Below are 55,925 nucleotides of genomic sequence, written 5' to 3'. Positions count from 1 at the left end.
TGGAACGCCCCGCCCGCGAAGATCTTCATGGGCGACACCGGCTCGCTGGCCCTCGGCGGCGTGCTGGTCGGTCTCGCGATCCTCACCCGTACCCAGTTCCTGCTCGCGATCCTGTGCGGGCTGATCGTGATGATCACCCTGTCGGTGATCATCCAGGTGGGCGGGTTCAAGATGACCAAGAAGCGGGTGTTCAAGATGGCCCCGCTCCAGCACCACTTCGAGCTGTCCGGCTGGGCCGAGACCACGATCGTCGTGCGGTTCTGGCTGATGTCCGCGCTGTTCGTCGCGATCGGCATCGGGCTGTTCTATCTGGAATGGATGCCGAAGAAATGAGCGAACGCCGCTGGGACGGCCGGTCGGTGTGCGTCGCCGGGCTGGGCGTGTCCGGTCGCGCCGCCGCCCGTGTGCTCGCCGGACGCGGCGCCCGCGTCACCGCCGTGGACGCCCGCGACGGCGCGGACCAGCGGGCGCTCGCCGCCGAGCTGGAGGCCCTCGGGGTCACGGTCCGGCTCGGCGACGGCGAGACCCTGCCGGACGGCACCGACCTGGTGGTGACCTCGCCGGGCTGGCGGCCGGACGTGCCGCTGCTCGCCGCGGCCGCCGCCAAGGGCATCGAGATCATCGGCGAGGTGGAGCTGGCCTGGCGGCTGCGTCCCGCCGACGGCGCCGCGCCGTGGCTGGCGATCACCGGGACGGACGGCAAGACCACCGTCGTCCGGATGCTGGCGTGCATGCTCACCGCCGCCGGGCACAAGGCCCTCGCCGTCGGGAACGTGGGCACGCCCATCGTGGAGGCGGTGACCGGCCCCTACGACGTGCTGGCGGTCGAGCTGTCGAGCTACCAGCTGCACTGGTCCGGCTCGCTGCGGCCGTTCGCGTCCACGGTGCTGAACGTCGCGCCCGACCACCTCGACTGGCACGGCTCCATGGACGCCTACGTCGCCGCCAAGTCCGGGATCTTCGCACCGGGTTGCGTCGCCGTGTACAACGCCGACGACGCGACGTCCACGGCCCTCGCCGAACGCGCCGAGGGCGTCGACCGGCGCGCCGGGTTCACGCTCTCGGTGCCGCGTCCCGGTGAACTCGGCGTCGTCGAGGACCTGCTCGTCGACCGGGCGTTCACGGCCTCGGCGAACGAGGCCGCCGAACTCGCGGCGCTCGACGACGTCCACCCGTTCGCGCCGCACAACGTCGCCAACGCGCTCGCCGCCGCGGGCCTCGCCCGCGCGTACGGGGTGCCGCCGGAGGCGGTCCGCGAGGGGCTGCGCGCGTTCGTGCCCGAACCGCACCGCATCCAGCACGTCGCGGACGTCGACGGCGTCACCTACGTCAACGACTCCAAGGCCACCCAGCCGCACGCCGCCGCCGCGTCCCTGGCCGCCTACGAACCCGTCGTGTGGATCGCGGGCGGCCTCCTCAAGGGCCTGGACGTCGACGACCTCGTCCGCTCGTGCGCGCCGCGGCTGCGCGGCGTCGTGCTGATGGGACGCGACCGGCACCGGCTCGCCGAGGCACTCGGGCGACACGCGCCGGATGTCCCCGTCGTCGACGTCCCCGACACCGACACTGGGGCCATGGACCGCGTCGTCAACGAAGCCTCCGCCCTCGCCCGCCCCGGCGACACCGTGCTGCTCGCGCCCGTCGGGGCCTCCTTCGACATGTTCACCGACTATCCGGCGCGCGGCAACGCCTTCATCGCCGCCGTCGGGCGCCTCGCCGCCGGAAACGCCGGCTAGCCGTGACCGCCGCGGCCGAGGAAGGGGGCGGCCGGCGTTCGGGACCGCGGGAGCAGGTGGTCGCCGCCGTCGGGCTGCTCGATCGTCCCCTCACCTCCTACTACCTGGTGCTGGGCTGCTCGGTGATGCTGCTCGCGCTGGGCCTGACCATGGTGCTGTCGGCGTCCAGCGTCAAGCAGCTCCAGGCGACCGGGTCGGCCTACACCCTGTTCCAGAAACAGGCGATGTGGATGGCGATCGGGCTGCCCGGCATGTGGCTGGCGTCCCGGCTGCCGGTGCGGACGTTCCGCGCGCTGGCCTACCCGCTGCTGCTGCTGTCGGTGCTCGCGCTGGCCCTGGTGCTGGTCCCCGGGCTCGGCCGCAGCGCGGGCGGCGCCACCCGCTGGGTCGATCTCGGGCCGGTGCAGATCCAGCCGTCCGAACTCGCCAAGCTCGCGCTGGTGCTGTGGGGCGCCGACCTGCTGGCCCGCAAGGACCGCCTCGGGCAGCTCACCGAGTGGCGGCCGCTGCTCGTCCCGCTGATGCCCGGCGCGGGCGTGCTGGTCCTGCTGGTGATGCTGGGCAGCGACCTCGGCACCACGCTGGTGCTGCTCACCATCTTCCTGGCGCTGCTGTGGGTCGTCGGTGCGCCCGGACGGCTGTTCGTCGGCATCGCCGGGCTGGTGTGCCTGCTGGTGTCGATCCTCATCGTCGTGGAGCCGTACCGGATGCAGCGGCTCACCGGGTTCCTCGACCCGTCCGGCAACCAGCTCACCACCAACTACCAGGGCACGCAGGGGCTGTTCGCGGTCGCGTCCGGCGGCTTGTTCGGCACGGGGCTCGGCGAGGGACGCGCCAAGTGGGACTACCTGCCGCACGCCGAGACCGACTTCATCTTCGCGATCGTGGGGGAGGAGTTCGGGCTGGTCGGCACCCTCGTCGTCCTCGGCATGTTCGGGCTCCTCGCCTACGCGGGCCTGCGCATCGCCCGCCGGGTGAAGGACCCCTTCACCCGGCTGGCCGCCGCCGGGGCCACGGCATGGCTGGTCGTGCAGGCCATCGTGAACATGGGCGCCGTCATCGGCGTCCTACCGATCACCGGGATCCCGCTGCCCCTGGTGTCCTACGGCGGTTCGGCGCTCATTCCGAGCCTGTTCGCCCTCGGGATGCTGCTCGCGTTCGCCAAACGCGAGCCCGGCGCGCGGCAGGCACTCTCCGCGCGGGGCCCCGGACCGGTCGTGAGGGCTCTAAGCTGGCTTGGTCTGGCACGGCGTTGAAAATCCTTCCCCCCTTCGAACAGCTGAGGAGTTGTCAACGAGCATGAGGGTTGTCCTGGCCGGCGGCGGCACCGCCGGACACATCGAGCCCGCCCTGGCTCTCGCGGACGCGCTGCGCCGGGGCGATCCCGACGTCGGGATCGTCTGCCTCGGCACGGAGCGGGGACTGGAGACCCGCCTCGTCCCGCAGCGCGGCTACGAGCTCGCCCTGATCCCGCCGGTGCCGCTGCCGCGCACGCTGACCCCGCAGCTGCTGTCGGTCCCCGGTCGGCTGCGCGGCGCGATCAACGCGGCGGCGGCGGTGCTCGACCAGGCCCGGGCCGACATCCTGGTCGGGTTCGGCGGCTATGTCGCGACCCCCGGCTACCTGGCCGCGCGCAAGCGGAAGGTGCCGATCATCGTCCACGAGGCCAACCCCAAGCCGGGCCTGGCCAACAAGCTCGGCGCCCGCTTCACCGAGCACGTCGCGGTGTCGCACGCCGACTCGCCGCTGCCGAACGCCACGTTCGTCGGCATCCCGCTGCGCCGGGAGATCGCCGCGCTCGACCGGCTCGCGATGGGCGACAAGGCCCGCTCGTACTTCGGGCTGCTGCCCGACCTGCCCACCCTGCTGATCTTCGGCGGCTCGCAGGGCGCGCGCTCGCTCAACCAGGCCGCCGTGGCGGCCGCGCCGTACTTCCGGCAGGCGGGCATCCAGGTGCTGCACATCGTCGGGCCGAAGAACACCGAGGAGCCCGAGCCGGCGACCGGCGGCCCGCAGTACGTCACGATCCCGTACTGCGACCGGATGGACCTCGCCTACGCCGCCGCCGACATGGCGATGTGCCGGGCGGGCGCGATGACCTGCGCGGAACTGGCGGCCGTGGGGCTGCCCGCGGTGTACGTGCCGCTGCCGATCGGCAACGGCGAGCAGCGCCTGAACGCCCAGCCGATCGTGGCGGGCGGCGGCGGCCTGCTCGTCGACAACGCCGAGCTGTCCGCCGACTGGATCGCGCGGAACCTGCTGCCGGTGCTGGCCGACCCGGCGCGCGTCGCGCACATGTCGGAGGCCGCCGGGAAGATGGGGCGGCGGGACGCCGACGTCGCGCTCGCGCGGATGGTGCACGACGTGGTCCGCTCCGCGGGCGCCGGCCGATGAGCCTGATCGATCCACGCGAGGTCGTGCCCGCCGGAGATCTCGGCCGGGTCCACTTCATCGCGATCGGGGGGGCGGGGATGTCCGGCATCGCCCGCATCATGCTGCGCCGCGGCCTCACCGTGTCCGGTAGCGACGCGCGCGACTCAGAGCTGCTCGCCCAGCTCGGCGACCTCGGCGCCAAGGTCTTCGTCGGGCACGACGCCGCGCACGTCGGCGACGCCGACACGGTGGTGGTGTCCACCGCGATCCGCGACACCAACCCCGAACTGGTCGCCGCCCGGGAACGCGGCCTGCGCGTCCTGCACCGCTCCGCCGCGCTCGCGTCGCTGATGGCGGGGCGCCGCGCGGTCGCGGTCGCCGGAACCCACGGCAAGACCACCACGACGTCGATGCTCACGGTCGCGCTCCAGCACGCGGACGCCGACCCGTCCTACTGCATCGGCGGGCAGCTCGTCACCACCGGCCTCGGCGCCGACGAGGGCACCGGCGACGTGTTCGTCGCGGAGGCCGACGAGAGCGACGGCTCGTTCCTGATGTACACGCCGCACGTCGCCGTCGTCACCAACGTCGAGGCCGACCATCTCGACAACTACGGCGGCTTCGACCGGGTGAAGGAGAACTTCGCCAAGTTCGTCGACCGCGTCGAACCCGGCGGGACGCTCGTGGCGTGCGCCGACGACCCGGTCGCGATGGAACTGGCCGGACGGGCGCGGGCCCGGGGCCTCACCGTCCGGACGTACGGGGAGGGCGAGGGCGCCGACCTGCGCGTCACCGGATTCACCCCGCGCGGTCTCGGTTCCCGGTTCGAGATCGAGGGGAGCGGCGAGATCACGCTCGGCGTCCCCGGACGGCACAACGCGATCAACGCCGCCGCCGTCGTCGCGGTCACGCGCGCGCTCGGCGTGGACGACGCGCCCGTCCGCGCGGGCCTGGCCGCCTTCGGCGGCGCGATGCGGCGGCTGGAGCGCAAGGGCGAGGCGGGCGGCGTCGAGGTGTTCGACAGCTACGCCCACCATCCGACGGAGTTGACCGCCGACCTGGAGGCCACCCGCGACTACCTCGGCGAGAAGGGCGGGGACGGGCGGATCGTCGCGGTGTTCCAGCCGCACCTGTACAGCCGCACCCGGTTCTTCGCCGCCGAGTTCGGCGCGGCGCTCGGCCTCGCCGACACCGCCGTCGTCCTCGACGTCTACGGCGCGCGGGAGGACCCGGAGCCCGGTGTGACGGGCGCGCTGGTCGCCGACGCCGTCCCCACCGGCACCCGGTCGGTGTACGTGCCCGTCCGGGACGAGGCGCCCGGTGTCGCCGCGTCGCACGCCCGGCCGGGCGACGTCGTCATCACACTCGGCGCCGGGGACGTGACGGAACTCGGCCCCCTCGTCCTGGAGCGACTCGCCGGATCGTGAACGGGCCGGGGTGACACGCCGCCGGCCGGACGGTCGGCGGCGCGCGGGCGGATCGCTGCCAAGCTGAGGTCATGACCGAGACGGGGACGAGCCTGCCCGCGGCGGACGCGGACCCGGCGGACGAGCCGCGCCGCCGTCCGAACCGGTGGAAGGCGGTCCTGGTCACCCTGCTCATCCTGGGTGCGCTCGGCGCCGTGACGTGGGTGCTGCTCGGCTCCCGCCTGCTGGTCGTCCGGCATGTCGAGGTGACGGGCTCCGCGCTGGCGCCCCGCGACCGGATCGTCGCCGCCGCCGGGGTCGACCTCGGCACGCCGATGGCGCGGCTCGGGACCGGAGCGGTCCGGGAACGGGTCGAGCGGCTCAGGGAGGTCGAGTCCGCCGAGGTCGAACGGGACTGGCCGGGCACGGTGCGCATCGTCGTCCGGGAACGGGTGCCCGTGGCCGTGGTGGAACGGGGCGGCCGGTACCACCAGGTCGACCGGCACGGCGTCGTCGTCGCCGACGGCGAGTCGCGCCCGGCGGGACTTCCGACGCTGACGGTCGCCTCGCCCGGACCGTCCGACCGGACGTCCCTCGCGGCGCTCGCCGTCCTGTCCGGCCTGCCGGAACAGATGCGCGGGAAGCTGAGCGAGGTCGCGGCGACCGAACCCGACACCGTCACCCTTCACCTGAGAGGCGGCCAGACGGTGGTGTGGGGCGCAGACGAACGGGCATACGAGAAGATCCGGCTCCTGGAGGCTCTGTGGCGGACCGCGGAAGGACGTGCCGTCCGTACCGTGGACGTCAGTTCACCCGACGTCCTCAAGACGAAGTGAGCGATCGTTCGGGTCCGGTGCGTGTGTCGCGGCGAATCCGGCCGTGTGATGGGGCACGCTTGAACGGTCGGCCCGGACGGACGGGTCGGCGGGCGTTCCGGCGGAACGACCGTTGGACGAACCGGTGGGAGGGCGGATGGCGACGGACGCCGTGACGGACGCCGTGACGGACGCTGCGCCGAGCGGAGTCAGAGGCCCTTCGCCAACCTGGGCAAATCCGTGCCCAGTGCGACACGCCGGGAGGTTAGTTGACCCTGGCCGTAAGGCCGCCCTACTGTCCGTATCAGTCCTCAGGTTGACATAACTGTAAGCCTCAAGTTGAGGGTGAGGGTTCGGGAAACCGGTCTTCCCGGCCGGTCCGGCTCGGGCTCGGCCCAGAAGTGCACACAGGTCAGGAAATACCGCGGCGGCGGGTCGGCAGACCCGGCAGGGCGGTCGGAGAGAGCGGAAAGGCCCCTCGTCGTGGCAGCACCGCAGAACTACCTCGCGGTCATCAAGGTCGTCGGCATCGGCGGCGGCGGCGTCAACGCCGTCAACCGGATGATCGAAGAGGGACTCAAGGGCGTCGAGTTCATCGCGATCAACACGGACGCCCAGGCGCTGCTGATGAGTGACGCCGACGTGAAACTGGACGTGGGCCGCGAGCTCACCCGGGGACTCGGCGCCGGCGCCAACCCCGATGTCGGCCGTAAGGCCGCCGAGGACCACCGAGAGGAGATCGAGGAGGTCCTCAAGGGCGCCGACATGGTGTTCGTCACCGCCGGAGAGGGCGGCGGCACCGGCACCGGCGGCGCGCCCGTGGTCGCCAACATCGCCCGCTCGCTCGGCGCCCTGACGATCGGCGTGGTCACCCGCCCGTTCAGCTTCGAGGGCAAGCGCCGCGCCATGCAGGCCGAGGCGGGCATCGAGACGCTGCGCGACGAGGTCGACACCCTCATCGTCATCCCCAACGACCGGCTGCTGTCCATCTCCGACCGCCAGGTCAGCGTGCTGGACGCGTTCAAGGCCGCCGACCAGGTGCTGCTGTCCGGTGTCCAGGGCATCACCGACCTGATCACCACGCCCGGCCTGATCAACCTGGACTTCGCCGACGTCAAGTCCGTCATGTCGGGCGCCGGGTCGGCGCTGATGGGCATCGGCTCCGCCCGCGGCGACGACCGCTCGGTCGCCGCCGCCGAGATGGCGATCTCCAGCCCGCTGCTGGAGGCCAGCATCGACGGCGCCCACGGCGTGCTGCTGTCCATCTCCGGCGGCTCCGACCTCGGCCTGTTCGAGATCAACGAGGCGGCGCAGCTGGTGTCCAACGCCGCCGCGCCCGACGCCAACATCATCTTCGGCGCGGTCATCGACGACGCGCTCGGCGACGAGGTCCGGGTCACGGTGATCGCGGCCGGGTTCGACGAGGGCCGGCCCGCCCGGTCGGGCCCCGAGCCGGAGAGCAGGCGACTGCCCCCGCCGCCGCGTCCCGGGCCGCCGCCGGTGTCCACGCCGTCCACGCCCACCTCCCCGCAGGCCAACCCGATCCCCAGCCGTGTCGGCCGGTCGGACGCCGCGCACCAGTCCGCGCACCAGTCCGGGCACCAGTCGTCCCAGCGGCCGGGCGCCCAGCAGTCGGTGGCGCAGGCCGCCGCGGCTCCCGCCGCCACCGCCCCGGCGTCCGCCGCGCCGGCCCCGCCGCAGCGGCACGACGGCGACCGGGCGCAGTCGCCCCCGCCGGCCCGGCCGCAGGGGCAGGACGACCGGTCCGTCGCCGGACGCGACGAGCCCGCGCGGCCGGAGGGCCCGCCGCCCCCGGCACCGCAGCCGGGTCCGCCGCCCGCCGACCGCGATCCCACCGGATCGGGCGCCGACACCGGCGGTTCGCGCGCGCCCGCGCCGCGCCCGCCGTCCGACCAGACCCCCTCCCGCGTGCACGCGGGGGAGAACGACGGCGGCCCCGCCTCGTCCGGGCAGCGCCGCCGTCCCGTCGTGTTCGACGAGGACGACGACCTCGACGTCCCCGACTTCCTGAAGTGATCACCGCCGTCGCCCTGGGCGACGGCGTCGGCGCCGCCTTCACCGGCCGCGCCGGTGGCGTGAGCACCGCCCCCTACGACTCCCTCAACCTCGGCGGCGCGGTCGGCGACGACCCCGCCGCCGTCCACGACAACCGGCGCCGCGCCGCCGCCGCGCTCGGCCTCGACCCCGCCCGCACCGTCTGGATGCGGCAGGTGCACGGCGCCGACGTCGCGTACGTCACCTCCCCCGAGTCCCCCGGCGCGGTCGACGCGACCGTCACGACCGTTCCCGGCATCGCCCTCGGCGTCCTCGTCGCCGACTGCGCGCCCGTCCTGCTCGCCGACCCCGTCGCCGGGATCGTCGGCGCCGCCCACTCCGGCCGTCCCGGCACCGCCGCGGGAGTCGTCCCGGCCCTGCTGAAGGCGATGTGCGAACGCGGCGCCGACCCCGCGCGGATGACCGCCGCGATCGGCCCCGCCGCGTGCGGCCGCTGCTACGAGGTCCCGGCCGGCATGCGGGACGACGTCGCCGCCGTCGTCCCCGCCGCGTACGCGACCACGTCCGCGGGCACGCCCGGCCTCGACATCCGCGCGGGCGTCGTCGAGCAGCTCGCCGCGGGCGGCGTCACCGGCGCCCATGTCGATCCGCGCTGCACCATCGAGGACCCGGACCTCTTCTCCTACCGGCGCGACGGCCGCACCGGCCGCTTCGCCGGGTTCGTCTGGCTCAGGGAGGACTCGTGACCCACGACGATCCGGAGAAGCGCCGCGCCGAGATCGCCGAGGGCGTCGCCGCCGTCCGCGCCCGCGTCGCCGCCGCCTGCGCCGCCGCCGGACGGAACGAGGACGAGATCACGCTGATCGCGGTCACCAAGACCTTTCCCGCCTCCGATGTGCGGCTGCTGGCCGGGCTCGGCCTCACCGAGGTCGGCGAGAACCGTGACCAGGAGGCGCGGCCGAAGGCCGCCGAATGCGCCGACCTCCCGCTGACCTGGCACTTCGTCGGACGCCTCCAGACCAACAAGGCCCGGGCCGTCGCCGGGTACGCCGATGTCGTCCACTCGGTCGACCGGCCGAGACTGGTCTCCGCGCTGTCGGACGCCGCCGTCCGCGCGGGCCGCACCCTGCGCTGTCTCGTCCAGGTCTCTCTGGACGAGGCGGCGCCCGGCGAAGCGGCCGGGAAACAGGGACGCGGCGGCGCCGCCCCGGCCGAGGTGCCGCGGCTCGCCGACGAGATCGCCGGGGCGGACGGTCTGGAGCTCGGCGGCGTGATGGCGGTCGCGCCGCTCGGCGCGGACCCGCTGCCCGCCTTCACCGAACTCGCCGCGATCGCGGCGGATCTGCGAGGGAACCATCCGGATGCCCGGATCGTCTCTGCGGGTATGAGCGGCGATCTGGAACAGGCCATCGCGTGCGGCGCGACACACCTGCGGGTCGGTACGGCGTTGCTCGGCGGCCGACGGGCAATCGTCAGGTAATGTCCCCCCAGTGGTACCCGTCGCTACGCGGGCCCGCCACGATCAGTCCGACGAACGGCGCCGGACGCGCCCGGGGCCGCGACCACAGGACAGGGAGGGACGTATGGCCAGCGCGATGCGCAAGATGGCGGTCTACCTCGGCCTTGTGGAGGACGATCGGTACGACGACAAGTACGGCGACTACGACGAATACGACGCCTACGACGAGGACCTCGACACCGGGCAGGGCCGTCGCCGCGAGGACGAATCCGGCGGTCAGCTTACCCGAGCCGAGGACGCGACGGACAGCGAACGTGACCATCACTCCGCGTCGACGATCGAGCGACGTTCCGTGGCGCTGTACGAGTCCGGTACCACCGACCTTGCGCGCATCACTACGCTGCACCCTAGGACCTACAACGAGGCGCGGACCATCGGAGAGCACTTCAGGGAGGGCACGCCGGTGATCATGAATCTGACCGAGATGGTCGACAGCGACGCCAAGCGTCTGGTCGACTTCGCGGCAGGTCTCGTGTTCGGCCTCCATGGGAGCATCGAGCGTGTTACGAACAAGGTGTTCCTGTTGTCGCCCGCCAACGTGGAGGTGACGGCGGAGGACAAGGCTCGGATGGCCGAACGAGGGTTCTTCAACCAGAGCTGAGACCCGGAGATGCGCGAGAGTCGGATGCGAGAGTACCCGTGAGTATCGTTGGAACCGTGCTGCAGGTGATCCTGTACTTCTTCCTCCTGTTCCTGATCGGGAGGTTGATCCTGGAGGTCCTGCAGTCGTTCGCCCGGCAGTGGAAGCCGACCGGGGTTGTTCTGGTGATCGCCGAAGCGACGTACACCGTCACCGATCCGCCACTGAAATTCCTGAGGCGCTTCATCCCGCCCATACGACTGGGTAACGTTGCGCTGGACCTCAGCTTCACCGTGCTCATCCTTGTGGTCTGGGTCTTGATCATCTTCGTGCAGAGGCTCTGATCGGATACCGTCCTTTGGGACAGACTCCAAGCGCGCCAAGGAGACGAACATGCCGCTGACACCCGCCGACGTGCGGAACAAGCAGTTCAGTACCACCAGGCTGAGGCCGGGGTACGACGAGGAGGAGGTGGACGCCTTCCTCGACGATGTCGAGGCCGAGCTGGACCGCCTCATCCAGGAGAACGAGGAACTGCGGGCCAAGCTCGCCGAGTGCCTGCGCGGCAAGGTTCCCGCCATGGCCGCCCCCATCGTGGAGCCGAAGCCGGACGTCCAGAAGATCCCCGAGCCTCCCCGCCCCGAGCCGCAGCCGCAGCCCGAGCCGGAGCCCGCCCTCGGCGGCCTCGGCGGCATGGCCCCCGCGCCCTCCGGCGAGGACAACATGGACACCGCGGCCCGCGTCCTCGCGCTCGCGCAGCAGACCGCCGACCAGGCGATCGCCGACGCCCGCCGGGAGGCCGACGAGACCCTGGGCCGCGCCCGCCGCGAGGCCGAGGAGATCCTCGGCAAGGCCCGCCGGCAGGCCGACCAGATCGTCAGCGAGGCCCGGTCCCGCGCCGAGGCCCTCGACCGCGACGCGCAGGAGCGGCACCGCCAGGTCATGGGGTCGCTCGTGCAGCAGCGCGAGGAGCTCGAGCGCGAGGTCGACAACCTGCGCGCCTTCGAGCGGGAGTACCGCAGCCGCCTGAAGGTGTACCTGGAAGGGCAGTTGCGCGACCTCGAGGCGGGCAGCACCGAGACCGGCGCGTTCGCCGCCGTCCCCGGCGCGGCCCCCACGCAGTCGCCGGGATCCCCCCAGACCGGTCCGCAGCCCACCCTGCAGCACGGCGAGAACCGCAACGGCGCCACCGCGGGAGCCGCCCCCGGCACGTTCTCCGCGCCCGCCGAGCACGCCCAGCAGGTGCAGCACTCCGCGACCGGCGCGTTCCACGCGGGCGGCGGCGACAACCCGCCGCACGACCGGCGCTGAGACCGGCGCCGCCGCGAGTAAGGTCTTCCCGAACGCCGCGCCGGGGATGGCACCAGCCGCCATCCCGGCGGCGGGGGGAGTCCGGTCGGGGTCGTCCGGCGATGGAGCCGGGTGGTCGGAACGAGTGGGAGAGACCCTGTGATCATCCTGAGTGGACTTCTCGTGGTGGCGGCCATCGGCCTGCTGGTAGCGGGAATCGTCGCCGGCAACGGTGACAACGCCCAGGTGTTCGGCCAGTTCGACGCGCTGTACGTGATCTACCTTTCGATCGCCGTCAGCGTCGTCGCCGCACTGTGCCTGGCCATCGGAGTGTTCCTGCGTCGCAGGGAGCTCTTCGGTCCGGGAGTCGCCGCGCCGCCCGCCCGCAAGCGCGGGACGTCCAAGAAGGACAGGCGCGCGAAGTCCACCCCGCCCGCACCGGGCGTGTACGTTCCGGCCGAGACGAAGGTTCCGGCGCTCGGCCCGGCGGACGACGAGACGACGCCGCTCGCCCCGGCGGTGGACGTCCCCCCGGACGCGCTGGTGTTCGTGGTCCGCGGACGCAGGCGCTACCACCTCGACACCTGTCGCCAACTCGCCGGCCGCGAGACGGAGGAGCTCACCCACGCCGAGGCCACGGAGGAGGGGTTCAGCCCCTGTACCGCCTGTATGCCCGACACCGCACTGGCGGCGCGCGCCGCGGCGTCGGCACCCGCGTCCACCGACGCGGGCAGGGCGGCGGGGGCCGGGACCACCCCTCCACGGCCCGGCGGTGAGCGTTCCGGCGGCGGCCTCGCGGGTCTCGCCCATCCGGCGCCGACCGGCCCGAAACCGGACAGGTCCCCGGGAAGCGAACCCTCGCAGGACGTGAGAGCGTGGCCCGCCACGGGTCAGCCGGCCGGAACGTTCGAGAGCACCGCCGAGATCCCGCGGACGGACCAGCACGCCGCGCCCAAGCCGGCCACTCCACCGCCCTCTCCGGCGGGCCCCACCCTCACCGACATGCCCGTCGCCGGTCTGGTCGCCCCGCAGAAGACCGGACCCGCAGGCAAAGAGCCGGACGACGCGTCCGCGCCCGAACCCGCGGAGTCCCGCGACTCCGGCGCCGGGGACGCCGCCGCGTCGAAGGCCGGCGAGCGGGAGCCGACACCGGACGCCGCCGAGCCCACCGCGAAGCCCGTCACCGAGCCCACCGCGAAGCCCGTCACCGAGCCCACCGCGAAGCCCGCCACCGAGTCCGTCGCCAAGCCTGCCGCCGAGTCCGCCGCCGTGCCCACCAGCGAGCCGGCCGACGAAGACCTGCAGGTTCGCATCCTCAGCGGGACCAAGCGATACCACCGCGTCGACTGCGCCCTCATCGCGGACATCGGCGACGAGGCCGACGACCTCGAGGGCCTGTCCCGCGCCGAGGCCAAGGCCCGCGGGTGCACGCCCTGCCTCGTCTGCCAGCCCGACCGCGAGCCCGCCCGCTGATCGACCCGGCCCGTCCCCGGGTCAGTGGTCGCGCCGCCGCGCGTCGCGCAGCTCCTGTAGCCGTTCACGCCGCGCGTCGCGCGCTTCGTGGAGTTCCGTGTGGGCCTCGCCGTGCCGCGCCCCGTGCAGCCGGTGCCGGTCGCGGCGCCCGCCCTTGTCGTCGACGGCCTTGCGCTTGACGGACACGCCGCCGAACAGCAGCGTCCCCGTCACCCGGATCACGGGCGCGTCCGGGTCGGTCGTGTCGTCCTCCGGTAGATCGTTCCCGCCGAAGATCGCCGTGTTGGACGCGATGACCCGGACACCCGGCGGCACGATCATGTTCACGCCGCCGAACACGCAGTTGACGTTGATCGTGACCTCACCGGCGCTGAGGACCGCCTGCCGGAAGTCCAAATCCGCGCCGCCGAACACGCAGGTCACGTTGGTGGTCGGCTCGACCAGCCAGCGGCCCTTCCGCGCCACCCCGCTGAAGATCGCGACAAGGTTGGGCGACTGCGCCGGAGGGGGCGCCGGCACCGGGTCGGCCGGCAGCGGCTCCACCACGGGCCGGGGCGCCTCCTGCGACGGCAGATCGCTCAGGACCGGCGCCAGTTCGGCGTACGTCTTCGCCCTGTACACCGCGTCGATGCGCTCGGCGTGCTCCTCCGGCGTGATGCGCCCCTCCGCGAGGGCCTCGCGGAGACGGTCGGCGACCTGGTCGCGGTCGGCGTCCGACGCGCGCAGGTGCGCGCCGGACGGCTCCGCCGGGACTCCGGACTCGGAAGACTTTTCGGGAAGGTCCACCCATTAATCATTGCAGCGCCGCCCCAGGTCGGCGACCCCCTTCCGGGGGTCGCCGAAGGGGCCGCCGTCAGGCGCCGGCCTTGCGAAGGTGGTAGGTGAGACCCAGTTCCTCGTCGTGGTTCGTCCTCACGTCGTCCAGATCGTGGGGACGCCCTTCGTTGACCGCGTGGGCGAGGACCTCAGCGGCCAGCTCGGGGGTGTGGGCGCGCAGGGCCTCGGCGAGGTCGGTGCCGGTGGCCTCCCACCACAGGTCGATCCGGTCGGTGACCTCCAGCCCGGCGGCCTTGCGGCCCTCCTGGACGAGACGGATCGCCTCACGGACCAGTCCGGCGCGGCGCAGCTCCGGGGTGACGGTCAGGTCGAGCGCGACGGTCTCGCCCGCGGCGCTCTCCACCGCCCAGCCGCTGCGCGGACGCTCGGTGACGATCACGTCGTCGGACGTGAGGGTCACCACGCCGAGCCCCGCGGCCTCGACCTTGGCGAAGCCGTCCTCGCGGAGGGCGTGGACGAGCCGCGCCGGGTCGGCGGCCGTGACGGCCTTGGCGACCGCCGGAGTGTCCTTGGCATAGGTCTTGCCGAGCCCCCGGAAGTTCGGCTTCACCTCGTATTCGACGAGGTCGCCGCCGATGGACGACAGTTCCTCGAAGCCGAGGACGTTGAGTTCCTCGGAGATCTGCGCGCGGAGCTGGTCGGGCAGCGCGGACCAGCCCGCGGCGCCGACGAGGGCCCGGCCGAGGGGCTGGCGGGTGCGGACGCCGCTCGTGGCGCGGGCGGAGCGGCCGAGTTCGACCAGGCGCCGGACGAGGGCCATCTGCGCGGTCAGGGTGTCGTCGAGGAGGGCCTCGTCGGCGGACGGCCAGTCGGCGAGGTGCACCGACTCGGGGCCGTCGGCCGGGCGGATGACGTCCCACACGTGGTCGGTGATGAACGGCACGATCGGCGCCATCAGTCGGGTGAGGGTCTCCAGGCACTCGTAGAGGGTCGCGAAGGCGGCCGAACCGTCCGGGGTCCGCGGGCCCTCCCAGAAGCGGCGGCGGGAACGGCGCACGTACCAGTTGGACAGGTCGTCGACGAACCGTGCGAGGCTCCGGCCCGCGCGCGCCGTGTCGAACTCCTCCAGGGCGGCGTCGACCTCACGGACGGTGCGGTGCAGTTCGGCGAGGGCCCAGCGGTCCAGGAGGGGCCGGTCGGCCGGTGCGGGCGCCTCCGCGAGACGGTCGGGCGTCCAGGCCCGGCCCTGGGCCTCCGCGGCGTTGGCGTACAGGACGAAGAACGACGCGGTGTTCCAGTAGGTGAGGAGGACCTTGCGGACGATCTCTTCCAGGGCGGTGTGGCCGACGCGGCGGGACGCCCAGGGCAGGCCCCCCGCGGCCATGAACCAGCGCACCGCGTCGGCGCCGTGCTCGTCCATCAGGGGGATGGGCCGCAGGACGTTCCCGAGGTGCTTGCTCATCTTCCGGCCGTCCTCGGCGAGGATCAGCCCGAGACAGACGACGTTCTCGTAGGACGACCGGTCGAACACGAGCGTCCCGACGGCCATCAGGGAGTAGAACCAGCCGCGTGTCTGGTCCTGGGCCTCGCAGATGTACTGGGCGGGGTAGGAGTTCTCGAAGACCTCGTTGTTGCGGTGGGGCGCGCCCCACTGCGCGAACGGCATCGAGCCGGAGTCGTACCAGGCGTCGATGACGTCGGGCACGCGCCGCGCCTCCGCCCCGCACGTCTCCGAGCCCGCGTCTCCGACCCGGGCAGGGCAGGGGAACGTGACGTCGTCGACGTAGGGGCGGTGGGGGTCGAGGCCGGACATGTCGCGCCCGGCGAGGTCGCCGAGTTCCTTGAGCGAGCCGACACAGGTGACGTGGTCCTCGTGCTCGCCGCACACCCACAGGGGGAGCGGGGTGCCCCAGTAGCGGCTGCGGGACAGCGACCAGTCGACGTTGTTGCGCAGCCATTCCCCGTATCGGCCGTGCTTCACCGTCTCCGGGTACCAGTTGGTCTTCTCGTTCTCCTCCAGCAGCCGGTCCTTGATCTGCGTGGTGCGGATGTACCAGGCGGGGAGCGCGTAGTAGAGCAGCGCCGTGTGGCAGCGCCAGCAGTGCGGGTAGCTGTGCTCGAAGTGCCCGCCGCGGAACAGCAGCCCGCGTGCGCGCAGGTCGTCGGTGAGCGGTTCGTCGGCGTCCTTGAAGAACCTGTTGCCGACCATGGGCACGTCCCGCAGGAAACGGCCGTCCGGTCCGATGGGGTTGACGATCGGCATGCCGTAGCGCTTGCAGACGGCCATGTCGTCGCCACCGAACGCGGGGGCCTGGTGGACGAGGCCCGTACCGTCCTCGACGGTGACGTAGTCGCCCAGGACGACGTAGTGCGCGTCCGGGATCTCCACCAGGTCGAACGGGCGCCGGTAGGCGGTGCGTTCGAGTTCGGTGCCCTGGTAGGCGGCGAGCCGCTCGGCGCCGTCCCCGAGGACCTGGTCGAGGAGCGGCTCGGCCACGACGAGGACCTCGTCGGACCCGGCCGGGCGGGCGGCGACGTAGGTGACGTCGGGGTGGACGGCCACGGCGGTGTTGGACACCAGCGTCCACGGCGTCGTCGTCCAGATGAGCAGCGCCGCGCCCAGTTCCGCCAGCGGACCGGACGTGACGGGCATCCGCACGTACACCGACGGGCTGGACACCGTCTCGTACGCGCCGGGCTGCCCCAGTTCGTGGTCGGACAGGCCGGTGCCGCAGCGCGGGCAGTACGGCGTGATGCGGTAGTCGCGGAACAGCAGACCCTTGTCGAACACCTGCTTCAAGGACCACCAGACAGCCTCGACGTACTCGGCGTCCATGGTCCGGTACGCCTGGTCGGTGTTGACCCAGTAGCCCATGCGTTCGGTCATCTCCTCGAACGCGTCCACATGGCGCAGGACCGATTCGCGGCAGCGGGCGTTGAACTCCGCGACGCCGTACTCCTCGATGTCCTTCTTGCCGGTGAGGCCGAGTTCCTTCTCCACGGCCACCTCGACGGGCAGCCCGTGGCAGTCCCAGCCCGCCTTGCGGGGGACGTGGTAGCCCTTCATGGTCTTGAACCGCGGGAAGACGTCCTTGAACACGCGGGCCTCGACGTGGTGGACGCCCGGCATGCCGTTCGCGGTCGGCGGGCCTTCGTAGAACACCCAGCGGGGCCCGGACGCGGTGCGCTCCAGCGACCGCTCGAAGACCTTGCCCTCCTGCCAGCGGCGCAGCATGTCCCGCTCGAGGGCGGGCAGATCGACCTGCGCGGGCAGCGGACGGAAACCTCGGCTCACGATGGCGGACCTCCGGAACGACGTGACACGGTTCGTTGACCGAAGGGACGAGGCGCGCGGCCCCGCGGTACCACCCTCCTTGACCGGGCCCGAGGGCACGGTCCGCTTCGTTGGAGTCTCGGCTGCCGGTTCTACTGGGCCCGGAACGACGTCCCGGGCGGTTCCTCCGGCGGCTCCGGGGTGATCGACCGCCGGGCTCGCCCCCGGGCTCGCACCGTCCCCGGGTCGCTCATGGCTGCGTACGGCGGCAGGTGTCCCCATCAGCGCCTGCCGACACCACTACTGGTCCGACTGTAACGCACGCGGGCGGCGCGCTCTTCCCGAAATTCCGCCCGCGCGCGGGCTCGCCGGGTCGTGCCGTTCCTTTGCGATCTCCTGCGCGGACCGGGGGTTTCCCGGCGTTCGGCGACGGGGCATAAGCGGTCGGTAACGCGGCCCAGGTGGTTTGCCGCTCCTGAGAAAGGGGACTTATGCTGCCCGCACTGCCCGTCGAGGCGATCAGCGCGAAGGGGGCCGACATGGCCGGCGCGAAGAGAGGGGCCCTGCCCGTCAGGGAACAGCCCGTCGAGAAGCAGCCCGCCAAGAAGCAACCCGCCGAGAAGAAGCCCGCCGGGAACACGGCACGCGGGACGGGGCCGGCCGCGAGCCCGTCCGCGAAACCGGCCGGACGCGGCCCCGCGAAGCCGGCGGTCACCGGCGAGGCGGGCCGGGGGAAGCCCGGCGGCCGGGCCGCGGCGAAGGCGGCGGAGCTGCCGGTCCGCGAGGGCGAGCACCAGTGGACGTCCGCCGAGCTCGCGGAGGTCCGGGCCGGGTTGCAGGAGCAGATCGAGGCCCTGCGGGCGGAGATCGCCGCGTCCACGAGCCAGATCGCCGAGGGCGACACCAGCGACGGCGCGGGCGACGACCAGGCCGACGCGGGCGCGAAGACCTACGAGCGCGAGCATGAGCTCGCGCTGACCTACAATTCACAGGACCTGCTCGCCCAGATCGAGCGGGCCGTCCAGCGAATGGACACCGGCACGTACGGAATCTGCGAGTCGTGCACCCGGCCGATCGGCAAGGCGCGCCTTCAGGTCTTCCCGCGTGCGACCCTGTGTGTGACATGCAAACAACGCGAGGAACGTCGCTGAGCGACTCAACGAACCCAGAGGGCGGGGCCGAGGAATCCATGGGATCTCCTCGGCCGCGCCGCGTCGGCGTGCTGGTCGCCGTGGCGCTGACCGCGCTGACCGCCGACATCGTGTCCAAGTCCGTCGTCGTGGCGACGCTCCAGGGCGAGGAGCCGATCCGGCTGCTCGGCGGGCTGCTGACGCTGCGCGAGACCCGTAACAGCGGCGCCGCCTTCTCCATCGGCACCGGCTACACGGTCATCTTCACGCTGATCGCGCTCGGTGTGGTGCTGGCGATCCTGCGCACCGCCCGCAACCTGCGCAGCCTGCCGTGGGCGATCTGTCTGGGCCTGCTGCTCGGCGGCGCGTGCGGCAACCTCACCGACCGGCTGACGCGGGAGCCCGCGCCCCTGAAGGGCCATGTCGTCGACTGGATCCAGGTGCCGCAGTTCCCGGTGTTCAACCTGGCCGACTCGGCGATCGTCTGCGGCGGTGTCCTCGCCGTCCTGCTGGCGGCGCGCGGCCTCCAGATCGACGGTACGCGCCTCGACGACAAGGACGACGACGCCGGGGAACCGGACGCCAAGGCCGAAGCCGAATCCGAGCCCGGGGCCGAGCCCGCGGCCAAGCCCGCACCGGAGCCCGAGCCCGAGGAGAAGTCGTGATGGGTGACGTGCGGAGCCTGCCCGTCCCGGACGGGCTGGAGGGGGAGCGCGTCGACGCGGCCCTGGCGCGGCTGTTCGGACTGTCCCGCGGCATCGCCGCCGACATCATCGCCGCCGGCGACGTCCTGCTGGACGGCGCGGAGGTCGTCACCAAGTCGGAGCGGCTGCACGCGGGCGCCTGGCTGGAGGTGACGCTTCCCCCGCCGCCCGCGCCCCCCGCGCCGGTCGCCGAACCGGTCCCCGGAATGGGCGTGCTGTACGAGGACGCCGACATCGTCGTGGTGAACAAACCGGTCGGCGTCGCGGCCCATCCCACGACCGGCTGGACGGGCCCGACGGTCCTCGGCGGGCTGCTCGGCGCCGGGCACACGATCGCGACCGGCGGCGCGGCGGAGCGGCAGGGCATCGTGCACCGGCTGGACGCCAACACCACCGGCGCGATGGTGGTGGCGAAGAGCGAGGTCGCCTACTCGGGGCTGAAGCGGGCGTTCAAGGAACGCCGTGTCGACAAGCGCTACCAGGCGCTCGTCCAGGGGCATCCCGACCCGTTCCGGGGGACGGTCGACGCGCCCATCGACCGGCATCCGGCCGGCGACGGACGGTTCGCGGTCGTGGCGGGCGGCAGGCCCTCGGTGACGCACTACGACACCGTCGAGGCGTTCCGGGCGGCGACGCTCCTCGACATCGACCTGGAGACGGGCCGCACCCACCAGATCAGGGTGCACATGTCCGCGATCAAGCATCCGTGCGTCGGTGACCTGGCCTACGGCGCCGACCCGACCCTGTCGGCGCGGCTCGGTCTGCGGCGGCAGTGGCTGCACGCCATGCGGCTCGGCTTCGAGCACCCGGGCAGCGGCGAGTGGGTGCAGTTCGAGAGCCCGTACCCGGACGACCTCGCCCGCGCGCTGGAGATCGTCCAGTCGGAGTCCTGACGGCGACCGCGGGCGGTCAGAGACCGCGTCAGTGGTCCGGTCGGAGGTCGGGTCGGAGGTCGGGTCAGAGGCCGAGCAGGCGCAGCCCGGCGGCGACGCCCGCCGCGACGCCCAACACCACCAGGAACGGGGCGCGCAGCGCGAGCGCGACGGCGGCCGTGCCGAGGCCGGCCAGGCGCGCCGCGTCGAACTCCAGGCTCCTGCCGTCCGCGAACGCCTGGACGGCGATCAGCGCGGTCAGCAGCGCCACCGGGACGAGTTCGGTGAACCGCCGCACCCGGGGATCGTCCAGGACACGCCGCGGGGTGACCAGCCCGCCGAGCTTCAGCGCGTAACAGCCGAGCCCGGTGGCGATCACCGCGATCCAGGTGCTCATGACCTCTCCGTCCGGCCGATCAGGGCGGGCAGTGCCGCGACGGCGGCCAGCATGACCGGCACACCGGGCGGCAGCAGCGGGGTCGCCGCGATCGCGATCACGGCCGCCGCCGCCGCGACCCGCACCTGGCTCGCCCCGGAGGTGAGCCGCGGCCACACCAGCCCGAGGAACGCGGCGGGGCCGAGCACGTCCAGCCCGACGACATCGGGGTCGCCGAGCCGGGCCGCGCCCGCGGCGCCGAGCAGCGTGGTGGCGTTCCAGGCCAGGTAGAGGCTCACCGCCGTGGCGTAGAACCCGGCGCGGGCCGCCGCGCGCCCGCGCTGCGCGGTCGCCACGGCGGTCGTCTCGTCGATGACGACGTGCGCGGTGAGGAGCCGCCGCCAGCCGCGGACGCCCAGCGTGTCCGCCAGCCGCATCCCGTACAGGGCGTTGCGGCCGCCGAGCAGCACCGCGCCGAGCGACCCGGCGACCAGCCCGCCGCCGCCTCCGACCACCCCCGCCAGCGCGAACTGGGACGCGCCGGTGAACGCCAGCAGGCTCAGCACGCACGCCTGCGCGACGGTCAGGCCCGCGGTGACCGCCGCCGCGCCGAACGCGGGCCCGGACACGCCCACGGCGATCCCGACGCCCACCCCGTCCCGCACGGCGGCCCTGCGCGCGCCGCCGTCCGGCGTGTCGACCTCCTCGGTCTCGATGACGCTCATGCTCCCGACGGTAGGGCCGCGGCCGTCCCGCGATCTTGAACGTTCTTGCACCGGGTCGCTCGGTCAGTGCGGTCGGCGGGCGTCGGCGGCGTCGAGACCGGCCTCGATGACCGCGGTCATGATCCGGGCGAGCCGCTCGGGGCCGAGGGACGGGGCGTGCACGGCCATCGCCTCGACGATCTGCCGTTCGCGGGCGGGATCGCGTCCGGCGAAACCGCCGACCGGCTTGAGCCGCTGGACGACGGCCGCGACCGCGGCACGGCGCTCCAGCAGGGCGGCGAGCGCGGCGTCGAGACCGTCGATCGCGGTCCGGGCCTCGCCGAGCGTGGTGATGGACTCGGCGGACGGCAGCGGGACGCGCAGCTCACCGGTTTCGCCGGACCGGCCGCAGGCCGGACAGGACGCGGTGGGCTCGGCGGAGTCGATGACCTGGTCGTGCATGGCGGTTCCCTCTCGTGCGGCGGCCGGCCGCGCAGGGGAGTCCGTGCCCGGGGCCGCTCCGATCAACAGAAAAGGCAGAACCCGAGAAGGGCTCTGCCTGGCCGGCTCCGGGTCGTCGCTTCAGGTCGCGGCGTCGGCGGGCTCATCCGGAGCCGGCCGCGTAAACCTGAAATAGCGACGTTCCACGGACCCGATCGTATGTCGGGACGCCGGGTGCCCGTCAAACCGTGGACGGATCATCTCGCCGATTGAGACATTCCCGATAGGATGTCCCGTCATGGGGGACGAGGTCGCGCACTATTTCCGGCATCCGGCGCTACCGGAGGTCGACCTGCTGCGGGCGCGTTACGTCACCCACCGGTTCGCCCGCCACACCCATGACGGGTACGTGTTCGGCGTCATCGACGCGGGCGTGGAGGAGTTCGAACACCCCGGCGGCGTGCAGCGCGCCGGGCCCGGATCGGTCGTCGTGGTCAATCCCGGCGTCGTCCACGGCGGGCACGCGGGCGCGCCGGAGGGCTGGGCGTACCAGGTGATCTACCCGCCGGTCGACGTCGTCGCGGACGTGGCCGCCGACCTGGCCGCCGACCGGATCGCGCGGACCGGCACGCCCGTGTTCCCGGCCCCCGTCCTCGACGACCCGGCCGTCGCCGGTCTGCTGCGGGCCGTCCACCGGGCCGGGGAGAAGGGCGACGCGCTGGCGGCGTCCACTCTGCTGCGGACGACCCTGGCGCGGCTGCTCACCCGGCACGCCCACGGGCTCCGGGTGAGGGGCGGCCCCATCGGCATGCCGCGCGCCGTCCGCGAGGCCCGTGACATCCTGCACGCGAACCTCCTCGACCCGCCGTCGCTGGAGCAGTTGGCGGAGGCCGTCGGCACCCGCCCGTTCCCGCTGTTGCGGGCGTTCCGCGACAGCGTCGGCCTGCCGCCGCACGCCTACCTGAACCAGGTGCGCGTACGGGAGGCGCGCGTTCTGCTGGACACCGGTCTGCGGCCCGCCGAGGTCGCGGCCCGCACCGGTTTCGCCGACCAGGCCCACCTGACCCGGCATTTCAAGCGCACCCTCGGTGTGCCGCCGGGTGCCTACCGTAGTGCCCGGACGATTGGGCGCGTCGGGGCGCGTGGGACACGAGAAGCGAGTTAGGCTCTCATTCACCGCGTCGTCCCGGCCCCCGCCGAGACGACGATCTTCCCCCGGGACCGATGATCGCGATCACGTGCCGCCCAGGTACGTGGGCGGTCGCATGCGACAAGTAGGAGGCGCAGCGGGCATGGCCGACTCTTTCGTTCATCTGCACGTGCATACCGAGTACTCCATGCTCGATGGAGCCGCCCGGTTGAAGCAGATGTTCGACGAGGTCGGGCGGCAGAAGATGCCCGCCATCGCCATGACCGACCACGGCAACATGCACGGCGCCTACGACTTCCACAAGCAGGCGACGGCGGCCGGGGTCACCCCGATCATCGGGATCGAGGCGTACATGGCGCCCGAGTCCCGGTTCCACAAGAAGAAGGTCCAGTGGGGCGAGCCGAGCCAGAAGCGCGACGACGTCTCCGGCGGCGGCCTCATCAACCACATGACGCTGTGGGCGCGGAACAAGGCGGGCCTGCACAACCTGTTCAAGCTGTCCAGCCGCGCCTACACCGAGGGCTTCGTCTTCAAGTACGCCCGGATGGACGAGGAACTCCTCGCCGAGCACGCCGACGGGATCATGGCGACGACCGGCTGCCCGTCCGGGAAGGTGCAGACCCGGCTGCGGCTCGGCCAGTTCGACGAGGCGCTCAAGGCCGCCGCGACGTTCCAGGACATCCTCGGCAAGGAGAACTACTTCCTGGAGCTGATGGACCACGGGTTGGAGATCGAACGCCGGGTCCGTGACGGCCTGATCGAGATCAGCAAGAAGCTGAACATCCCGCCCGTCGTCACCAACGACTCCCACTACACGCACGAGTCGGAGGCCACCGCGCACGACGCGCTCCTGTGCGTGCAGGTCGGCAAGCAGCTCGCCGACCCCGACCGGTTCAGGTTCGACGGCTCCGGCTACTACCTGAAGACGGCCGAGGAGATGCGCGCCATCGACTCGTCCGACATCTGGGCCGAGGGCTGCCGCAACACCCTCCTCATCGCCGAGCGGGTCGAGCCCGAGGGGATGTTCGAGTACCGGGACCTCAGCCCCCGCTTCCCCGTCCCCGAGGGCGAGACGGAGGAGTCCTGGTTCCGCAAGGAGGTCTGGAAGGGGCTGGAGCGCCGCTTCCCGGACGGCCTGCCCGACGGGTACAAGGAGCAGGCCGAGTACGAGATGGGCGTCATCCTCGGCAAGGGGTACCCGTCCTACTTCCTCGTCGTCGCCGACTTCATCATGTGGGCCAAGGAGAACGGCATCCTCGTCGGCCCCGGCCGCGGCAGCGCCGCCGGATCGCTGATCGCCTACGCGATGGGCATCACCGACCTCGACCCGATCCCACACGGGCTGATCTTCGAGCGGTTCCTGAACCCCGAGCGCGCGTCGATGCCCGACATCGACATCGACTTCCCTGAAGATCGGCGCGCCGAGGTCATCAAGTACACGACGGAGAAGTGGGGCGCCGACAAGGTCTCCTTCATCGCCACGTTCGGCACCATCAAGGCGAAGGCCGCCATCAAGGACGCGGGCCGCGTCCTCGGCTTCCCGTACGCGCTCGGCGACCGCATCTCCAAGGCGTTCCCGCCCGCCGTCATGGGCAAGGACATCCCGCTGTCGGGCATCTTCGACGACAAGCACCCCCGCCACGGCGAGGCGGGCGAGCTGCGCAAGCTGTACGAGGAAGAGACCGACGTCAAGCAGATCATGGACCTGGCGCAGGGTCTGGAGGGCCTGATCCGCCAGACCGGCGTGCACGCCGCCGGGGTGATCATGTCCGGTGAGACGATCACCGACCATATCCCGATCATGCGCCGGGACGCCGACGGCGCGATCATCACGCAGTTCGACTATCCGACCTGCGAGTCGCTCGGCCTGCTGAAGATGGACTTCCTGGGCCTGCGGAACCTGACGATCATCGACGACGCGCTGCGCGGCATCAAGAAGAACAAGGGCGTCGAGGTCGACCTGCTCGCCCTTCCGCTGGACGACCAGCCCACCTACGACCTGCTCGCCCGCGGCGACACCCTCGGCGTGTTCCAGTTCGACGGCGGCCCGATGCGCTCGCTGCTGCGGCTGATGAAGCCCGACAACTTCGAGGACATCTCCGCCGTCGGCGCCCTGTATCGGCCCGGCCCGATGGGCGCCAACTCCCACACCAACTACGCGCTGCGCAAGAACGGCCAGCAGGAGATCACCCCGATCCATCCTGAGCTGGAGGAGCCGCTCAAGGAGATCCTCGACACCACCTACGGCCTGATCGTCTATCAGGAGCAGGTGATGGCGATCGCGCAGAAGGTGGCGGGCTACACGCTCGGCAAAGCGGATCTGCTCCGCCGCGTCATGGGCAAGAAGAAGAAGGCCGAGCTGGACGCCCAGTTCGTCGGCTTCGAACAGGGGATGCTCGACAACGGCTTCTCCAAGGAGGCCGTCAAGACCCTGTGGGACATCCTCGTCCCGTTCTCCGACTACGCCTTCAACAAGGCGCACTCCGCCGCGTACGGCCTGGTGTCCTACTGGACGGCCTACCTGAAGGCGAACTACCCCGCCGAGTACATGGCGGGGCTGCTCACGTCCGTCGGCGACGACAAGGACAAGAGCGCCCTCTACCTGTCGGAGTGCCGCCGGATGGGCCTGAAGGTCCTGCCGCCGGACGTCAACACCTCCGAGGCCGACTTCACCCCGCTGGGCGACACCGAGATCCGGTTCGGGCTGTCGGCGGTCCGCAACGTCGGCGCCAACGTCGTGGACGGCATCGTCGCCGCCCGCAGGGAGAAGGGCGCCTACACCGACTTCAACGACTTCCTCAACAAGGTCCCGCCGATCGTGTGCAACAAGCGGGTCGTGGAGTCGCTCATCAAGGCGGGCGCGTTCGACGAGCTCGGCCACCAACGCAAGGCGCTGCTGATGGTGCACGAGCAGGCCATCGACTCGGTCATCGACATCAAGCGCAAGGAGGCCGTCGGCCAGGACTCCCTCTTCGGCGCGCTGGAGGACGACGGCGCCGACGACGCGTTCGCCGTCGCCATCCCCGAGGGCGAGGAGTGGGACAAGACCACCCTGCTCGCCTTCGAACGCGAGATGCTCGGCCTGTACGTCTCCGACCATCCGCTCCTCGGCGTGGAGCACATCCTGGAACGCGAGGCCGACTCCACCATCGCGGCCCTGAACGAGGGGGAGCGCCCCGACGGCCAGGTCGTGGTGCTCGCCGGGCTCCTGTCGGGCCTGCAGCGGAAGGTGACCAAGCAGGGCAACTCGTGGGCCATGTTCCAGCTGGAGGACCTCGGCGGCTCCATCGAGGTGATGTGCTTCCCGTCGTCCTACCAGCTGTGCTCCACGCTCCTCGCCGAGGACGCGATCCTCGTCGTCAAGGGCCGTCTGGACCGCCGCGAGGACGTCGCGAAGATCATCGCGATGGAGGTCACCCAGCCCGACCTGACCATCACCGACGCGACCGGGCCGTTCGCGGTCACGATGCCGCTCGGCCGGTGCACCCCGCCGACGGTGTCCCGGCTCAAGGAGGTCCTGATCACCCACCCAGGCTCCGCCGAGGTGCACCTGCACGTCCAGAACGGGCCCCGCACGACCGTCGTCCGTCTGGACGACCGGCTCCGCGTGGCACCCTCACCCGCCCTGATGGGCGACCTGAAACAGCTTCTCGGCCCCTCCTGCCTGGGCTGACCGGGACGCCGAACCGGTAGGGCGCGGCAGGGCGCCAGGAGCCCGGCCGGGCCGGGGGCGATCAGGAGCCCAGGGCGGCGGGGGTCAGCTCGGACTGCCAGCCGACGAAGCGGCCGAGGCCGTCGAAGCGGGCGCGGGCGGTGCCGCCGCCGGGCGGGAACGCCTCGGTCAGCAGGTCGGTCTGCCGATACGGGACGCGGTGGTGGGACAGGAACCCGGCGAGGGTCAGGCGCGGCTCGTGCGGGAACAGGCTCGTCGCGTTCGCCAGGAGGCGGGGGACGGGTACGGGATCCCAGCGGGCGACCGGGGCCTGCGGGTCGTCCACATGCAGGTAGGCGGAGCCGCCGTCGTATCCGGCGCCGATGTACCCGCCGCCGCCGAGGACGCCGCCCGCCGCCATCGCGATCAGTTCGCCGCCGTGCCCGGCGGGGCCGTCGTACCAGGACAGGTCGACCTCGGGGGTGGTGAACTCGGTGACGCCGAGGCGTTCGCCGACCGCCCGGACGGCGAGGGTGGCGGCGGCCGCGGGATGCGCGGCGCCGAACTGCGGGTTGGCCCAGCCCCACAGCCAGGTGCGCTCGCGCGCGGCGTAGCTGCCGAGCAGCGAGACCCGGACCGTGACGCCGCCGCTGGAGTAGGTGCGGGCGGTCAGGTCGGCGCTCCAGTCCTCGCGCGGCAGGAACTCGGCGAGCGTCTCCTGCTGCTGCAGGACGACGGCCGCCAGCGCGGCGCCGAGGCGTTCGAACGCGGGGCTGAATCCGGACATGTCGGGCACATTATCCCAGGGGTCGAGGCGCTCGTGGGGCGTATTCGGACAGGCTAGGCTTTCGCTGTCAGAGGACTTCCAACGAGGAGCGTACGAGGTGCGGGAACCCACCGGCAGGCTCTCGGCGGCGAGGTTCTTGATCGTTGGGACGGTGACGGCCGTCATCATCGCGCTGACGGGCCCGCTGGTGGGAGTGCTGTGGGCCAAGTCCATCCCCGAGGTCATGTACGTCATAGTCCAAGGTGAGCCTTTGCTTGCCGATCCGGAAGGCCAGGGGCCCATCGGCATCGACGCGCGGTTCGCCGTCCTCGCCCTGGTCGCCGGGCTGCTGTCCGGGGTGGCCGCCTACCTGGCGGGCGGTCGCGGCAACGACATGGCGCTGCTGCTGGGGCTGGCCGTGGGCGGTGGGGCCGCCGCGGTCCTCGCCTGGCGGACCGGCCACATGATCGGGCTCGGGGAGTTCCAGGACGCGGCCCGGACGGCCCGCGACGGCACCCGGGTGGCCGGGGTCGCCGACCTGCGCGCCCGGGGCGTCCTCGTCTTCTGGGCGCTGGCCGCGGTCGCCGTGTACGGGCTGCTGGAGCTGGTCGTCCGGCGGCTACCCTCGGCCGATCGAGGCGAGCCGCGCGCCGGTGAGGCGGACGAGGTCGGCGGGGACGAGTTCGATCTGGAGTCCGCGCCTGCCGGCCGAGACGTAGACGGTCGCGAGGTCTGACACCGACGCGTCGATCACGGTCGGCAGCCGCCTGCGCTGCCCGAGCGGGCTGATCCCGCCGACGACGTACCCGGTGGCGCGTTCGGCGTCGCGCGGCTCGGCCATCCGCGCCCGCTTGCCGCCCGTCGCCGCCGCGAGGGCCTTCAGGTCCAGGCTGGACGACACCGGGACGACACCGACGGTGAGCCGCCCGTCGACCTCGGCGAGCAGCGTCTTGAACAGCCGGTCGTGGGAGACTCCGAGCGCGTCGGCGGCGGCCTTCCCGTACGACTCGGCGTCCGGGTCGGGCTCGTAGGCGTGCAGGGTGAACTCGATCTTCGCCTTGGCGGCGGCGTTGGTCGCCGGGGTGCCGCCCTTCCGGGTGCCGCTCATGGGAGCAGTCTGCCGTGCCCGGTCAGTTGGGGTGGAACGACCCGTCCAGGAACTGCCCCGCGGGGATCATGGGCAGCACGTCCAGGATGCGGTTCTCCCTGGCCAGCAGGTCGCCCTCGCACTCCAGCCGCAGCGCCGCGTCCTCGCACTCCAGCAGCCGCTGTTTCTCGTGCCCGTCCAGCACGAGCGACGCGGCGATCACATAGGACAGCGCGACCGGGTCGTCCGGCGGATCGCCCTTCTCGAACGAACCGGCGCCCGCGGTGGCCAGCCGCCGCCGGTACAGCCGGAACAGGCGCCGCACGCGCAGCGCCGCGGGTTCCGGGTCGGGGCCCGGCTCCTCGGGGAGGTACTCCACCTCGCCCTGCAGGTAGGGCCGTGAGCGGTCCAGCTCCTTCAGCCGGAAGCGGCGGGCGCCGACCGTCACGACGTCGTACCGGCCGTCCGGATGGCGCCGGGCGTCCCGCAGCTCGGCGACGCAGCCGATCTCGGCGAGGCGGTGCGCGGAGCCCTCGCCGACCTCGTGGCCGAGTTCGATGCCGACGACGCCGAAGCCGCGCGGCTCGGGGCGTTCCAGCAGGTCGCCGATCATGCTGAGATAGCGGTCCTCGAACAGGTGCAGCGGCAGCATCAGGCCGGGGAACAGCACGGTGCCCAGCGGAAACAGGGCGAGCCGCTCCGTCACTGTCTCTCCCACGTCGTGGGCGCCGCCGGGAAGCGCCCTTCCGCGACAGCCTACGTCCTCTCCGATGATCTTGGTAAGGGGTGATTTTTCACAGTGTGAAGCGGAAGTCACCGCACGGTGGCGTCGGCGCATGAGGATGCTCGTCGTGGACGCCTTCGCCGACCGTCCCTCGGGACTCCGTAGACTGGACGGGTGATTTCCCGTATTGACCTGCGCGGCTCGCTGCCCGGCGACCTGCGCTCCGTGCTGCCCCGCGCCGAACTCGACGTCGAGGCCGCCCTTGAGAAGGTGCGGCCCATCTGCGAGGACGTGCGCCATCGCGGCTCGGTCGCCGTGCGGGAGCACACCAAGGCCTTCGACGGGGTCGAGTCGGAGACCGTCCGTGTTCCGGCCGCCGAACTCGACCGGGCCCTGGCGGGCCTCGACCCGGCCGTCCGGGACGCGCTGGAGGAGTGCGTCCGCCGCGCCCGCGCCGTGCACCGCGCGCAGCGCCGCACCGACGTCACCACGCAGGTCGTGCCCGGAGGAACCGTCACCGAACGGTGGATCCCGGTCGGGCGCGTCGGCCTGTACGTGCCGGGCGGGCGGGCCGTGTACCCGTCGAGCGTGGTGATGAACGTCGTCCCGGCGCAGGAGGCGGGCGTCGGGTCGCTCGCCGTCACCTCGCCTCCGCAGCGCGAGCACGGCGGGCTGCCGCACCCGACGATCCTGGCGGCGTGCGCGCTGCTCGGCGTGGACGAGGTGTACGCGGCCGGCGGCGCGCAGGCGATCGCGATGTTCGCCCACGGCACCGAGGAATGCCCCCGCGCCGACCTGGTGACCGGGCCCGGCAACGTGTACGTCGCCGCCGCGAAACGGCTGCTGAAGGGCGTGATCGGCATCGACGCCGAGGCGGGGCCGACCGAGATCGCGGTGCTCGCGGACGCGACGGCGAGCCCGGTGGACGTCGCCGCCGACCTGATCAGCCAGGCCGAGCACGACACGCTCGCCGCGGCCGTCCTCGTCACCGACTCGGTGCGTCTGGCCGACGAGGTGGAGACCGAACTGAAGGCGCAGGTCGCCCGGACCAGGCACCACGAGCGGATCACCGAGGCGCTCGCCGGCCGCCAGTCCGGCATCGTGCTCGTCGACGACGTCGAGGCCGGGCTGAAGGTCGTGGACGCCTACGCCGCCGAGCACCTGGAGATCCAGACCGCCGACGCCGCCGCCGTCGCCGCCCGGGTCCGCAACGCCGGGGCGATCTTCGTGGGACGGCACGCGCCGGTGTCGCTCGGCGACTATCTGGCCGGGTCGAACCACGTCCTGCCGACCGGTGGGTGCGCCTGCCACTCCTCGGGCCTGTCGGTCCAGTCGTTCCTGCGCGGCGTGCACGTCGTCGAGTACGACCGGGACGCGCTCGCCGAGGCGACCGCCCGCGTGGTCGCGCTCGCCGAGGCCGAGGACCTGCCCGCCCACGGCGCCGCCCTGAAGGCGCGCTTCGACTGGGAGATCCCGTCGTGACCTCGCTCGACGATCTGCCGCTGCGGGACGACCTGCGCGGTCGTGAACCCTACGGCGCGCCGCAGCTGGACGTCCCGTACGCGCTGAACACCAACGAGAACCCGTACCCGCCGTCCGAGCGGCTCGTGAAGGCCCTCGGCGAGGCCGTCATGGACGTCGCCGGAACCCTGAACCGCTACCCCGACCGGAACGCCGTCGCGCTCCGCGAGGACCTCGCCGCGTTCCTCAACGGCGACACCCCGGGCGCGAACCTCACCGCCGCGCGGGTGTGGGCCGCGAACGGCTCCAACGAGATCCTCCAGCAGATCCTGCTGGCCTTCGGCGGGGCGGGCCGCACCGCGCTCGGCTTCGAACCGTCCTACTCGATGCACCCGATCATCACCGGGGTCTCGGGGACCCGGTGGATCGACGCCCACCGCGACGAGGACTTCGGCCTCGACCCGGACCGCGCCGTCGCCGCCGTCGAGGAGCACCGTCCCGACATCGTGTTCCTCACCTCGCCGAACAACCCGACCGGCACCGCGCTTCCGCTGGAGGCGATCGAGGCGGTGCTGCGGGTCGCGCCGGGCATGGTCGTCGTCGACGAGGCGTACGCGGAGTTCCGCCGCGCGGAAACGCCGTCCGCGCTGACGTTGCTCGACGGGCACCCCAGGCTGATCGTCACCCGGACGATGTCCAAGGCGTTCGCGATGGCGGGAACCCGGCTCGGATACCTGGCCGCCGACCCCGCCGTCGTCGACGCGCTGCTGCTCGTCCGGCTGCCGTACCACCTGTCGGCCGTCACCCAGGCGGTGGCGCGCACGGCCCTCGCGCACGGCGACGAGCTGCTCGGCGGCGTCGAGGCGCTGCGCCGGGAACGCGACGACCTGGTCACGTGGCTGCGCGCCGAGGGCCTGCGGGTCGCCGACTCCGACGCCAACTTCGTCCTGTTCGGAACGTTCGACGACCGCCGGAAGGTCTGGGAGGCCCTTCTCGACCGCGGGGTCCTGATCCGCGAGGTCGGGCCGCCCGCGTGGCTGCGGGTCAGCGTCGGCACCCCGGAGGAGATGGCCGCGTTCCGCACGGCCCTGAGAACGGCCCTGACAGAAGCACCGAAGGAGAGTCTGTGACGCGCAAGGGACGAGTCGAGCGGGGGACGGGGGAGACCCAGGTCCTCGTCGAGATCGACCTGGACGGGACCGGACGGGTCGACGTCGCGACCGGCGTGGGGTTCTTCGACCACATGCTGGCCCAGCTCGGCAAGCACGGGTCGTTCGACCTGACCGTCAAGACCACCGGCGACCTGCACATCGACAGCCACCACACGATCGAGGACACCGCGATCGCGCTCGGCCAGGCGTTCCGGGAGGCGCTCGGCGACAAGGTCGGCATCCGCCGCTTCGCCGACGCGTCGGTCCCGCTGGACGAGGCGCTCGCGCAGGTCACCGTGGACGTGTCCGGGCGCCCCTACCTGGTGCACACCGAGCCCGCCGGCATGGCCCCGATGATCGGCCCCGAGTACGACACCACGATGACCCGGCACGTGTTCGAGTCGTTCGTGTCGAACGCCCGGGTCGCGCTGCACGTCCACGTTCCGTACGGGCGCAACGCGCACCACATCGTCGAGGCCCAGTTCAAGGCCCTGGCCCGCGCGCTGCGCGACGCGGTGGCGTTCGACCCGAAGGTGCACGGCATCCCGTCCACCAAGGGGGCCCTGTAGCCGTGGACATCGGCGGCCTGCACTTCACCTACGGCAATGTCGCGGTCTTCGCGGTGGCGGTGTTCCTGCTGGCGGGCGTGTACAGCTTCGTCAAGCAGGGCCTCAAGATCGCCGCGCTGATCGTGCTCGTCCTCGCCGCGCTCGTGTTCACCGGGGGCGTGATGTGGCTGTGAACGTCGTCGTCCTGGACTACGGGTCCGGGAACCTGCGCTCGGCCGAACGCGCCGTCGCCCGCGCGGGCGCGGACGTGACCGTCACCGCCGACTGGGACGCCGCGCTCGCCGCGGACGGCCTGGTCGTCCCCGGTGTCGGCGCGTTCGCGGCGTGCATGGCGGGGCTGCGCGCGGTCCGCGGCGACCAGATCATCGGCCGCCGGCTCGCCGGTGGACGACCGGTCCTCGGCATCTGCGTCGGCATGCAGATCCTGTTCTCCAAGGGCATCGAGCACGGTGTCACCACGGAGGGCTGCGGGGAGTGGCCGGGCACGGTCGACCGCCTGAACGCCCCGGTCGTCCCGCACATGGGCTGGAACACCGTGGACGTCCCCGACGGCTCGGTCCTGTTCCGCGGCGTGCAGGACGAGCGGTTCTACTTCGTCCACTCCTACGCGGCGCGCGGTTGGGAACTGGAGCCGGACCGGTCCGAGGTGATCGCCGCGCCACTGGTCACCTGGGCCGAGCACGGCGACCGATTCGTCGCCGCCGTGGAGAACGGCCCGCTGTGCGCCACCCAGTTCCATCCGGAGAAGTCCGGGGACGCGGGCACGGCCGTCCTGCGCAACTGGCTGACCACGCTCGGCTGAGCATTTCCGTCACTACTGCCTCGAATAGGGTTTTCGCATGTCCTTGACGCTCCTTCCCGCCGTCGACGTCGCAGGAGGCCAGGCGGTCCGCCTGGTCCAGGGCGAGGCGGGCACCGAGACCTCCTACGGCGAGCCGCTGGAGGCGGCGCTGGCCTGGCAGCGGGCCGGGGCGGAGTGGATCCATCTGGTCGACCTGGACGCCGCGTTCGGGCGCGGCTCCAACCGCGAGCTGCTCGCCGAGGTGACCGGGCGGCTGGACGTGAAGGTGGAGCTGTCCGGCGGGATCCGCGACGACGCCTCGCTGGAGGCGGCGCTCGCCACCGGCTGCGCCCGCGTCAACATCGGCACCGCCGCGCTGGAGGACCCCGACTGGTGCCGCAAGATCATCGCCTCGTACGGTGACCGGATCGCGGTGGGCCTCGACGTGCGCGGCACCACGCTCGCCGCCCGCGGCTGGACGCGGGAGGGCGGCGACCTGTGGGAGGTCCTCGACCGGTTGGAGGACGACGGCTGCCCCCGCTACGTGGTCACCGACGTCACCAAGGACGGGACGCTGCGCGGCCCCAACACCGACCTGCTGCGGGAGGTCTGCTCCCGGACCGACAAGCCCGTCATCGCGTCGGGCGGCGTGTCGTCCCTGGACGACCTGCGAACCCTCGCCGGGCTCGTCCCCGACGGCGTCGAGGGCGCGATCGTCGGCAAGGCGCTCTACGCGCAGGCGTTCACGCTGGAAGAGGCGCTGGAGGCCGTGCGGTGACCGTTGCCGTGCGGGTGATCCCGTGCCTGGACGTGGACGCCGGGCGCGTGGTCAAGGGCGTCAACTTCCAGAACCTGCGGGACGCCGGCGACCCCGTCGAGCTGGCCCGCCGCTACGACGCCGAGGGCGCCGACGAGCTGACGTTCCTGGACATCACCGCGTCCAGCGCCGACCGGTCCACCACGTACGACGTCGTCCGCCGCACCGCCGAGCAGGTGTTCATCCCGCTCACGGTCGGCGGCGGTGTCCGCACCGTCGACGACATCGACCGGCTGCTGCGGGCGGGCGCCGACAAGGTGTCGGTCAACACCGCCGCGATCGCGCGCCCGGAGTTCCTGCGGGAGGCCGCGCACCGGTTCGGGTCGCAGTGCGTCGTCCTGTCGGTGGACGCGCGCCGCGCGGACGGGACCGATTCGGGCTTCGAGGTCACCACGCACGGCGGCCGCCGCGGCACCGGCATCGACGCGGTCGAGTGGGCCCGCCGCGGCCAGGATCTCGGCGTCGGTGAGATCCTGCTGAACTCCATGGACGCCGACGGCACCAAGGCGGGCTTCGACCTGGAGATGCTGCGCCGGGTCAGGGACGCGGTGACCGTGCCGGTGATCGCCAGCGGCGGCGCCGGGGCGGTCGAGCACTTCGCGCCCGCCGTGGCCGCGGGCGCCGACGCGGTCCTCGCCGCCAGCGTCTTCCACTTCGGGGAGCTGACGATCGCCGAGGTGAAGGACGCGCTGCGCGCCGCGGGCGACCCCGTCCGCTGACGGGTCAGGCGTCCTCGTCGCCCGCGGCCGGGACGGTCACCTCCGCGGACCGTTCCATGATCGAAAGAATGATCGCGGACGGATGGTCGGGGTCGTGGAAGACCTCCTGGTCCGCCGGGACCATCCGGGCCGCGGTGGCGAGCGGCTCGCCCGTCCCGGGATTCACCGCGACCTTGGGATGCGCGCCGCTGGTCACATGGACGCGGACGCGGTGCCCGCGCGGAAACCGGTGCGCGGTGGGCCACAGGTCGACGGCGACGCGGCGGACGCCGCCGGTCCCGACGGGCTTCTCCGCCGCCGCGGGCAGCCGCAGACCGCCCTCGCAGACGTTGCGGGACGTCCCGTCCGGGGCGACGTCGCAGAGCCGCACGACGAAGTCGGTGTGCTCCCGGCTCGAGCGGACGAACAGGTCGGCCCCGACCGGGCCGATGACGTCCAGGTCGGTGGTGAGGGCGGGGGAGGTGAACACCAGCACGTCGGGGCGGCGCTCCAGCGGCCGGTTGTCGACCGGACGGGAGCTGCCGAGCAGGGTCGGGCCGCCGAGCGCGGGCGTCGGGTCGGCCGGATCGAACCGGTAGGGGCTCGGCGGCCGTTCCTGCGGCCCGTCCTCGCCGAGCCCGCCACCGGCGTGCAGGTGCCACCGGATCTGCCGTGACCCGGGCGGGGGCCAGTCGCGGTAGTGCCGCCACTCCCGCGCGCCCGTGACGTACAGGCGGACGGGGTCGCGCCGCAGCCCCGACGGGTCGCCCAGCAGGTGCGCGCGGAACCAGGCGAGCGACTCGCGGATCGTCACCAGGCCGTGCCGGGGATCGGTGTGCCACCAGGGCCCGATGGTGAGGTACGGAACCTGCCCGGCGGCGCGCAGCGCGAGGTAGTCCCTGAGCTGCCAGGGCAGGAACACGTCGTACCAGCCGCCGAGAAGCGTGACGGGCGCGGTGACGTCCCCGACCGTTCCGCTGAAGTCGCGGTCGTCCCAGTACCCGTGCTCGGCGGTGTGGTTGGCGAGGAGGTCCTGGTAGAAGCGCATGGGCTCGCCGCCCGCCAGCACGTCCAGCTCGGCGAGGGGACGCCCGGACCTGGCGGCGCGCACGGCGCGGCGCCGCGACGTCAGCGGCGCGGTGACCATGCCGAGGGGCCGCCGCTGCCGGTGCGTCAGCTCGGTCCAGGTGAGGGTGGACTCCAGCGCGAACGAGCCGCCCACGTACGCGGCGTCCCGGAACGAGGACGCGGTGATCTGCAGCGACATCGCCTTCAGCTCGGGGCCCGCCTCCGCCGCGACCGCCCACGCCGTGTATCCGAGGTAGCTCGGGCCGAACGTGGCGAAGGAGCCGTGGAACCAGGGTTGCCGCTTCAGCCAGGCGACGGTGGCGAGCCCGTCGTCGCGTTCATGCCCGAGGGGGTCGAAGTCGCCGCCGGAACCGGACGTCCCGCGCGTGCTCTGCACGACCAGTTGGAAGCCGCAGGGGACGAACAGCAGCCCGTTCGCCAGCGCCGCCGGACCGCGCCGCCCGTAGGGGGTTCGCACGAGGATCGTGGGAGGCCGCGCGACCCCGTTCGGGACGTACCGGTCGGCGAGCAGCGTCACCCCGTCCGGCATGGTCACCGGCAGGTCCCGCTCGACGGTGTAGCGGCCCAGGCCCCGGGGGAGGCCCCGCGGGAGACCCCGGGGAAGGCCGAGCCGGATCGGCGGCGTGGGAAGCCGGTCCCAGGGAGCCATGCGACCTCCGTCCACCCGTTTTGCTACTACCTAGTAAGGTAACCGCTCGCATGGCCTGCGGGCGACGCCGGTGAGGGGTGTCTGGCGGGGTGCGAGGTTCTCTGGGATTCTTGCCTTCGGCAGAGCCGGCTCCGTGAAGGGGAACACATGTGGCCCGGGACGAACCCGCCGATGGGACCACAGCCCCCGGGCCCCGGCCGGCCGGGGCCGCTGTGGGCGGCAGCGCACCCCGTGATCACGCCGTCGGCGGGATGGTACGTCCTCCCGGTGGTCCTGGTCCTCGTGGCCGCCGTCGGGTTCTTCGGCATACTCGCGGTCCTGTGGGACGACTCGGAGGTCGCGGGCGGGCCGTCGGCCTCCGGTGACCCCGTGGCGGGGGTGCCGATCAGGATCACGCGGGGTTACGGGTACTTCCTCTACGTCCGCACGGGCGGCTCGTCACCGTTCTCCTGCTCGGTCAGGGTCGGGGACCGTTCCGGGCCCGTCCCGCTGACCCGGAAGAACTCGTGGAGCGCCGCCCAGCGTCCGTCCTACCGGTACACCGCCTCGTTCGAGGCGCCCGCGTCAGGGAAGGCAGTGCTCACCTGCCGCGGCAGCGACGGGCCCATCCTGGTGGCGCCGGACGACACCGCCCACGGCTATCTGGGCTTCGCCGTCGTCGCGGCGCTGGGGCTCGGCGCTGCCGCGACCCTCGTGTTCGTGGTCACCGTCGTGCGGCGCGGCGCCGCCAAACGCAAGGTCGCCGCCGTCACCGTCGCGTACGACCACTGACCGGGCGGCCCGCCCGGTGGGCGGGCTCAGGACGTGAGTTCGCGTTCCAGCGGAGTACGGAAGCGGGGGATGGCGCGGACGTCGCCGTACCAGGCGGTCATGCGCGCGGCCTCCCGCTCGATCGCGGCCTCGGCGTCCGCGCCGACGTCCTCCAGGACGCGGACGGCGATCTCCCCGTCCGCGCGCTGGCCCCAGCCGCCGACGATGCGGCCGTCCCACCAGACGGACGGGCCGATGTTGCCGTTCCGGTCGAACAGGAGCGGCCCGTGCTCGCCGAGGAACCAGCCGCGGTCCCGCCAGCCCATCGGCGTCGGGTCCAGGGCGGGCAGCAGCGCCGCCCACGGCTCCGGCGCGGGCACCGGGTCCAGGTCGTCGGACAGCGCGACGCCGGTGGCGCCGTCGAGGTCGACCTCGGTCACGTCGAGGAGCACGAGGGCCTTGGTGACGTCACCGGCGTTCCAGCCCGTCCACCACTTCAGGTCGGCGACCGGGGCGGGCCCGAACGCGCGCAGCCACCGGCGGACGAGGTCGGCGCGGGCCTCGGCCGGGGGCATCCGCTCGATCCCGCCGGGCAGCCACGCCTCGACCGGAGACCATCGGTACCGGCTGCTGGTCCACGACCCGTTCGGACGGCCGCGGACGATGAGGCCCTCGCAGCCGAGCGTGACGAGCACCCAGGTGGTGATGTTGGTGGGCTTGGAGTACGACTTGCCGGGCGCCGGGTCGACCCGGGTCCGCAGCAGCGGCACGTCCGCGGCGAGCTGGGCGCCCGTCGCCTCCCCGCGGGCCAGCAGCGCCGCGTGCGTGGCCTTCTCGGCCTCCGCGAACAAGGCGGACGCGTCGGCGATGTCGCTGCCCCGCTCGATGACCCGGCCGTAGGTGGCGCGCTGCTTGACGGCCAGCGCGTCGGCCGTGGACGCCTGCAGCACCGGGAGCAGCTCGACGGGCGCGACGAACATCGTCCGGCGCATCGCGAGCATCCGCAGGAGCGTCCGGTCGTCGTACAGGGCCCGCTCCACCGCCTCCGGGGCGGCGTCGACGCTGCGGGCGGCGACCGACAGGAACACGGTCGCGGGGTCGGTGGCGTGCAGCACCACCATGGACCGCGCGATGTCGACGACATCGTCCGTCCTGGTCTGGGGGGAAAGTCGGTGGCGGACACCGAGCCTGGCGCGCCGCTCGGCGCCGCTCATCGAACGCATGAGCGAAAGTCTAGCCGCCACCGCCGGCGGAGATCTTGACGACCACCTTGTCCTGCGTGACCGACTGCACCGACACGTTGAAGCCCTCGGCCTGCTCACCCTCGCCGATCGGCACGGTCACCGTCTGCCCGGCGACCTTGAGGGTGACCAGCTGGCCCTCGACCTTCACGAGTTCGGCCTTGATGCCGAGGATGGAGGCGCTGGCGTCGACACCCCGGTCGAACGTCACCGTGCACGCGTTCACGCTGCAGTCGGTGGTGCTGTTGGTGCCCTCGCCGCTGCACGCGGCGACGGCGCCGAGCGGCAGCACGACGAACGGGAGGACGGCCAGCTTCCGTCTAACGGCGATGGAGGTCATGTCGGGGAGTCTAGAGGCCCGCGCCCCGCGGCGGCGCCATCCGGTAGACGGATGTGACCGGGCCCGGATGTGGTACCGCACGGTGACGCGACTGGCACTCGGGTCCGCGGCATGTTTCGCTGGACCGGTGACCAGTGACCCGGTGACCAGTGACGAAGCGGGGGAGTGGAGACCGATGGTCGGGCCGGTGGTGTGCGCGGCGCTGGGCGTGGAGGCCCGCGCGGTCCGGCGCGGGCTCGCCCGCACGCCCGTCGTGGTGGTCGGCTACCGCGCCCGCCGCGTCGACCTGTTGCCGGACGCCTGCGCCGCGCTCGTCGTCGTCGGCTTCGGCGGCGCGCTCGACGAACGGCTGCGGCCCGGCGACGTCCTGGTCGCCGACGAGATCCGCGGCACCGGACCGGGCACGGGGCCGGGCTCGGTGCCGTGCGCCGCGCCGCGCCTGCTCGCCGAGGAGCTCATCCGGGACGGGCTGAGCGTCCAGGTCGGGCCGCTGGTGACCACGGACCGCGTCGTCCGGGGCGCCGAACGGGCGCGGTGGGCCGCGCGGGGCGCGCGGGTCGCCGACATGGAGTCCGCCGTGGTCGCCGCGCACGCCGGGCGGCGACCGGTCGCGGCCGTCCGCGTCGTCGTCGACGGCCCCGGACATCCGCTGCTGCACCCGGGCATCGTCGGCCGCGGCCTCGCCGCCCGCCGCGTCCTGGCCCGCACCGGGCCCGCCCTCGAACGGTGGGGCGTCCTGCTCGTCCGCGGCGAGGACGGCGAGACCGAGGCCCGCACGCCCTGACGGTCAACCGTGGCCCGTCCCGTGACTCGCGCCGCCGCCCGTCCCGTGGCCGTCCCCGTGGACGATCTCGCCGCCCAGGTCCTTGCGAAGCGTCTCCAACGTCCGGTCGGTGCTCACCGCGATCCAGCGGGCACCGACCAGATACGTCCCGCCCCACGGTCTGGCCTCGTGCAACCAGGTGTTCATGCCCTTCTCGGTGGTGAAGCTGAGCAGGACGTACCGTCCGCGGGCGTTCTTGCAGTTCCCCTGCTCCAGGTCCGCCACCTTCCGCTGACCGGTCAGCGAACACCCCGTCTGTTCCGCGAGCCGCTGCAGGCTCGCGGGCTCGGCGACCTTGGCGTCGCCGCCGGACGAGGCGTCCGGCTTCGTCGAGCAGCCCCCCGCCGACAACGCCACGGCGACCGCGCACAGCAGGCTCGATCTGGTCAGGCCGGAAAGATGTCGGGAACCCATCGCTCTTCCTCCGGGGTGGGATGCGCGTCTCGGGTGGTGAATACGCGCCCCGCCCCGGCGGGGTTCATCGGCTCCTCAGGCGGCCAGCCGCGCCGCCGCGGCGGCGCGGACCCCCGCCTCCTCCGACACGTCGTGGTGCAGGCGTTGCAGGCGGATCCGCGTCTCGGAGGTGATCGGCGCGAACTGCGCCGCCTCGCGCCTGACCCCCTCCTCACAGTCCCACAGCCCCTCGACGGTGTAGGACTCGGCCGTGTGCGGGGCCGTTCTCGTCAGCGCGGTCAGGATGCGGGGTCTCAGGAACGCGTACGTCGACTCGGTCCAGGCCGACTTCAGCAGCGGGACGGCCTCACCCGCCCGCAGCCGTCCGAGCCCCTCGATCGGGCTGGCGGCGGCCCGCCACTCGCGCCTCCCGAGGGCGTCGCGCAACTGGTCCATGAGCAGCGGGACGTCCTGCCGGGTGCCGTAGCGCGCGAGGATGCTGAGCCCCATGTCCGCGCACCCGCCCCGCTGCGCCGCCCACGCCCGCGCCCGCGGCAACGCCTCGGGACCGTACTCCCGCAACGCCCGGCACACCGCCCCGCCGTACCGGCTCGGGCCCGGGTCGTGACCGTCCCGGGGCAGCAGCTCCTCGGCCAGGTCGAGCAGCGCCAGCGTCCGCCTGCGTCCCAGCTCGAAGATCGCCGAGATGGCCCCCTCGCCCCGCCGCCGGGCGAGGTCCAGCAACTCGGCCTCGCTCTGCCGGTCCCGCCCCGGCGCCGTCGCCATCGCCCGGCGCGCCGCCCGTCCCGCCTCCCGCTGGCGCGCCAGAGCGTCGGCGATCCTCGGCTGCCGCGTCGCCCACGCCTCGATCACCGGGTTGGAATGCGCCGGGATCAGCGACGCCAGATCCGACTCGTCGCACCGCGCGGCGACGAGATCGTCCAGCCCTAGCGTCAACGCCGGATCCTCAAGGTCGATCAGCTCGACGACCGCGTCGAACCACTGCGCGCCCTCCTCGGCGTAACGCCGCAACGGCGCCGCCGCCTCCCGCCTGCTCAACCGCACCAGATCCGCCAACACGCCCAACGCCAGATCGACCCGCCACTCGTCGGCGTCGGGATGGTCGGACGGATCGAACAGATGCGCCGCCACCGGCCCCGTCGGCATCTCGAGATCGACCATCAACCGGGCGTAGTACAACCGTCGGGACTCGCACTGGTGGTCCCACCGTGGATCCCGCCGGATGCAGTCATAGACGTACTCGCCCGCACCGGGCCTGTCCGCCGCGCGCCGCGCGGCCCTCCCGAGCCCCCGCTGCAACTGACCGTGCAGCGTGCTCGCCGATTCCAACACGACCTCGTTACTCACCCATGCAGAATGCGCACGAGACCAGATTCCGGGCAAGTGCTTTAGCGCTGCGTTTTCGCTGGGGGCGCCTGTGTTCGCCCAGGGAAGCGCCCCCGCCGGCCGAACGTGGGGTGATCGGGGTTCGGTCCGCGGGCGTGGGGTTCGTCACTGACGGCTAGAGGGATCTCTGGGCTCTCCAGGAGGCGTGGAGGTCGGCGTAGACGCCGGGCCGAGCCACCAGGTCGGCGTGGGGGCCGCGCTGGACGACGCGTCCGGCGTCGAAGACGATGACCTCGTCGGCCGCCTCCGCGGTGGAGAGGCGGTGCGCGATGGAGATCGCGGTGCGGCCCCGCGTCACCCCGTCCAGGGCGCGCTGGATGCGCACCTCCGTGGCGGGGTCCACGGCGGACGTCGCCTCGTCCAGGACGAGCAGGTCCGGGTCGGCGATGTAGGCGCGGGCCAGGGCGACGAGTTGGCGTTCGCCCGCCGAGAGTGACTCGCCCCGCTGACCGACCGGGGTGTCCAGGCCACCGGGCAGCCCCTCGAGCCAGTCGGCGAGGCCCAGTTCCGTCAGGGCGAGGACGAGGTCGTCGTCGGACGCGTCCGGGTGGCCGTAACGAATGTTGTCGGCGAGGGAGGCGTCGAACAGGAAACCGTCCTGCGGCACCATCACGATCCGCTCCCGCAGCGAGGAGAAGCGGATCCGGTCGAGCGGCACGCCGTCCACCAGGACGCGGCCGGACACCGGATCCATGAGGCGGGTGAGGAGCTTGGCGAACGTCGTCTTCCCCGAGCCGGTCTCCCCGACGACCGCGATTCGGGTGCGGGGCGCGATGTCCACGTTCACGTCGTGCAGGACGGGCGGCCCACCCGGGTAGGCGAACCCCACGGACTCGAACCGCACCTCGATCGGGCCGCGCGGCAGCGTCTCGCCGTCGTCGCCGGGGTCGGCCACGTCCGGGACGGTGTCCAGGACGCCGAGGACCCGCCGCCACCCGGCGATCGCGTTCTGCGCCTGGTTGAACACCTCCGTCGCGGCCTGCATCGGGCTGACGAACAGCGTGACCAGGAAGAGGAACGCGATGAGCTCACCGGCCGTGACGTGACCGTCCACGCCGAGCAGGATTCCGGCGATGACGACGGCGGCGGTGGCGACGGCCGCGACCAGCTCGCTCACCGGGAACGTCAGCGCCACCATGGCCTGCGCGCGGGTCTGGGAGTCGCGGTGGGCGTCCACGGCCTCGTCCACGCGCCGCCCGGTCCGCTCCTCGGATCCGTACGCGCGGATCACGGGGGCGCCGACGACGGACTCGCTGACCGCGGCCAGCAGGTCGCCCATCTTCTCCCGCACCCCCATGTAGGCGGCGGACAGGATCCGCTGGAAATGCCGCAACGCCCACGCCAGCGGCAGGAACGCCGCCCACACCAGCAGGGCCAGCTGCCACGAGTAGACGACCATCAGCACGCTCGCGACGATCAGCTGCCCGATCGACACGATGAACATCAGCCCGCCGGACTGCATGAACTGGCTGATCTGGTCGACGTCCCCGGTCACCCGCGACACGAGCGCGCCGCGCCTCTCCCCGCTCTGGGTGAGCATCGACAGGTCGTGCACATGCCGGAACGCCTTGGTCCGCAGCGCCGCCAGGCCGCCCTCGGACGTCCTGTACAGCCGGACGTTCATCAGGTACGCGCACGCGGCCGTGACCAGCACGGCCACCGCGCACAGCGCCACCGCCGACCGGATGAAGCCGATGTCGGGGCCGTCCGGACCGCCGAGGCCCTTGTCGATCGTCTGCTGGACGGCGATGGGCACCACCACGCGCCCGGCCGTCGAGACCAACGCGAGCACCAGCGTCCCGGCCAGCCCGGCGCGGAACTCCGGGCTCAGCATGATGCCGCGCTTCAGTGTGGTGAACGCCCCCTCGGACAGCGCGGTGTCGCTGAGTCCCGGGCCACTCGTCACCGTCATGCCAGGGCCTCCTCGCCGCCTTCGACGGTCTCCCGCTCCGTTTCCGCTCGCTCGTAGGCGTTGACGAGGTTGCGGTAACCCTCAGAACGTGCCAGCAGGTCGGCGTGGGCGCCGCGGTCCAGGACCCGCCCGTGCTCCAGATAGACCACCTCGTCGGCCAGCGCGATCGTCGCCTTGCGGTAGGCGACGACCACGACGGTCGCGCCGCCCGCCTCGCCCGACTGCGCCTCCCGGATGCTCCGCAGGATGCGGGCCTCGACCTGCGGGTCGACGGCGGACGTCGCGTCGTCCAGCACGAGCAGCCGCGGCCGCCGCACCAGGGCCCGCGCGAGCGCGAGCCGTTGCCGCTGCCCGCCCGACAGCGTCGCCCCGCGCTCACCGACCCGCGTGTCGAGCCCGTCGCCGAGCGCCGCGACGAACCCGTCGGCCTGCGCGAGGCGGAGCGCCTCCCAGACCCGCTCGTCCGGGACGTCCAGGCCGAGGGTCACGTTGCCCCGGACGGTGTCGTCGAACAGGAACGTCTGCTGGGGGACGAGCGCGGCGGTCTCGGCGACCCCGCCGCGACGCACGTCCCGCAGGTCGACGCCGTCCAGGAGCACCGAGCCCCGGGCCGGGTCGACCAGCCGGACGAGCAGCGAGGTGAGCGTCGACTTGCCGGAGCCCGTCGGCCCGACCACCGCGATCGTCCGGCCGGGGGACGCGGCGAACGTCACGTCGTGGAGGATGTCACGTCCCGCCGCGTCGTCCGTGGACTCGTACGCGAAACGAACCTCCCGGACCTCCAGGGGCGTCGCCTTGCCCTTCCCGTCGAGGACACCGTCCCCGTAGGGGAGGGAACCGGTCGCGTCCAGGACGCCCCGAACCCGGTCCCAGCCGACGACGCTGCGCGGCACCTCGCCGAGCACCCAGCCCAGCGCCCGCACCGGCCACGACAGCAGCGTGAACAGGTACGCGACGTTCACCAGGTCGCCGGGCGACATCGCCCCCGACTCCAACCGCAGCGACCCGATCAGCAGGACGGCGAGGACCCCGAGGTTCGGCAGCGCCTCCAGCACCGGGTCGAACAACCCGCGGATCCGACCGACCGCGACGTTGGCGTCCCGCAGCGCCTCCGCCCGCTCGGTGAACCGCTCCGTCTCGGACTCCTCCCGGCCGAGGGTCTTGACGACGAGACCGCCCTCGAAGCTCTCGTGCGCGACCTCGCTGACCTCGGCGCGCAACTGCTGCGCCCGGGTCGCCACCGGCGCCAGCCGCCGCTGGTAGACGACGTTGATCAGCGCGATCGCCGGGAACACCAGGAACCCGACCCCGGCCACGACCAGGTCGGTGACCAGGATCGACACCGCCGCGATCAGGAGCATGAACAGCACGCCGACCGCCATCGGCAGCGGCGCGATCGGCGCCCACACCGCCTCCACGTCCGCGTTGGCGTTCGACAGCAGCTGCCCGGTCGGATGCCGGTGATGCCACGCCAGCGGCAGCCGCAGGTACTGCCGGGTCACCGCGCGCCGGTACTCGGCCTGGAGCCGGTACTGCATGAGGCCCGCGTAGAACCGGCGCGCCGCGACGCCGATCGCCTTCAGCAGCGCCACCCCGACGATCGCGACGGCGACCCCCGCGAGCGCCCCGGCGGTCGTGTCCCCGGACTCGAACGCCGGCAGCACGACCTCCTCGGTCGCCCACCCGAGCACCTGCGCGGTCGCCACGGTCATCGCCGCGTACAGCGCGCTGCCCAGGACCGAGAGGGTGAAGATCCGAGGCTCGGCCTTCACGGCCACCCACAGCACCCCCATCCCCTCCCGGAGGACATGCGGGCTGACCCGTCTCGAACCAGGTGGCACGGCGAACTCCTCAATCACGGCGGGCGCCCGGGGAATTGCCCCCTGTGACCGGGGTTGGGGGGATACGGGCTCGGATAGTGCCTACCACCCGCCCCCCGCCCTTTATTCCCGGACCTGCCGCCACGTCCTACGATCGAGGCGATGAGTGACACCGAGGACGGCCCCGTCCGCCGGGAGAGACGGCTGCTGGCGGACGCCCTGGCACAGGCCGGGCCCGACGCGGCGACCCTGTGCTCCGGCTGGACCGCCCGCGACCTGGCCGCGCACCTGATCGTCCGGGAGGGACGGCCGGACGCCGCCCCGGGAATACTTCTGTCCCCCCTGGCCTTCTACACCGAGCGCGTGCGGCGCCGGACGGCGCGGGGTGTACCGTTCGACCGGCTGGTGGAACGGTTTCGGCAGGGACCGCCCAAGTTCTCGCCGTACGCGCTTCCCGGCGTGGACAAAAACGCCAACGGTGTGGAGTTCTTTGTTCACCATGAGGACGTCCTGCGCGCGCGTCCCGACTGGGAGCGGCGGGAGATCTCCCCGGAACTTGAGGAACTGCTCTGGCGACGGATAAAAATTGCCCGCTTTGTCCTAAGAAAAGTTCACGTTCGAGTAACGCTCGTACAGCCGGACGGCCGCGACCTGCGGGTGTCCGGACGCGGTCCCGACACCGTCCGCGTCCACGGTCCCGTCGGGGAACTCGTCCTGTGGGCCCTGGGGCGCCGCGCCGTCGCGGACGTCCGCCTCACCGGGCCCACGAACGCTGTCAAGACCCTGACCGAGACCGGTTGGAGTCTTTAACGGCCAGGTAACGGCGCGGTTCGCGGAGAGGAGAATCGGAAGCCATGCGGCTCCTCCGCTTTACGCGGAAGCGGTGATACGGTGGGGCGGTCGGTTGCAGTCGTGGTTCTCGATCGTTCAGACGCCCGCGGACTGATGGCAGCGGGCGTTTTGGCTTTTCCGGGACCGTACCGGGGGCGAGGGCGTTCCGCAGCGACCGCGCGGGCCCGCGAGGTGTGGGCCCAGGTTTTGCCGCAAGGAGAAAGACATGCCCCAGCAGGGCACCGTGAAGTGGTTCAACGCCGAGAAGGGCTTCGGGTTCATCGCCGTCGACGGCGGCGGGCCGGACGTCTTCGTCCACTACTCGGCTATCCAGAGCTCCGGATACCGCACCCTGGACGAGAACCAGCGCGTTCAGTTCGAGGTGACGCAGGGTAACCGGGGTCCGCAGGCCGACCAGGTCGTCCCCCTGTAACGCCCGTAGTCGTACGTCTGGGCCCGTTCCCCCACCGGGATGCGGGCCCTTTCGTGTTTATTGCGTTTCTCTCCTCCTTCGGCCCTGGCGGGCCTCCATCGTCGAGAAACGCGGTGCGATGCTGCATCGCTTCGGCTCGCCTTACGGCTCGCTGCGCGATCAGGTTCTCGCTTCGCTTGAACCTGCCTTCGGACGCGATCGCAGACCCTCAGGTCGTCGCGGGGTTGCTGTGGGGGCTGAGGTCAGTGGGCAAGGTGGGTTCGGCTTCGTGTCTATGGGGGTGCACGCCACCTTCGGCCCTGGCGGGCCTCCATCGTCGTGGACCGCGGTGCGATCGCTGCATCGCTTCGGCTCGCCTTGCGGCTCGCTGCGCGATCAGGTTCTCGCTTCGCTTGAACCTGCCTTCGGACGCGATCGCAGACCCTCAGGTCGTCGCGGGGTTGCTATGGGGGCTGGGGGCGGTGGGCAAGGTGGGGTCGGCTTTGTGTCCATGGGGGTGCACTCCACCTTCGGCCCTGGCGGGCCTCCGTCGTCGTGCACCGCGGTGCGATCGGTGCATCGCTTCGGCTCGCCTTGCGGCTCGCTGCGCGATCAGGTTTCTCGCAGGCTCGAAACCTGCCTTCGGACGCGATCGCAGACCCTGAGGTTGTTGCGGGGTTGCGGCGGTGGCTGGGGGCGGTGGGTGAGGTGGGGTCGGCTTCGTGTCCATGGGGGTGCACTCCTTCTTCGGCCCTGGCGGGCCTCCGGCGTCGTGCACTGCCATAAACTTCGAGCATGTCCGTTCGAGCGTCCGGTTTGGACCCTAAGATCGCTGATCGGTTGAAGCGCGACCCCAACGGGCTCGTGCCGGCCATCGCCCAGCAGTACGACACCGGTGAGGTGCTGATGCTCGGGTGGATGGACGACGAGGCGCTGCACCGCACTCTCACCACAGGCCGCTGCACCTACTGGTCCCGCAGCCGGCAGGAGTACTGGGTGAAGGGCGAGACCTCCGGGCATCAGCAGTGGGTCAAGTCGGTGGCGCTCGACTGCGATGCCGATGCGATTCTCGTGAAGGTCGACCAGGTCGGTGCGGCCTGTCACACCGGGGATCGCACCTGCTGGGACGCTGACGTCCTTCCTGCGGTGGTCGGGGAACGGCCGAAGGAGCAGGACGACGTCTCATGACACCCGGGCGTGAACGCGGCCTGACGGCGTTGGTGTGCGCTGTCGGGGCCGGTCTCGCCCTGCTGGCCGCTGGTCGTACCTGGGCCACCGTCCGGGCCGAGGACGCCATCACGCCGCTCAGCCGGACCCTGACCGGTGGGGACCTCGGCGGCGCCCCGAGTGCGCTCGGCTGGGCCGGGCTCGCGGGGCTGGCGGCTCTGTTCGCCACCAGAGGGCGGGTTCGGGTGGGTGTCGGGGTGCTCCTTGGGCTGTTCGGGGTCGGTATCGCCTATGCCTCGGTCGTTGCGGTTCGGCGGTCTGCCGTGCTGTCCGCTGCCGGTGATCAGACTGGGCTGTTGAGGTTGGGTGCCCAGCCTGATGTGGACGTCAACCTCTGGTGGACCGTCTCCGTTGCGGGTGGGGTGCTGCTGATCGTCGCCGGGGCTCTCACGGTGGTGCGGGGGGCGCGTTGGCCCGGTATGTCCGCGCGTTACGAGCGTTCGGCGCCTCGTGGGGTTGTTGATGACGATCCGTCCGCCATGTGGAAGTCCCTTGATCGGGGTGAGGACCCGACCGCTCAGCGGAACGGGCGAGCATGAGCGGCGACGGGGTCGTCCTCGTCGTCGAGCATGACCCTGCGGTCGCCGAGATGCAGCGCCGGTACCTGGCTCGTGAGGGCTTCGACGTGGAGATCGAGACCGATCCTTCGCGGGCCCCTGGGGCTGCTGCGCGTGGGCGTCCCGATGTTGTCGTGCTCGATCTGTCGGTTGCCGCGATGCCCGGTGATCTTTATCGGCGCGTTGCCGACGCGGCGCATCCGGCGCCTGTCGTCGCGGTCACCGGGCCGTTGGAGGCCGGTGATGCCCGTGCGCTTGGTGACCATCGGGTTGGACGGCCCTTCAGTCCGCGTGTTCTCGCGCGCGCCGTCGCGGACGCTCTGCGTGGCGCTGTTCCGGCTGAGGCTCCTGGGGTGCTCCGGGCCGGGGAGATCGCTCTCGATCCCGCCGGTCGGACGGCGGTCGTTGGTGGTCGTCGTGCCGCCCTTACGGTTACCGAGTTCGATCTGCTGGAGTTCCTTATGGCCAACCCCGGTCGGGTGTTCACCCGAGAGCAGCTCCTTGAGGCGGCGTGGGGGCCGGGGGCCGGGGCGGGGAGCCGGACCGTGGACGTTCACGTGGCGCAGCTTCGCGCCAAGCTCGGCGAGGGGAACCCCATCAGGACCGTTCGGGGCGTTGGTTACGTGCTGGATCGGTGAGGGCGCCTACGCTGAGAAGCGTGTCTCGAGTGTCGTTTCGATCGCAGGGGCTTGTGCTCGGTGGGGTCGCCGCGGGGGCGTTGCTCGTGGCGTTCCGGGACCCGAATGAGGCGGGTCACTATCCGAGCTGCCCGTTCTTGGCCATCACCGGGTATTACTGCCCGGGATGCGGGATGATGCGGCTCGTCCACGCGCTCACGCACGGGGACGTCGGGACGGCGTTCGGCTTCAATCCCTTGATGTTTCTGCTGTTGCCGGTGCTCGGTTACCTGTTCGTGCGGTGGACCGTGTTGAGCGCGCGAGGGCTGCCGATGCGGAGCGCGCTCCTGAGGCCGGCGGTGGCGTACTCGTTCCTGGGTGTCGTCGTGGTGTTCTGGGTCGTCCGCAACCTGCCGTTCGCGGAGGCGCTGGCGCCCTGAGACGTCCCGGATGCGGGGGACGTCCGAGGGGGCGGCTACGATCGGTGGACGGAACGACCTGAAATAGGGGGCCTGCGACATTGAGCGTTCTGGACGAGATCGTTGAGGGCGTCCGGGCCGATCTCGCCGAAAGGCAGCGCGAGGTCCCGCTCGAAGCTCTGAAGGAGAAGGCGGCGGACGCCCCGGCCCCCCGGGACGCCCTCGCCGCGCTGCGCGGTCCGGGGGTCACGGTGATCGCCGAGGTCAAGCGCAGCAGCCCGTCCAAGGGCGCGCTCGCCGCCATCGCCGACCCCGCCGCCCTGGCCCGTGACTACGAGGCCGGCGGCGCGAAGGTGATCAGCGTGCTGACCGAGCGGCGGCGGTTCGGCGGCAGCCTGGACGACCTCGCCGAGGTCCGTGCGAACGTCGGGGTCTGCGTCCTGCGCAAGGACTTCATCGTCACCTCCTACCAGCTGTGGGAGGCACGGGCGTACGGCGCCGACATGGCCCTGCTGATCGTCGCCGCGCTGGAGCAGGACGCGCTGGTGTCGCTGGTCGAGCGGGCCGAGTCGATCGGTCTGGTCCCGCTCGTTGAGGCGCACACCGAGGAGGAGGCCGAACGGGCCGTCGACGCGGGCGCCAAGGTCATCGGCGTGAACGCCCGCGACCTGCGGACCCTGCAGGTCGACCGGGGCGTGTTCGCGCGGGTCGCGCCGCACCTCCCCAAGGACGTCGTGAAGATCGCCGAGTCGGGTGTGCGGGGCCCGCACGACCTGCTCGCCTACGCCTCCAGCGGCGCCGACGCGGTGCTGGTCGGGGAGAGCCTGGTGATCGGCAAGGATCCGCGCGCCGCGGTCGCCGACCTCGTCGCCGCCGGAGCCCACCCCGCTCTGCGGCAGAGCGGCTGAGGCAACGGATAGGGTACGGGCATGCAGGTCGAGCCGCTCCGGGAGCGATGGCGGGGCTTTCACTGAACCCAGCGAACAAGCCCCCTACTCGTATGACAGGACGCGTTACTCATGACCATCGACACCGCTGCTGTGCCCGATGCCACGGGCCACTTCGGACCGTTCGGCGGCCGGTTCGCCCCCGAGGCGCTGATGGCGGCGCTGGACGAGCTGACCCGCGAGTTCGAGACCGCCAAGCGTGACCCGGCCTTCACCGCCGAACTGGACGACCTGCTCGCCGGTTACGCGGGCCGTCCCAGCCTGCTCACCGAGGCCAGACGGTTCTCCGCGCACGCGGGCGCCCGCGTGCTCCTCAAGCGCGAGGACCTCAACCACACCGGCTCCCACAAGATCAACAACGTGCTGGGGCAGGCGTTGCTCACCCGGCGCATGGGCAAGACCCGCGTGATCGCCGAGACGGGCGCCGGGCAGCACGGCGTCGCCACCGCCACGGCCGCAGCCTTGCTCGGCCTGGACTGCACCGTCTACATGGGCGAGGTCGACACCGAGCGGCAGGCCCTCAACGTCGCCCGGATGCGGATGCTCGGCGCCGAGGTCGTCCCGGTGACGACCGGCAGCCGCACCCTCAAGGACGCCTGCAACGAGGCGTTCCGCGACTGGGTCGCCAGCGTCGAGAACACCCACTACTGCATCGGCTCCGTCATGGGCCCGCACCCCTTCCCGATGATGGTCCGCGACTTCCAGCGGATCATCGGGGCGGAGGCGCGGCGGCAGTGCCTGGAGCTGACCGGAGCCCTGCCGGACGCCGTCGTCGCCTGCGTCGGCGGCGGTTCCAACGCGATCGGCGCGTTCCACGCCTTCATCCCCGACGAGTCCGTCCGGCTGTACGGGTTCGAGGCGGGCGGCGACGGAGTCGCGACCGGCAGGCACGCCGCGACGCTCGTCGGCGGCTCCCTCGGCGTCATCCACGGCATGCGCACCTACCTGCTCCAGGACGACGACGGCCAGACCGTGGAGACCCACTCGATCTCCGCCGGGCTCGACTATCCCGGCGTCGGACCCGAACATTCGTGGCTGCGCGACTCCGGCCGCGCCGACTACCGCGAGATCACCGACGCCGAGGCGATGGAGGCGTTCGCGCTGCTGTGCCGCACCGAGGGCATCATCCCGGCCATCGAGTCCGCGCACGCGCTCGCGGGCGCGCTCAAGATCGGCCCCGAGCTGGGCGCGGAACTGGGCCGGGACGCGGTGATCGTGCTGTGCCTGTCCGGCCGCGGCGACAAGGACATGCACACGGCCGCCGGCTTCTTCGGCCTCGTGCCCGAGGGGGAGGGCAAGTGAGCGTCCGGACCGCCTACGACAAGGCCGCCGCGGAGGGACGCGCCGCGCTCGTCGGCTATCTCCCCGCCGGGTTCCCCACCGTCGACGGCGCCATCGAGGCGGCGCGGACGATGGTCGAGGCCGGCTGCGACGCCATCGAGATCGGCCTGCCCTACACCGACCCGATGATGGACGGCCCCACCATCCAGGACGCCGTGCACCAGGCGCTCGTCGGCGGGGTCCGCGTCGCCGACGTGTTCCGGACGGTCGAGGCCGTCGCCGCGACGGGTGTCCCGACCCTCGTCATGACGTACTGGAACCCCGTCGACCACTACGGCGTCGACCGGTTCGCCCGCGACCTGGCGTCGGCCGGCGGGACCGGGCTCATCACCCCGGACCTCACGCCGGAGGAGGGCGGCGCCTGGCTGGAGGCGTCCGACGCGCACGGTGACGGGCCCGGCCTGGACCGCGTGTTCCTCGTGGCGCTCAGCTCCACCGACGAGCGCATCGAGAAGATCACCGAGGTGTCCCGGGGGTTCGTGTACGCGGCGTCCCTGATGGGCGTCACCGGCGCCCGCTCGGCCGTCGACACCGGCGCGCCCCGGCTCGTCGAACGGACCCGCGCGATGATCGACAAGCGCGGCACCGCCCTTCCGGTCGGCCTCGGGCTCGGCGTCGGCAACGGCGCGCAGGCCGCGGAGGTCGCCGGATTCGCCGACGGCGTGATCGTCGGTTCCGCGTTCGTCCGTCGCCTGCTCGACGCGCCCGACCTGCCGTCCGGCCTCGCCGGAGTCCGCGCGCTCACCGAGGAACTGGCCGCGGGCGTCCGCGTGGGCCGCCGCTGACCCTCCGACCCGGCCCGTCCCGCGGGCCGGGTGCCGGGACCTTTTGGTAACTCCGGACGGTGCCTCCGAGTCGTGCTTGTGCTTCCGCCGCTCTCCCGTAAGGTGTGTTCGCCGGGTGAGACGGACCTGGAAGGATCACGATGACGCAAGAGATGACGGCGAAAAACCAGGCCACCACGGCCGGACCGCCGTTGCCGCCCGTATGGTCCCAGGTCGTGGCCTGGATCCTGACGATCGCCGGTTTCGGGATCTCCGTCTACCTGACGATCACGCACTACGACGAAGAGGCGCTGGTGTGCTCGGCGTCCAGGACCGTCGACTGTCACGCGGTCACGACCAGTGAGTACTCCTCGCTGCTCGGCATTCCCATGCCGCTGCTCGGTCTCGCGTTCTTCGTCGCGTTCGGTGCGCTGATGACACCGTGGGCGTTGCGGTCGACCTGGCCGCCGCTGCGGTGGGGACGGGTCGTGAGCGTGTCGGTCGGCATGCTCTTCGTCGTTTATCTCGTCACCGTGGAACTGGCAATTCTGCACAAAATTTGCCTGTGGTGCAGCGGGGTGCACGTCGTCACCGTCCTGCTGTTCGTTCTCGTACTGATCGACGAATTCCGGCGAATCGGTCAAGTCGACTAGTCTCGCCGGGACCGCGCCGCACGGTCGCGGCGCGGCCCCCACGCAATAGGAGAAACCCCATGAGCAAGGCCGCACGGGAGCGGTCGGCGCGGGAGCGCCTGTCCGCCGAGCGCAAGCGGCAGGCGGCGCGCGCGAAGCAGCGGCGGCTGCTCGCCATCGTCCTCGGGTCCGTGGTCGCGGTGGCGGTCATCGTGGTCGGGACCGTCCTGATCGTCGACCGGCAGCGCGACAACGGCCGGGCCGAGGCCTACACCGGAGCCCTGGCCCCGCTCAGCCGCCAGCAGGACGGCTCGATCGTGATGGCGCAGCCCGGTGTGACCAAACCGGAACTGGAGGTCTTCGAGGACTTCCAGTGCCCGGTCTGCAAGCAGTTCGAGGAGAGCAGCGGCAAGACCATTCTGGAACTGGCCCGCGAGGGCAAGGTCAAGGTGGTCTACCGGCCGTTCCACCTGTTCGGGCAGCAGCGCGACCCGATCAAGATCAACTCGCTGCGCTCGGCCGAGGCGGCGCTCTGCGTCCCGGCCGACAAGTGGATCTCCTACCACCAGGCGCTCTTCCGGTTCCAGCCGCGTGAGGGCGACGAGGGCTTCGCTCCCGACGACCTTGTGAAGTGGGGCAAGGACGTCGGTGTCACGGACGCGAACTTCGAGAAGTGCGTCCGGGACGAGGAGAAGAAGACCCAGGTCCAGGCGATGACCAAGTACGCCCTGCAGGACCGCCGCGTCGACGGCACCCCGACGGTCTTCCTGAACGGCCAGAAGCTCGAGATGGGCCAGATCATGAACCCGGGAGCGCTGCGGGCCACCGTCGACCAGGCTCGGGCGTCCGGCAAGTGACGTTCCCCGCCTGACCTGTCCGACCCGCCTGGTTCGTCGTCCGCCGCGCCGCGCCGATCCCCGCGATCGGCGCGGCGCGGCGCGCTTCACCGGGCTCCGCACGCCGCACCCCGGTACGCTCGTCCGTGCGTGAACGGTCACGTACGGTGGCGATCGGGGGATCGATGAGCGAGCATGAGAACGAGCGCCGGCTGCTCACGGAGCACCAGGCACGGGCCGCGGCGAGGGAACGACGGAAACGGCTGCTCCAGGTCGTCCTCGGCGGTGTCGCCGTGACGTCCGTCCTCGTCGCGGGCATCGTCGTGGCCTTCTCCCGCAGCGGCGGCCAGGGGTTCGCGGAGGACACCTACGACGGTCCGCTGGCCCCCACGACCCGCGAGCAGTACGGCGCCGTGGCGATGGCGCGGCCCGGCGTCACCACCCCCGTCCTGGACCTGTACGAGGACTTCCAGTGCCCGATGTGCCGGACCGTGGAGACCAGGGTCGGCGGGACGATCAAGAGACTCGCGGCCGAGGGCAGGGTCAAGGTCGTCTACCGGCCGTTCCAGCTGTTCCAGCAGGACCCGCTCATGTCGAACTCGCGGCGGGCCGCGAACGCCGCCGCGTGCCTGCCCGTCGACCGCTGGGTCCGGTACCACGACAGGCTCTTCGCCGAGCAGCCCGCCGAGGGCGACGTCGGCTTCACCACCGAGAACCTGATCAAGTACGCGGCCGAGCTGGGCGTCACCGACCCGGCGTTCGCCGCGTGCGTCCATGACGCCCAGCGGATCGACCTGGTCGAGAAGGCGAGCGCCCAGGCCGGGAGGTCCGGGGTCGACTCCACCCCGTACCTGGCGCTGAACGGCAGGAAGGTCGACGACGACGTGCTGCGCTCTCCGGACGAGCTGACGAAGGCCGTCGCCCAGGCGGGCGGCGGGCCGGCACCCGCGCCCGGCCCCCGCTCGCGCGACACGGCGGCCGGCGACGCTGCCGCGGAGACGGCGCGGACCGCCTCCTGGACGCGGTAACGTCTGCGGGCATGGAGCCGCTGGCCTATATTCCGAGTCCCTCGCAGGGCGTCTGGCACCTCGGGCCCGTCCCGATCCGCGCCTATGCCGTCATGATCATCCTTGGCATCGTCGTCGCGGTCTGGCTGGGAGAACGCCGCTGGGCCGCCAAGGGCGGCACGCCCGGCGTGGTCATCGACATGGCCGTGTGGGCGGTGCCGTTCGGTCTCGTGGGCGGGCGGCTCTACCATGTCGTCACCGACTACCAGCGCTACTTCGGCGACGGCGGCGACCCGGTCCGCGCGCTGAAGATCTGGGAGGGCGGTCTCGGCGTCTGGGGCGCGATCGCGCTGGGCGCGGTCGGCGCGGCCATCGGATGCCGGCGGCGGGGGATCTCCGTCCTCGCGCTCGCCGACGCCGTCGCGCCCGGAATCGTCCTCGCGCAGGGCATCGGCCGCTGGGGCAACTACTGGAACCAGGAGCTGTACGGCCGTCCGCTCGACGCCTTCTGGGCCATCGAGATCAGCGAGGACAACCGGCCCCGGCTGGACGGCACCGTGCAGCTCGACCCCGAGTACGCCGACGTCGCGACCTACCATCCGACGTTCCTGTACGAGTTCCTGTGGTGCGTCGGCGTCGCGATCCTGGTCATCTGGGCGGACCGCCGCTACAAGCTCACGCACGGCCGCGCCTTCGCGCTCTACGTCGCCGCCTACACGCTCGGACGCGCCTGGATCGAGGCGCTGCGCATCGACGAGGCGCACGAGATTCTCGGCCTGCGGCTGAACGACTGGGTGTCGTTCACCCTCTTCGTCGGCGCCGTCGCCTACCTGTACCTGGCCCGCGGTCGCACCGGCCCGGAGAGCGTCGGCGCCCCCGCCACGGACCCGGCGTCCGACGCCCCGGCCACGACCGAACCGGAACCCCGGGCCGAGGCCGACGACGAGCCACGGGACGAGCAGCGAGACGAGGCGCGAGACGAGCCGAGGGACGGGGCGGAGGACGACGTCGAGGACGACCCCGGGGCGGACGAGGCCGCGGAGAAGGCCGAACCCGGGGACGAGAGGGCCGACGCCGAGCCCGGCGACGAGGAGCCGGTGGAAGCCGCGGAGCCGGAGGGGGCCGAGGAGCCGCAGGACGCGGGCGAGGAGCAGAAGGGGGAGCCCGTCAAGGACGGGAAGTAGCCCGTTCGCCCAAGGAATCTGGATGAAACGCCCTTTTGGCCACGCGGGGGCAGCCGGGGCCGCTAAGCTCCCGGACGTGATCGAGGCTCGTGACACAGGCTCCCCGAAGGCCGCGCGGAAGGGCCGCGGGCGGGACTTCTGGCCGGACGACCAACCCGGCCGCCGCTTCCCCAGCCCGAAGCTCCTGTTCGGCGCGGCCGCCGCCCTGGTGGCGGTGGCCGTCGCGATCGTGGCGGTGACGATGTTGACCGGCGGTGGAAAGGACGAGGCCGCGCCGCGGAACGTCCTGCCGACCGCGTACACGCCGGACTACGACGGTGAGGGCTTCCGCTCGATCGCCGCCAGATCCGCCGACGGTCGCCAGATCACCGAGGGCGAGGCGTTC

General features: G+C 72.3%; 57 protein-coding genes (2 of these 57 only partly in view). 42 read left to right on the top strand and 15 right to left on the bottom strand.

The features are described 5' to 3' along the window. From mraY to BZB76_RS14685, 13 genes are all read left to right on the top strand, one after another. Window positions 1–333, top strand: partial view of a phospho-N-acetylmuramoyl-pentapeptide-transferase gene (mraY, locus tag BZB76_RS14745; RefSeq protein ID WP_121434939.1) — the final stretch only. Its footprint begins 729 nt before the window's first position; the window shows 333 of its 1,062 coding nt (coding positions 730–1,062); its start codon lies off the left edge, out of view; it ends in the stop codon at window positions 331–333. Next, window positions 330–1,736, top strand: a complete 1,407-nt coding sequence (gene murD / locus BZB76_RS14740) for a UDP-N-acetylmuramoyl-L-alanine--D-glutamate ligase (protein ID WP_170180639.1) — start codon at window positions 330–332, stop codon at window positions 1,734–1,736. The genes mraY and murD overlap by 4 nt, the downstream gene beginning before the upstream one ends. A gap of 2 nt (window positions 1,737–1,738) precedes the next feature. After that, complete coding sequence (gene ftsW, locus BZB76_RS14735; protein WP_121434937.1) at window positions 1,739–2,992, top strand: putative lipid II flippase FtsW; 1,254 nt, start codon at window positions 1,739–1,741, stop codon at window positions 2,990–2,992. 43 nt (window positions 2,993–3,035) lie between these two features. Further along, window positions 3,036–4,130 (top strand): undecaprenyldiphospho-muramoylpentapeptide beta-N-acetylglucosaminyltransferase, encoded by a 1,095-nt coding sequence (gene murG, locus BZB76_RS14730; RefSeq protein WP_121434936.1) that lies wholly within the window; start codon window positions 3,036–3,038, stop codon window positions 4,128–4,130. Then, the gene (murC, locus tag BZB76_RS14725) at window positions 4,127–5,536 is read left to right on the top strand and encodes a UDP-N-acetylmuramate--L-alanine ligase (RefSeq protein WP_121434935.1); all 1,410 of its coding nucleotides are present in this window, start codon (window positions 4,127–4,129) and stop codon (window positions 5,534–5,536) included. The genes murG and murC overlap by 4 nt, the downstream gene beginning before the upstream one ends. 71 nt (window positions 5,537–5,607) lie before the next feature. Next, window positions 5,608–6,351 carry a cell division protein FtsQ/DivIB gene (locus BZB76_RS14720; RefSeq protein ID WP_121434934.1) on the top strand — a complete coding sequence of 248 codons (744 nt, stop codon included), beginning with the start codon at window positions 5,608–5,610 and terminating at the stop codon, window positions 6,349–6,351. Between the two features lie 462 nt (window positions 6,352–6,813). After that, entirely contained in the window at window positions 6,814–8,367 is a 1,554-nt protein-coding gene (gene ftsZ, locus BZB76_RS14715; RefSeq protein WP_121434933.1) for a cell division protein FtsZ, read from the top strand. Further along, window positions 8,364–9,092, top strand: coding sequence for a peptidoglycan editing factor PgeF (gene pgeF / locus BZB76_RS14710; RefSeq protein ID WP_121434932.1), 729 nt, complete (start codon window positions 8,364–8,366; stop codon window positions 9,090–9,092). Before ftsZ ends, pgeF begins: the two co-directional genes overlap by 4 nt. After that, window positions 9,089–9,826, top strand: coding sequence for a YggS family pyridoxal phosphate-dependent enzyme (locus BZB76_RS14705; protein ID WP_170180638.1), 738 nt, complete (start codon window positions 9,089–9,091; stop codon window positions 9,824–9,826). Before pgeF ends, BZB76_RS14705 begins: the two co-directional genes overlap by 4 nt. A gap of 103 nt (window positions 9,827–9,929) precedes the next feature. Beyond that, window positions 9,930–10,466, top strand: coding sequence for a cell division protein SepF (locus BZB76_RS14700; RefSeq protein WP_121434931.1), 537 nt, complete (start codon window positions 9,930–9,932; stop codon window positions 10,464–10,466). 38 nt (window positions 10,467–10,504) lie between these two features. Then, complete coding sequence (locus BZB76_RS14695; RefSeq protein WP_117399162.1) at window positions 10,505–10,789, top strand: YggT family protein; 285 nt, start codon at window positions 10,505–10,507, stop codon at window positions 10,787–10,789. 49 nt (window positions 10,790–10,838) lie between these two features. Continuing rightward, entirely contained in the window at window positions 10,839–11,756 is a 918-nt protein-coding gene (locus BZB76_RS14690) for a DivIVA domain-containing protein (RefSeq protein ID WP_121434930.1), read from the top strand. 138 nt (window positions 11,757–11,894) lie between these two features. Beyond that, entirely contained in the window at window positions 11,895–13,208 is a 1,314-nt protein-coding gene (locus BZB76_RS14685; RefSeq protein ID WP_121434929.1) for a hypothetical protein, read from the top strand. A 21-nt stretch (window positions 13,209–13,229) separates the two neighbouring features. On the opposite strand, the gene BZB76_RS14680 is transcribed toward BZB76_RS14685, so the two are convergent. Both BZB76_RS14680 and ileS read right to left on the bottom strand, forming a co-directional pair. Further along, the gene (locus BZB76_RS14680) at window positions 13,230–13,994 is read right to left on the bottom strand and encodes a DUF1707 SHOCT-like domain-containing protein (protein ID WP_121434928.1); all 765 of its coding nucleotides are present in this window, start codon (window positions 13,992–13,994) and stop codon (window positions 13,230–13,232) included. A gap of 67 nt (window positions 13,995–14,061) precedes the next feature. Further along, window positions 14,062–17,280 carry an isoleucine--tRNA ligase gene (ileS, locus tag BZB76_RS14675; RefSeq protein ID WP_121435484.1) on the bottom strand — a complete coding sequence of 1,073 codons (3,219 nt, stop codon included), beginning with the start codon at window positions 17,278–17,280 and terminating at the stop codon, window positions 14,062–14,064. A 749-nt stretch (window positions 17,281–18,029) separates the two neighbouring features. On the opposite strand from ileS, the gene BZB76_RS35870 reads away from it, so the two are divergent. The 3 genes from BZB76_RS35870 to BZB76_RS14660 are packed head-to-tail and all read left to right on the top strand — an operon-like array spanning window position 18,030 to window position 19,986. Further along, window positions 18,030–18,410 carry a TraR/DksA family transcriptional regulator gene (locus BZB76_RS35870; RefSeq protein WP_246007021.1) on the top strand — a complete coding sequence of 127 codons (381 nt, stop codon included), beginning with the start codon at window positions 18,030–18,032 and terminating at the stop codon, window positions 18,408–18,410. 38 nt (window positions 18,411–18,448) lie between these two features. Beyond that, the gene (locus BZB76_RS14665) at window positions 18,449–19,054 is read left to right on the top strand and encodes a signal peptidase II (protein ID WP_211343017.1); all 606 of its coding nucleotides are present in this window, start codon (window positions 18,449–18,451) and stop codon (window positions 19,052–19,054) included. Continuing rightward, window positions 19,054–19,986, top strand: a complete 933-nt coding sequence (locus BZB76_RS14660; protein WP_121434925.1) for an RluA family pseudouridine synthase — start codon at window positions 19,054–19,056, stop codon at window positions 19,984–19,986. Before BZB76_RS14665 ends, BZB76_RS14660 begins: the two co-directional genes overlap by 1 nt. A 64-nt stretch (window positions 19,987–20,050) precedes the next feature. Here the strand turns inward: BZB76_RS14660 and BZB76_RS14655 are convergent, their stop codons facing one another. From BZB76_RS14655 to BZB76_RS14645, 3 genes are all read right to left on the bottom strand, one after another. Beyond that, window positions 20,051–20,362 (bottom strand): AzlD domain-containing protein, encoded by a 312-nt coding sequence (locus tag BZB76_RS14655; protein ID WP_121434924.1) that lies wholly within the window; start codon window positions 20,360–20,362, stop codon window positions 20,051–20,053. After that, window positions 20,359–21,066, bottom strand: a complete 708-nt coding sequence (locus tag BZB76_RS14650) for an AzlC family ABC transporter permease (RefSeq protein ID WP_121434923.1) — start codon at window positions 21,064–21,066, stop codon at window positions 20,359–20,361. The genes BZB76_RS14655 and BZB76_RS14650 overlap by 4 nt, the downstream gene beginning before the upstream one ends. 63 nt (window positions 21,067–21,129) lie before the next feature. Next, the gene (locus tag BZB76_RS14645; RefSeq protein ID WP_121434922.1) at window positions 21,130–21,507 is read right to left on the bottom strand and encodes a chorismate mutase; all 378 of its coding nucleotides are present in this window, start codon (window positions 21,505–21,507) and stop codon (window positions 21,130–21,132) included. A 277-nt stretch (window positions 21,508–21,784) separates the two neighbouring features. Between BZB76_RS14645 and BZB76_RS14640 the strand changes: the two genes are divergently transcribed. After that, a complete protein-coding gene (locus BZB76_RS14640) occupies window positions 21,785–22,651 on the top strand; it encodes an AraC family transcriptional regulator (RefSeq protein WP_121434921.1) in 867 nt (288 codons plus the stop codon). A gap of 127 nt (window positions 22,652–22,778) precedes the next feature. Further along, the gene (gene dnaE, locus BZB76_RS14635; RefSeq protein ID WP_121434920.1) at window positions 22,779–26,309 is read left to right on the top strand and encodes a DNA polymerase III subunit alpha; all 3,531 of its coding nucleotides are present in this window, start codon (window positions 22,779–22,781) and stop codon (window positions 26,307–26,309) included. Window positions 26,310–26,370: 61 nt separating this feature from the next. Here dnaE and BZB76_RS14630 read toward each other — a convergent pair whose 3' ends face one another. Further along, the gene (locus BZB76_RS14630) at window positions 26,371–27,075 is read right to left on the bottom strand and encodes a DUF6882 domain-containing protein (RefSeq protein ID WP_121434919.1); all 705 of its coding nucleotides are present in this window, start codon (window positions 27,073–27,075) and stop codon (window positions 26,371–26,373) included. A gap of 97 nt (window positions 27,076–27,172) precedes the next feature. Between BZB76_RS14630 and BZB76_RS14625 the strand changes: the two genes are divergently transcribed. Further along, entirely contained in the window at window positions 27,173–27,790 is a 618-nt protein-coding gene (locus BZB76_RS14625; RefSeq protein WP_211343016.1) for a hypothetical protein, read from the top strand. Here the strand turns inward: BZB76_RS14625 and ybaK are convergent. Beyond that, window positions 27,674–28,162 (bottom strand): Cys-tRNA(Pro) deacylase, encoded by a 489-nt coding sequence (gene ybaK / locus BZB76_RS14620; protein ID WP_121434918.1) that lies wholly within the window; start codon window positions 28,160–28,162, stop codon window positions 27,674–27,676. The two genes, BZB76_RS14625 and ybaK, sit on opposite strands and share 117 nt — an antisense overlap. Before the next feature lie 22 nt (window positions 28,163–28,184). After that, window positions 28,185–28,847 (bottom strand): LON peptidase substrate-binding domain-containing protein, encoded by a 663-nt coding sequence (locus BZB76_RS14615; RefSeq protein WP_121434917.1) that lies wholly within the window; start codon window positions 28,845–28,847, stop codon window positions 28,185–28,187. Between the two features lie 192 nt (window positions 28,848–29,039). On the opposite strand from BZB76_RS14615, the gene hisD reads away from it, so the two are divergent. The 7 genes from hisD to hisF are packed head-to-tail and all read left to right on the top strand — an operon-like array spanning window position 29,040 to window position 34,363. Beyond that, window positions 29,040–30,347, top strand: a complete 1,308-nt coding sequence (hisD, locus tag BZB76_RS14610; protein ID WP_121434916.1) for a histidinol dehydrogenase — start codon at window positions 29,040–29,042, stop codon at window positions 30,345–30,347. Next, on the top strand, window positions 30,344–31,456 hold the full coding sequence (locus BZB76_RS14605; protein ID WP_121434915.1) for a histidinol-phosphate transaminase: 1,113 nt from the start codon (window positions 30,344–30,346) through the stop codon (window positions 31,454–31,456). The genes hisD and BZB76_RS14605 overlap by 4 nt, the downstream gene beginning before the upstream one ends. Next, on the top strand, window positions 31,453–32,046 hold the full coding sequence (gene hisB / locus BZB76_RS14600; RefSeq protein WP_117399144.1) for an imidazoleglycerol-phosphate dehydratase HisB: 594 nt from the start codon (window positions 31,453–31,455) through the stop codon (window positions 32,044–32,046). Before BZB76_RS14605 ends, hisB begins: the two co-directional genes overlap by 4 nt. A 2-nt stretch (window positions 32,047–32,048) precedes the next feature. Beyond that, complete coding sequence (locus BZB76_RS34780) at window positions 32,049–32,219, top strand: hypothetical protein (protein ID WP_170180637.1); 171 nt, start codon at window positions 32,049–32,051, stop codon at window positions 32,217–32,219. After that, on the top strand, window positions 32,210–32,848 hold the full coding sequence (hisH, locus tag BZB76_RS14595) for an imidazole glycerol phosphate synthase subunit HisH (protein WP_121434914.1): 639 nt from the start codon (window positions 32,210–32,212) through the stop codon (window positions 32,846–32,848). The genes BZB76_RS34780 and hisH overlap by 10 nt, the downstream gene beginning before the upstream one ends. A 37-nt stretch (window positions 32,849–32,885) precedes the next feature. Continuing rightward, window positions 32,886–33,605, top strand: a complete 720-nt coding sequence (gene priA, locus BZB76_RS14590) for a bifunctional 1-(5-phosphoribosyl)-5-((5-phosphoribosylamino)methylideneamino)imidazole-4-carboxamide isomerase/phosphoribosylanthranilate isomerase PriA (protein ID WP_121434913.1) — start codon at window positions 32,886–32,888, stop codon at window positions 33,603–33,605. Next, complete coding sequence (hisF, locus tag BZB76_RS14585; protein ID WP_121434912.1) at window positions 33,602–34,363, top strand: imidazole glycerol phosphate synthase subunit HisF; 762 nt, start codon at window positions 33,602–33,604, stop codon at window positions 34,361–34,363. Before priA ends, hisF begins: the two co-directional genes overlap by 4 nt. Before the next feature lie 4 nt (window positions 34,364–34,367). On the opposite strand, the gene BZB76_RS14580 is transcribed toward hisF, so the two are convergent. Beyond that, a complete protein-coding gene (locus BZB76_RS14580) occupies window positions 34,368–36,080 on the bottom strand; it encodes a CocE/NonD family hydrolase (RefSeq protein ID WP_121434911.1) in 1,713 nt (570 codons plus the stop codon). A 171-nt stretch (window positions 36,081–36,251) separates the two neighbouring features. Between BZB76_RS14580 and BZB76_RS14575 the strand changes: the two genes are divergently transcribed. Continuing rightward, window positions 36,252–36,851, top strand: coding sequence for a hypothetical protein (locus BZB76_RS14575; RefSeq protein ID WP_147449435.1), 600 nt, complete (start codon window positions 36,252–36,254; stop codon window positions 36,849–36,851). A 26-nt stretch (window positions 36,852–36,877) separates the two neighbouring features. Here the strand turns inward: BZB76_RS14575 and BZB76_RS14570 are convergent, their stop codons facing one another. Both BZB76_RS14570 and BZB76_RS14565 read right to left on the bottom strand, forming a co-directional pair. Beyond that, the gene (locus BZB76_RS14570; RefSeq protein ID WP_121434909.1) at window positions 36,878–38,053 is read right to left on the bottom strand and encodes a winged helix DNA-binding domain-containing protein; all 1,176 of its coding nucleotides are present in this window, start codon (window positions 38,051–38,053) and stop codon (window positions 36,878–36,880) included. Window positions 38,054–38,063: 10 nt separating this feature from the next. Then, a complete protein-coding gene (locus BZB76_RS14565; protein WP_121434908.1) occupies window positions 38,064–38,411 on the bottom strand; it encodes a hypothetical protein in 348 nt (115 codons plus the stop codon). Window positions 38,412–38,553: 142 nt separating this feature from the next. Between BZB76_RS14565 and BZB76_RS14560 the strand changes: the two genes are divergently transcribed. Continuing rightward, complete coding sequence (locus tag BZB76_RS14560; protein ID WP_170180636.1) at window positions 38,554–39,195, top strand: phosphorylase family protein; 642 nt, start codon at window positions 38,554–38,556, stop codon at window positions 39,193–39,195. 3 nt (window positions 39,196–39,198) lie between these two features. On the opposite strand, the gene BZB76_RS14555 is transcribed toward BZB76_RS14560, so the two are convergent. The 4 genes from BZB76_RS14555 to BZB76_RS14540 all read right to left on the bottom strand — a co-directional run bounded on the left by BZB76_RS14555 (window position 39,199) and on the right by BZB76_RS14540 (window position 44,739). Then, on the bottom strand, window positions 39,199–39,648 hold the full coding sequence (locus BZB76_RS14555) for a hypothetical protein (protein ID WP_121434906.1): 450 nt from the start codon (window positions 39,646–39,648) through the stop codon (window positions 39,199–39,201). Window positions 39,649–39,723: 75 nt separating this feature from the next. Continuing rightward, window positions 39,724–40,995, bottom strand: coding sequence for a hypothetical protein (locus BZB76_RS14550; protein ID WP_246006953.1), 1,272 nt, complete (start codon window positions 40,993–40,995; stop codon window positions 39,724–39,726). Between the two features lie 154 nt (window positions 40,996–41,149). Then, window positions 41,150–42,946, bottom strand: coding sequence for an ABC transporter ATP-binding protein (locus BZB76_RS14545; protein WP_121434904.1), 1,797 nt, complete (start codon window positions 42,944–42,946; stop codon window positions 41,150–41,152). After that, entirely contained in the window at window positions 42,943–44,739 is a 1,797-nt protein-coding gene (locus BZB76_RS14540) for an ABC transporter ATP-binding protein (RefSeq protein WP_121434903.1), read from the bottom strand. Before BZB76_RS14540 ends, BZB76_RS14545 begins: the two co-directional genes overlap by 4 nt. A gap of 189 nt (window positions 44,740–44,928) precedes the next feature. Here BZB76_RS14540 and BZB76_RS14535 point away from each other — a divergent pair, with 189 nt between their 5' ends. The 14 genes from BZB76_RS14535 to BZB76_RS14470 all read left to right on the top strand — a co-directional run. Next, window positions 44,929–45,576, top strand: coding sequence for a TIGR03085 family metal-binding protein (locus BZB76_RS14535; RefSeq protein WP_121434902.1), 648 nt, complete (start codon window positions 44,929–44,931; stop codon window positions 45,574–45,576). A gap of 247 nt (window positions 45,577–45,823) precedes the next feature. Next, window positions 45,824–46,030 (top strand): cold-shock protein, encoded by a 207-nt coding sequence (locus tag BZB76_RS14530; protein WP_018657218.1) that lies wholly within the window; start codon window positions 45,824–45,826, stop codon window positions 46,028–46,030. A gap of 774 nt (window positions 46,031–46,804) precedes the next feature. Further along, a complete protein-coding gene (gene hisI, locus BZB76_RS14525) occupies window positions 46,805–47,197 on the top strand; it encodes a phosphoribosyl-AMP cyclohydrolase (protein WP_121434901.1) in 393 nt (130 codons plus the stop codon). After that, on the top strand, window positions 47,194–47,775 hold the full coding sequence (locus tag BZB76_RS14520; RefSeq protein ID WP_121434900.1) for a Trp biosynthesis-associated membrane protein: 582 nt from the start codon (window positions 47,194–47,196) through the stop codon (window positions 47,773–47,775). Before hisI ends, BZB76_RS14520 begins: the two co-directional genes overlap by 4 nt. Beyond that, window positions 47,772–48,431 carry a winged helix-turn-helix domain-containing protein gene (locus tag BZB76_RS36540; protein WP_121434899.1) on the top strand — a complete coding sequence of 220 codons (660 nt, stop codon included), beginning with the start codon at window positions 47,772–47,774 and terminating at the stop codon, window positions 48,429–48,431. The genes BZB76_RS14520 and BZB76_RS36540 overlap by 4 nt, the downstream gene beginning before the upstream one ends. Window positions 48,432–48,451: 20 nt before the next feature. Next, window positions 48,452–48,850, top strand: coding sequence for a DUF2752 domain-containing protein (locus BZB76_RS14510; protein ID WP_246006950.1), 399 nt, complete (start codon window positions 48,452–48,454; stop codon window positions 48,848–48,850). A gap of 80 nt (window positions 48,851–48,930) precedes the next feature. Continuing rightward, window positions 48,931–49,737, top strand: a complete 807-nt coding sequence (trpC, locus tag BZB76_RS14505) for an indole-3-glycerol phosphate synthase TrpC (protein ID WP_121434897.1) — start codon at window positions 48,931–48,933, stop codon at window positions 49,735–49,737. Window positions 49,738–49,848: 111 nt separating this feature from the next. Next, on the top strand, window positions 49,849–51,078 hold the full coding sequence (gene trpB, locus BZB76_RS14500) for a tryptophan synthase subunit beta (protein WP_121434896.1): 1,230 nt from the start codon (window positions 49,849–49,851) through the stop codon (window positions 51,076–51,078). Further along, window positions 51,075–51,902, top strand: coding sequence for a tryptophan synthase subunit alpha (trpA, locus tag BZB76_RS14495; RefSeq protein ID WP_121434895.1), 828 nt, complete (start codon window positions 51,075–51,077; stop codon window positions 51,900–51,902). The genes trpB and trpA overlap by 4 nt, the downstream gene beginning before the upstream one ends. Before the next feature lie 140 nt (window positions 51,903–52,042). Continuing rightward, entirely contained in the window at window positions 52,043–52,534 is a 492-nt protein-coding gene (locus BZB76_RS14490; protein ID WP_121434894.1) for a vitamin K epoxide reductase family protein, read from the top strand. A 59-nt stretch (window positions 52,535–52,593) separates the two neighbouring features. Beyond that, entirely contained in the window at window positions 52,594–53,370 is a 777-nt protein-coding gene (locus BZB76_RS14485) for a DsbA family protein (RefSeq protein WP_121434893.1), read from the top strand. 164 nt (window positions 53,371–53,534) lie between these two features. Then, complete coding sequence (locus BZB76_RS14480) at window positions 53,535–54,377, top strand: DsbA family protein (protein WP_121434892.1); 843 nt, start codon at window positions 53,535–53,537, stop codon at window positions 54,375–54,377. Window positions 54,378–54,388: 11 nt separating this feature from the next. Then, a complete protein-coding gene (lgt, locus tag BZB76_RS14475) occupies window positions 54,389–55,540 on the top strand; it encodes a prolipoprotein diacylglyceryl transferase (RefSeq protein ID WP_121434891.1) in 1,152 nt (383 codons plus the stop codon). A gap of 76 nt (window positions 55,541–55,616) precedes the next feature. Continuing rightward, on the top strand, window positions 55,617–55,925 hold the start of the coding sequence (locus BZB76_RS14470) for a hypothetical protein (protein WP_121434890.1). The gene runs 483 nt beyond the window's last position; the window shows 309 of its 792 coding nt (coding positions 1–309); its start codon is at window positions 55,617–55,619; its stop codon lies beyond the right edge, outside the window.

Source organism: Actinomadura pelletieri DSM 43383, assembly GCF_003634705.1.
GTDB classification, from domain to species: domain Bacteria; phylum Actinomycetota; class Actinomycetes; order Streptosporangiales; family Streptosporangiaceae; genus Spirillospora; species Spirillospora pelletieri.
This window is presented reverse-complemented; position numbering and strand designations above follow the sequence as displayed.

What these genes read in the sequence shown, in the direction of transcription:
- dnaE (WP_121434920.1), top strand. Translation starts at nt 22,779, where the DNA reads ATGGCCGACTCTTTCGTTCATCTGCACGTGCATACCGAGTACTCCATG.
- BZB76_RS14645 (WP_121434922.1), bottom strand. Translation starts at nt 21,507, where the DNA reads ATGCACGACCAGGTCATCGACTCCGCCGAGCCCACCGCGTCCTGTCCG.
- BZB76_RS14485 (WP_121434893.1), top strand. Translation starts at nt 52,594, where the DNA reads ATGAGCAAGGCCGCACGGGAGCGGTCGGCGCGGGAGCGCCTGTCCGCC.
- BZB76_RS14660 (WP_121434925.1), top strand. Translation starts at nt 19,054, where the DNA reads ATGGGTGACGTGCGGAGCCTGCCCGTCCCGGACGGGCTGGAGGGGGAG.
- BZB76_RS14570 (WP_121434909.1), bottom strand. Translation starts at nt 38,053, where the DNA reads ATGCGTTCGATGAGCGGCGCCGAGCGGCGCGCCAGGCTCGGTGTCCGC.
- murD (WP_170180639.1), top strand. Translation starts at nt 330, where the DNA reads ATGAGCGAACGCCGCTGGGACGGCCGGTCGGTGTGCGTCGCCGGGCTG.
- BZB76_RS14520 (WP_121434900.1), top strand. Translation starts at nt 47,194, where the DNA reads ATGACACCCGGGCGTGAACGCGGCCTGACGGCGTTGGTGTGCGCTGTC.
- BZB76_RS14630 (WP_121434919.1), bottom strand. Translation starts at nt 27,075, where the DNA reads ATGTCCGGATTCAGCCCCGCGTTCGAACGCCTCGGCGCCGCGCTGGCG.
- BZB76_RS14665 (WP_211343017.1), top strand. Translation starts at nt 18,449, where the DNA reads ATGGGATCTCCTCGGCCGCGCCGCGTCGGCGTGCTGGTCGCCGTGGCG.
- lgt (WP_121434891.1), top strand. Translation starts at nt 54,389, where the DNA reads ATGGAGCCGCTGGCCTATATTCCGAGTCCCTCGCAGGGCGTCTGGCAC.
- BZB76_RS14540 (WP_121434903.1), bottom strand. Translation starts at nt 44,739, where the DNA reads ATGGGGGTGCTGTGGGTGGCCGTGAAGGCCGAGCCTCGGATCTTCACC.
- BZB76_RS14575 (WP_147449435.1), top strand. Translation starts at nt 36,252, where the DNA reads ATGGGACCACAGCCCCCGGGCCCCGGCCGGCCGGGGCCGCTGTGGGCG.
- priA (WP_121434913.1), top strand. Translation starts at nt 32,886, where the DNA reads ATGTCCTTGACGCTCCTTCCCGCCGTCGACGTCGCAGGAGGCCAGGCG.
- BZB76_RS14650 (WP_121434923.1), bottom strand. Translation starts at nt 21,066, where the DNA reads ATGAGCGTCATCGAGACCGAGGAGGTCGACACGCCGGACGGCGGCGCG.
- BZB76_RS14555 (WP_121434906.1), bottom strand. Translation starts at nt 39,648, where the DNA reads ATGGGTTCCCGACATCTTTCCGGCCTGACCAGATCGAGCCTGCTGTGC.
- ybaK (WP_121434918.1), bottom strand. Translation starts at nt 28,162, where the DNA reads ATGAGCGGCACCCGGAAGGGCGGCACCCCGGCGACCAACGCCGCCGCC.
- murC (WP_121434935.1), top strand. Translation starts at nt 4,127, where the DNA reads ATGAGCCTGATCGATCCACGCGAGGTCGTGCCCGCCGGAGATCTCGGC.
- BZB76_RS14700 (WP_121434931.1), top strand. Translation starts at nt 9,930, where the DNA reads ATGGCCAGCGCGATGCGCAAGATGGCGGTCTACCTCGGCCTTGTGGAG.
- BZB76_RS14535 (WP_121434902.1), top strand. Translation starts at nt 44,929, where the DNA reads ATGAGTGACACCGAGGACGGCCCCGTCCGCCGGGAGAGACGGCTGCTG.
- BZB76_RS14530 (WP_018657218.1), top strand. Translation starts at nt 45,824, where the DNA reads ATGCCCCAGCAGGGCACCGTGAAGTGGTTCAACGCCGAGAAGGGCTTC.
- BZB76_RS14720 (WP_121434934.1), top strand. Translation starts at nt 5,608, where the DNA reads ATGACCGAGACGGGGACGAGCCTGCCCGCGGCGGACGCGGACCCGGCG.
- BZB76_RS14690 (WP_121434930.1), top strand. Translation starts at nt 10,839, where the DNA reads ATGCCGCTGACACCCGCCGACGTGCGGAACAAGCAGTTCAGTACCACC.
- BZB76_RS14490 (WP_121434894.1), top strand. Translation starts at nt 52,043, where the DNA reads ATGACGCAAGAGATGACGGCGAAAAACCAGGCCACCACGGCCGGACCG.
- BZB76_RS14655 (WP_121434924.1), bottom strand. Translation starts at nt 20,362, where the DNA reads ATGAGCACCTGGATCGCGGTGATCGCCACCGGGCTCGGCTGTTACGCG.
- hisI (WP_121434901.1), top strand. Translation starts at nt 46,805, where the DNA reads ATGTCCGTTCGAGCGTCCGGTTTGGACCCTAAGATCGCTGATCGGTTG.
- BZB76_RS14580 (WP_121434911.1), bottom strand. Translation starts at nt 36,080, where the DNA reads ATGGCTCCCTGGGACCGGCTTCCCACGCCGCCGATCCGGCTCGGCCTT.
- trpB (WP_121434896.1), top strand. Translation starts at nt 49,849, where the DNA reads ATGACCATCGACACCGCTGCTGTGCCCGATGCCACGGGCCACTTCGGA.
- BZB76_RS14480 (WP_121434892.1), top strand. Translation starts at nt 53,535, where the DNA reads ATGAGCGAGCATGAGAACGAGCGCCGGCTGCTCACGGAGCACCAGGCA.
- BZB76_RS14640 (WP_121434921.1), top strand. Translation starts at nt 21,785, where the DNA reads ATGGGGGACGAGGTCGCGCACTATTTCCGGCATCCGGCGCTACCGGAG.
- BZB76_RS14545 (WP_121434904.1), bottom strand. Translation starts at nt 42,946, where the DNA reads ATGACGGTGACGAGTGGCCCGGGACTCAGCGACACCGCGCTGTCCGAG.
- murG (WP_121434936.1), top strand. Translation starts at nt 3,036, where the DNA reads ATGAGGGTTGTCCTGGCCGGCGGCGGCACCGCCGGACACATCGAGCCC.
- BZB76_RS36540 (WP_121434899.1), top strand. Translation starts at nt 47,772, where the DNA reads ATGAGCGGCGACGGGGTCGTCCTCGTCGTCGAGCATGACCCTGCGGTC.
- BZB76_RS14565 (WP_121434908.1), bottom strand. Translation starts at nt 38,411, where the DNA reads ATGACCTCCATCGCCGTTAGACGGAAGCTGGCCGTCCTCCCGTTCGTC.